This window comes from Micromonospora gifhornensis, assembly GCF_016863515.1.
GTDB classification, from domain to species: domain Bacteria; phylum Actinomycetota; class Actinomycetes; order Mycobacteriales; family Micromonosporaceae; genus Micromonospora; species Micromonospora gifhornensis.
In genome coordinates this window covers 55,824-112,780 of sequence record NZ_BOPA01000005.1, presented here as the reverse complement: position 1 = coordinate 112,780, position 56,957 = coordinate 55,824, and the positions used below count along the sequence as shown (strand labels likewise).

At 70.6% G+C, this 56,957-nt stretch carries 54 protein-coding genes and 2 tRNA genes (2 of these 56 cut by a window edge); 20 read left to right on the top strand and 36 right to left on the bottom strand.

The features are described from left to right. Positions 1-325, bottom strand: the 5' portion of a protein-coding gene (gene trpS / locus Vgi01_RS03020) for a tryptophan--tRNA ligase (RefSeq protein WP_102658848.1). 701 nt of this gene lie to the left of the window's left edge; the window shows 325 of its 1,026 coding nt (coding positions 1-325); the start codon lies at positions 323-325; the stop codon falls past the left edge of the window. Between the two features lie 33 nt (positions 326-358). Continuing rightward, positions 359-1,351 (bottom strand): hemolysin family protein, encoded by a 993-nt coding sequence (locus Vgi01_RS03015; protein WP_239088775.1) that lies wholly within the window; start codon positions 1,349-1,351, stop codon positions 359-361. Positions 1,352-1,397: 46 nt separating this feature from the next. On the opposite strand from Vgi01_RS03015, the gene galE reads away from it, so the two are divergent. Together galE and galK are read left to right on the top strand one after the other, a co-directional pair. Continuing rightward, a complete protein-coding gene (gene galE, locus Vgi01_RS03010; RefSeq protein ID WP_199743872.1) occupies positions 1,398-2,417 on the top strand; it encodes a UDP-glucose 4-epimerase GalE in 1,020 nt (339 codons plus the stop codon). Then, the gene (gene galK / locus Vgi01_RS03005) at positions 2,414-3,568 is read left to right on the top strand and encodes a galactokinase (protein ID WP_102658845.1); all 1,155 of its coding nucleotides are present in this window, start codon (positions 2,414-2,416) and stop codon (positions 3,566-3,568) included. The genes galE and galK overlap by 4 nt, the downstream gene beginning before the upstream one ends. Positions 3,569-4,240: 672 nt before the next feature. Here galK and cysN read toward each other — a convergent pair. The 9 genes from cysN to Vgi01_RS02960 all read right to left on the bottom strand — a co-directional run bounded on the left by cysN (position 4,241) and on the right by Vgi01_RS02960 (position 12,789). Further along, positions 4,241-5,563, bottom strand: coding sequence for a sulfate adenylyltransferase subunit CysN (gene cysN, locus Vgi01_RS03000; RefSeq protein WP_102658844.1), 1,323 nt, complete (start codon positions 5,561-5,563; stop codon positions 4,241-4,243). Further along, positions 5,563-6,474 carry a sulfate adenylyltransferase subunit CysD gene (gene cysD / locus Vgi01_RS02995; RefSeq protein WP_102658843.1) on the bottom strand — a complete coding sequence of 304 codons (912 nt, stop codon included), beginning with the start codon at positions 6,472-6,474 and terminating at the stop codon, positions 5,563-5,565. The genes cysN and cysD overlap by 1 nt, the downstream gene beginning before the upstream one ends. A 74-nt stretch (positions 6,475-6,548) precedes the next feature. Further along, positions 6,549-7,352, bottom strand: a complete 804-nt coding sequence (locus Vgi01_RS02990) for an inositol monophosphatase family protein (protein WP_126711919.1) — start codon at positions 7,350-7,352, stop codon at positions 6,549-6,551. A gap of 113 nt (positions 7,353-7,465) precedes the next feature. After that, positions 7,466-8,056, bottom strand: a complete 591-nt coding sequence (gene pth / locus Vgi01_RS02985; protein ID WP_204290068.1) for an aminoacyl-tRNA hydrolase — start codon at positions 8,054-8,056, stop codon at positions 7,466-7,468. A gap of 109 nt (positions 8,057-8,165) precedes the next feature. Next, positions 8,166-8,873, bottom strand: a complete 708-nt coding sequence (locus tag Vgi01_RS02980; RefSeq protein WP_204290067.1) for a 50S ribosomal protein L25/general stress protein Ctc — start codon at positions 8,871-8,873, stop codon at positions 8,166-8,168. A gap of 305 nt (positions 8,874-9,178) precedes the next feature. Further along, positions 9,179-10,159 (bottom strand): ribose-phosphate diphosphokinase, encoded by a 981-nt coding sequence (locus Vgi01_RS02975; protein ID WP_013731491.1) that lies wholly within the window; start codon positions 10,157-10,159, stop codon positions 9,179-9,181. A 63-nt stretch (positions 10,160-10,222) separates the two neighbouring features. Continuing rightward, on the bottom strand, positions 10,223-11,749 hold the full coding sequence (glmU, locus tag Vgi01_RS02970) for a bifunctional UDP-N-acetylglucosamine diphosphorylase/glucosamine-1-phosphate N-acetyltransferase GlmU (RefSeq protein WP_373306841.1): 1,527 nt from the start codon (positions 11,747-11,749) through the stop codon (positions 10,223-10,225). A gap of 73 nt (positions 11,750-11,822) precedes the next feature. Beyond that, positions 11,823-11,893, bottom strand: a tRNA-Gln gene (locus Vgi01_RS02965). A gap of 44 nt (positions 11,894-11,937) precedes the next feature. Next, on the bottom strand, positions 11,938-12,789 hold the full coding sequence (locus Vgi01_RS02960) for a helix-turn-helix domain-containing protein (protein WP_204290065.1): 852 nt from the start codon (positions 12,787-12,789) through the stop codon (positions 11,938-11,940). Between the two features lie 128 nt (positions 12,790-12,917). On the opposite strand from Vgi01_RS02960, the gene Vgi01_RS02955 reads away from it, so the two are divergent. Continuing rightward, on the top strand, positions 12,918-13,871 hold the full coding sequence (locus tag Vgi01_RS02955) for an acyl-CoA desaturase (RefSeq protein WP_204290064.1): 954 nt from the start codon (positions 12,918-12,920) through the stop codon (positions 13,869-13,871). A 114-nt stretch (positions 13,872-13,985) separates the two neighbouring features. Continuing rightward, positions 13,986-14,669: a TetR/AcrR family transcriptional regulator gene (locus Vgi01_RS02950; RefSeq protein WP_102658878.1), complete on the top strand. Its 684-nt coding sequence runs from the start codon at positions 13,986-13,988 to the stop codon at positions 14,667-14,669. Positions 14,670-14,729: 60 nt separating this feature from the next. Here Vgi01_RS02950 and Vgi01_RS02945 read toward each other — a convergent pair whose 3' ends face one another. The 6 genes from Vgi01_RS02945 to Vgi01_RS02920 form a co-directional block, all read right to left on the bottom strand. Beyond that, complete coding sequence (locus Vgi01_RS02945) at positions 14,730-15,209, bottom strand: DUF4383 domain-containing protein (RefSeq protein WP_102658877.1); 480 nt, start codon at positions 15,207-15,209, stop codon at positions 14,730-14,732. Positions 15,210-15,427: 218 nt separating this feature from the next. After that, positions 15,428-15,883 carry a DUF4383 domain-containing protein gene (locus Vgi01_RS02940; protein WP_204290063.1) on the bottom strand — a complete coding sequence of 152 codons (456 nt, stop codon included), beginning with the start codon at positions 15,881-15,883 and terminating at the stop codon, positions 15,428-15,430. Between the two features lie 140 nt (positions 15,884-16,023). Beyond that, positions 16,024-17,826, bottom strand: a complete 1,803-nt coding sequence (locus tag Vgi01_RS02935; RefSeq protein ID WP_204290062.1) for an ABC-F family ATP-binding cassette domain-containing protein — start codon at positions 17,824-17,826, stop codon at positions 16,024-16,026. A gap of 350 nt (positions 17,827-18,176) precedes the next feature. Beyond that, positions 18,177-19,127: a 4-(cytidine 5'-diphospho)-2-C-methyl-D-erythritol kinase gene (locus Vgi01_RS02930; RefSeq protein ID WP_204290061.1), complete on the bottom strand. Its 951-nt coding sequence runs from the start codon at positions 19,125-19,127 to the stop codon at positions 18,177-18,179. Positions 19,128-19,223: 96 nt separating this feature from the next. Then, positions 19,224-20,096: a 16S rRNA (adenine(1518)-N(6)/adenine(1519)-N(6))-dimethyltransferase RsmA gene (gene rsmA / locus Vgi01_RS02925; protein ID WP_102658834.1), complete on the bottom strand. Its 873-nt coding sequence runs from the start codon at positions 20,094-20,096 to the stop codon at positions 19,224-19,226. 79 nt (positions 20,097-20,175) lie between these two features. After that, a complete protein-coding gene (locus Vgi01_RS02920; RefSeq protein ID WP_204290060.1) occupies positions 20,176-21,078 on the bottom strand; it encodes a TatD family hydrolase in 903 nt (300 codons plus the stop codon). A 102-nt stretch (positions 21,079-21,180) separates the two neighbouring features. On the opposite strand from Vgi01_RS02920, the gene Vgi01_RS30440 reads away from it, so the two are divergent. The 3 genes from Vgi01_RS30440 (at position 21,181) to Vgi01_RS02910 (ending at position 22,689) form a co-directional block, all read left to right on the top strand. Continuing rightward, on the top strand, positions 21,181-21,441 hold the full coding sequence (locus Vgi01_RS30440; RefSeq protein WP_239088781.1) for a hypothetical protein: 261 nt from the start codon (positions 21,181-21,183) through the stop codon (positions 21,439-21,441). 150 nt (positions 21,442-21,591) lie between these two features. Next, the gene (locus Vgi01_RS30435) at positions 21,592-21,738 is read left to right on the top strand and encodes a hypothetical protein (RefSeq protein ID WP_239088774.1); all 147 of its coding nucleotides are present in this window, start codon (positions 21,592-21,594) and stop codon (positions 21,736-21,738) included. Positions 21,739-21,837: 99 nt separating this feature from the next. Beyond that, entirely contained in the window at positions 21,838-22,689 is an 852-nt protein-coding gene (locus tag Vgi01_RS02910; protein WP_102658832.1) for an alpha/beta fold hydrolase, read from the top strand. A 55-nt stretch (positions 22,690-22,744) separates the two neighbouring features. On the opposite strand, the gene metG is transcribed toward Vgi01_RS02910, so the two are convergent. Further along, positions 22,745-24,547: a methionine--tRNA ligase gene (gene metG, locus Vgi01_RS02905; RefSeq protein ID WP_102658831.1), complete on the bottom strand. Its 1,803-nt coding sequence runs from the start codon at positions 24,545-24,547 to the stop codon at positions 22,745-22,747. A 150-nt stretch (positions 24,548-24,697) separates the two neighbouring features. Between metG and Vgi01_RS02900 the strand changes: the two genes are divergently transcribed. Beyond that, on the top strand, positions 24,698-25,624 hold the full coding sequence (locus Vgi01_RS02900) for a hypothetical protein (RefSeq protein WP_233196876.1): 927 nt from the start codon (positions 24,698-24,700) through the stop codon (positions 25,622-25,624). 59 nt (positions 25,625-25,683) lie between these two features. Here the strand turns inward: Vgi01_RS02900 and rsmI are convergent, their stop codons facing one another. Beyond that, entirely contained in the window at positions 25,684-26,553 is an 870-nt protein-coding gene (gene rsmI / locus Vgi01_RS02895) for a 16S rRNA (cytidine(1402)-2'-O)-methyltransferase (RefSeq protein WP_373306839.1), read from the bottom strand. A 66-nt stretch (positions 26,554-26,619) separates the two neighbouring features. On the opposite strand from rsmI, the gene Vgi01_RS02890 reads away from it, so the two are divergent. Further along, entirely contained in the window at positions 26,620-28,317 is a 1,698-nt protein-coding gene (locus Vgi01_RS02890; protein ID WP_373306838.1) for a dolichyl-phosphate-mannose--protein mannosyltransferase, read from the top strand. 359 nt (positions 28,318-28,676) lie between these two features. Here the strand turns inward: Vgi01_RS02890 and Vgi01_RS02885 are convergent, their stop codons facing one another. Beyond that, on the bottom strand, positions 28,677-28,949 hold the full coding sequence (locus tag Vgi01_RS02885) for a hypothetical protein (protein WP_102658827.1): 273 nt from the start codon (positions 28,947-28,949) through the stop codon (positions 28,677-28,679). A gap of 271 nt (positions 28,950-29,220) precedes the next feature. Between Vgi01_RS02885 and Vgi01_RS02880 the strand changes: the two genes are divergently transcribed. The 7 genes from Vgi01_RS02880 to Vgi01_RS02850 all read left to right on the top strand — a co-directional run bounded on the left by Vgi01_RS02880 (position 29,221) and on the right by Vgi01_RS02850 (position 37,140). Further along, on the top strand, positions 29,221-29,877 hold the full coding sequence (locus tag Vgi01_RS02880) for a 4'-phosphopantetheinyl transferase family protein (protein WP_204290058.1): 657 nt from the start codon (positions 29,221-29,223) through the stop codon (positions 29,875-29,877). Between the two features lie 108 nt (positions 29,878-29,985). Further along, positions 29,986-31,110 (top strand): hypothetical protein, encoded by a 1,125-nt coding sequence (locus Vgi01_RS02875; RefSeq protein WP_204290057.1) that lies wholly within the window; start codon positions 29,986-29,988, stop codon positions 31,108-31,110. Positions 31,111-31,158: 48 nt separating this feature from the next. After that, positions 31,159-32,484 carry a vWA domain-containing protein gene (locus Vgi01_RS02870; RefSeq protein WP_204290056.1) on the top strand — a complete coding sequence of 442 codons (1,326 nt, stop codon included), beginning with the start codon at positions 31,159-31,161 and terminating at the stop codon, positions 32,482-32,484. Beyond that, positions 32,484-33,284, top strand: a complete 801-nt coding sequence (locus Vgi01_RS02865) for a peptidase (RefSeq protein WP_204290055.1) — start codon at positions 32,484-32,486, stop codon at positions 33,282-33,284. Before Vgi01_RS02870 ends, Vgi01_RS02865 begins: the two co-directional genes overlap by 1 nt. A gap of 255 nt (positions 33,285-33,539) precedes the next feature. Next, positions 33,540-35,216, top strand: coding sequence for an extracellular solute-binding protein (locus tag Vgi01_RS02860; RefSeq protein WP_102658663.1), 1,677 nt, complete (start codon positions 33,540-33,542; stop codon positions 35,214-35,216). Beyond that, positions 35,216-36,220 carry an ABC transporter permease gene (locus tag Vgi01_RS02855; RefSeq protein WP_102658662.1) on the top strand — a complete coding sequence of 335 codons (1,005 nt, stop codon included), beginning with the start codon at positions 35,216-35,218 and terminating at the stop codon, positions 36,218-36,220. The genes Vgi01_RS02860 and Vgi01_RS02855 overlap by 1 nt, the downstream gene beginning before the upstream one ends. After that, positions 36,217-37,140, top strand: coding sequence for a carbohydrate ABC transporter permease (locus Vgi01_RS02850; RefSeq protein ID WP_204290054.1), 924 nt, complete (start codon positions 36,217-36,219; stop codon positions 37,138-37,140). Before Vgi01_RS02855 ends, Vgi01_RS02850 begins: the two co-directional genes overlap by 4 nt. 4 nt (positions 37,141-37,144) lie before the next feature. Here the strand turns inward: Vgi01_RS02850 and Vgi01_RS02845 are convergent, their stop codons facing one another. From Vgi01_RS02845 to Vgi01_RS02830, 4 genes are all read right to left on the bottom strand, one after another. Next, positions 37,145-39,565, bottom strand: coding sequence for a DUF4132 domain-containing protein (locus tag Vgi01_RS02845; protein WP_204290053.1), 2,421 nt, complete (start codon positions 39,563-39,565; stop codon positions 37,145-37,147). Then, positions 39,565-39,942: a hypothetical protein gene (locus Vgi01_RS02840; RefSeq protein WP_233196856.1), complete on the bottom strand. Its 378-nt coding sequence runs from the start codon at positions 39,940-39,942 to the stop codon at positions 39,565-39,567. Before Vgi01_RS02840 ends, Vgi01_RS02845 begins: the two co-directional genes overlap by 1 nt. Positions 39,943-39,996: 54 nt before the next feature. Then, complete coding sequence (locus Vgi01_RS02835) at positions 39,997-41,442, bottom strand: family 43 glycosylhydrolase (RefSeq protein WP_204290052.1); 1,446 nt, start codon at positions 41,440-41,442, stop codon at positions 39,997-39,999. Positions 41,443-41,631: 189 nt separating this feature from the next. Further along, positions 41,632-42,354, bottom strand: coding sequence for an SDR family oxidoreductase (locus tag Vgi01_RS02830; RefSeq protein WP_204290051.1), 723 nt, complete (start codon positions 42,352-42,354; stop codon positions 41,632-41,634). A gap of 101 nt (positions 42,355-42,455) precedes the next feature. Here Vgi01_RS02830 and Vgi01_RS02825 point away from each other — a divergent pair, with 101 nt between their 5' ends. Continuing rightward, entirely contained in the window at positions 42,456-43,310 is an 855-nt protein-coding gene (locus tag Vgi01_RS02825) for a LysR family transcriptional regulator (protein WP_204290084.1), read from the top strand. On the opposite strand, the gene Vgi01_RS02820 is transcribed toward Vgi01_RS02825, so the two are convergent. Both Vgi01_RS02820 and Vgi01_RS02815 read right to left on the bottom strand, forming a co-directional pair. Then, a complete protein-coding gene (locus Vgi01_RS02820; RefSeq protein WP_204290083.1) occupies positions 43,311-44,534 on the bottom strand; it encodes an NAD(P)-binding domain-containing protein in 1,224 nt (407 codons plus the stop codon). Between the two features lie 31 nt (positions 44,535-44,565). Beyond that, positions 44,566-45,114 (bottom strand): OsmC family protein, encoded by a 549-nt coding sequence (locus Vgi01_RS02815; protein WP_102658655.1) that lies wholly within the window; start codon positions 45,112-45,114, stop codon positions 44,566-44,568. A gap of 99 nt (positions 45,115-45,213) precedes the next feature. On the opposite strand from Vgi01_RS02815, the gene metX reads away from it, so the two are divergent. The 3 genes from metX to Vgi01_RS02800 are packed head-to-tail and all read left to right on the top strand — an operon-like array spanning position 45,214 to position 48,256. After that, positions 45,214-46,410 carry a homoserine O-acetyltransferase MetX gene (gene metX / locus Vgi01_RS02810; RefSeq protein ID WP_204290050.1) on the top strand — a complete coding sequence of 399 codons (1,197 nt, stop codon included), beginning with the start codon at positions 45,214-45,216 and terminating at the stop codon, positions 46,408-46,410. A 32-nt stretch (positions 46,411-46,442) separates the two neighbouring features. Then, positions 46,443-47,768 carry an O-acetylhomoserine aminocarboxypropyltransferase/cysteine synthase family protein gene (locus Vgi01_RS02805; RefSeq protein WP_204290049.1) on the top strand — a complete coding sequence of 442 codons (1,326 nt, stop codon included), beginning with the start codon at positions 46,443-46,445 and terminating at the stop codon, positions 47,766-47,768. Between the two features lie 5 nt (positions 47,769-47,773). Then, positions 47,774-48,256, top strand: coding sequence for a CoA-binding protein (locus Vgi01_RS02800; RefSeq protein ID WP_102658653.1), 483 nt, complete (start codon positions 47,774-47,776; stop codon positions 48,254-48,256). A gap of 35 nt (positions 48,257-48,291) precedes the next feature. On the opposite strand, the gene Vgi01_RS02795 is transcribed toward Vgi01_RS02800, so the two are convergent. The 10 genes from Vgi01_RS02795 to Vgi01_RS02750 form a co-directional block, all read right to left on the bottom strand. After that, positions 48,292-49,035, bottom strand: coding sequence for a 3-oxoacyl-ACP reductase family protein (locus tag Vgi01_RS02795; protein ID WP_102658652.1), 744 nt, complete (start codon positions 49,033-49,035; stop codon positions 48,292-48,294). Positions 49,036-49,113: 78 nt separating this feature from the next. Next, entirely contained in the window at positions 49,114-50,259 is a 1,146-nt protein-coding gene (locus tag Vgi01_RS02790; RefSeq protein WP_204290048.1) for an RNA polymerase sigma factor, read from the bottom strand. Between the two features lie 4 nt (positions 50,260-50,263). Continuing rightward, positions 50,264-50,671 carry a YciI family protein gene (locus tag Vgi01_RS02785; protein WP_102658650.1) on the bottom strand — a complete coding sequence of 136 codons (408 nt, stop codon included), beginning with the start codon at positions 50,669-50,671 and terminating at the stop codon, positions 50,264-50,266. Between the two features lie 85 nt (positions 50,672-50,756). Next, positions 50,757-51,731, bottom strand: a complete 975-nt coding sequence (locus tag Vgi01_RS02780) for a DUF2804 domain-containing protein (protein WP_204290047.1) — start codon at positions 51,729-51,731, stop codon at positions 50,757-50,759. A gap of 56 nt (positions 51,732-51,787) precedes the next feature. Next, entirely contained in the window at positions 51,788-52,537 is a 750-nt protein-coding gene (locus Vgi01_RS02775; protein ID WP_204290046.1) for a MerR family transcriptional regulator, read from the bottom strand. 2 nt (positions 52,538-52,539) lie between these two features. Further along, entirely contained in the window at positions 52,540-53,790 is a 1,251-nt protein-coding gene (locus Vgi01_RS02770; protein ID WP_204290045.1) for an MFS transporter, read from the bottom strand. 212 nt (positions 53,791-54,002) lie between these two features. Further along, positions 54,003-54,076: transfer RNA gene (locus Vgi01_RS02765), tRNA-Ala, on the bottom strand. A gap of 233 nt (positions 54,077-54,309) precedes the next feature. Next, positions 54,310-55,167 (bottom strand): divisome protein SepX/GlpR, encoded by an 858-nt coding sequence (sepX, locus tag Vgi01_RS02760; RefSeq protein ID WP_204290044.1) that lies wholly within the window; start codon positions 55,165-55,167, stop codon positions 54,310-54,312. A 189-nt stretch (positions 55,168-55,356) separates the two neighbouring features. Then, on the bottom strand, positions 55,357-55,998 hold the full coding sequence (locus Vgi01_RS02755; RefSeq protein ID WP_013731446.1) for a GNAT family N-acetyltransferase: 642 nt from the start codon (positions 55,996-55,998) through the stop codon (positions 55,357-55,359). 20 nt (positions 55,999-56,018) lie between these two features. Next, positions 56,019-56,957: the 3' portion of a molybdopterin molybdotransferase MoeA gene (locus Vgi01_RS02750; protein ID WP_204290043.1), read on the bottom strand. The gene runs 375 nt beyond the window's last position; the window shows 939 of its 1,314 coding nt (coding positions 376-1,314); its start codon lies off the right edge, out of view; its stop codon occupies positions 56,019-56,021.

Sequence of the window (56,957 nt, the reverse complement as noted above, 5' to 3'; positions counted from 1 at the left end):
CCTCACCGAACCCGGTGAGGCAACCCAGCACCCAGGCCAGCTGCGCGTGCTCGGGCACCTGCGACTGCACGAACAGCGTGCACCGCTCCGGGTCCAGGCCGACGGCGAGCAGCTGCGCGGCGGCCACCCGGCTGCGCTGATGCAGCACCTTCGGGTCGTGCCCGGCGGTGATGGCATGCAGGTCGACCACGCAGTAGACGGCGTCGTGCGACTCCTGCAACGCCACCCAGTGCCGCACCGCACCCAGGTAGTTGCCGAGGTGGAACGAGTCGGCCGTCGGCTGGATGCCGGAGAAGACGCGCGGGCGGGCAGGTACGTCGGACATGCCGGCAATTCTGTCAGCATCACCCGGCGTACGTCATGACGGGCTGGCCGGTCCGGTCGGGCTGGCGGATCGGCCCACCGTCCGCCGTTGTTCGGGCAGGCGGCCGGCGGTGACCGCGAGCCGGGCCACCCGACGCCCGTCGAGCGTCAGCACCCGCAGCAGCCAACCCCCGCCGATCCCGGACGGATCGGGCACCGGAACCTCGTCACCCGGCATGGGCAGCCGCCCGAGCGCGGCCATCACGAACCCGCCCACCGTCTCGTACGGCCCGACGGGCAACACCACAGCGGTGCGTTCGGCGAAATCTGCGAGATTCAGCCGCCCCTCCACCACCGCCGGCAGCCCGGCCAGCTCCGGCTCCGGCACCTCGGCGTACTCGTCGTGGATCTCCCCGACCAGTTCCTCGATCAGATCCTCGCAGGTGACGATGCCCGCCGTACCGCCGTACTCGTCGATCACCACGGCCAGGTGGTGCCCCTCCCGCCGCATCTCGGTCAACGCGGCGAGCACCCGCTTGCTGGCCGGCAGCCGCTTGACCTCCCGGACCAGGGCACCGACAGTGGTGCCCGGATCGCGGTCCGGATGCCACAGCACGTCGCGCAGGTGCACGAAGCCGACCACGTCGTCATGGGTGCCGTCGACCACCGGATAACGGGTGTGCATGCCGGCCCGGACCAGCGGCTCGGCCTCGGCGAGGGTCAACGCCGCCGACAGGAACACCACCTCGGTGCGGGGCATCATCACCTCACGCACCAGACTCGCACCGGCCACCAGCACCTCGTCGATGATGCGCCGGCCCACCGGATCGAGCACCGTGTTCGCGGCGACCAGGTCGCGTAGCTCCGCCTCGCTGATCCGCTCCCGACCGGCGGCCGGGCCTGTGCCCAGCAGCGCCGTGACCAGCCGCAACCCACCGTCGACCGCCCGGACCACCACCCGGGCCACCGCCCGGGCGAGCCGCCCAGGCTCGCGGCGGGGCTGGGATGGCCACCGCCGCCGGGATCCGCGCCGACGCGCTGCCCGCATGACAGTGATGGTAGTCAGCACGGCCGCCGTAGGCTGTCCTCACCACATGGCCACACCGAACGGGCCAGGCAGGAGGACCGAGGTGAAACTGCTCGTCACCGGCGGCGCCGGCTTCATCGGCAGCGTGGTGACCCGGATGCTGCTCGACGCGGGTCACCAGGTCGTCGTCCTGGACGATCTACGGACCGGTCACCGGGAAGCCCTCGCCCCCGACGCCACATTCGTCGAGGCAGGCATCCACGACGCGGCGCGGGTGCTCACCCCAGAGGCCGGCTTCGACGGCGTGTTGCACTTCGCCGCGCTGATCGCCGCCGGTGAGTCGATGGTCGCCCCGGAGCGGTACTGGCACAACAACACAGTCGGATCGCTGGCCCTGCTCGACGCGGTCCGCGCCGCCGGCGTACCCCGGCTGGTCTTCTCCTCCACCGCCGCCGTCTACGGCAACCCGGTCGAGCTGCCCATCGTCGAGACCGCCATCAAGGCCCCCACCAACACGTACGGGGCGACCAAACTCGCCGTCGACATGGCGCTCACCTCCGAGGCGATCGGGCACGGCCTGGCCGCCGTCTCGCTGCGCTACTTCAACGTCGCCGGGGCGTACCTCGACGGTGACACCGCCCTCGGCGAACGCCACGACCCGGAGACCCACCTCATCCCGATCGCGCTGGAGGTGGCCGCCGACCGGCGGGACAAGCTGCAACTGTTCGGCGACGACTACCCCACGATCGACGGCACCTGCGTACGCGACTACATCCACGTCGCCGACCTGGCCCGGGCCCACCTGCTCGCCCTCGGCGCGGCCGTCCCCGGGCAGCACCGCATCTACAACCTCGGCAACGGCAACGGCTTCACCAACCGGCAGGTGGTCGAGGTGGTCCGCGAGGTCACCGGCCATCCCGTTCCGGTCGAGATGGCGCCCCGCCGCGAAGGTGACCCGGCCGAGTTGGTCGCCTCCGCCGCGCTGGCCCGCGCCGAACTCGGCTGGGAGCCGCAGAAGCCGACCCTGCACGACATGATCACCGACGCCTGGGCCTTCTACCGCACGCACCGACTGGCCCAACCGTGACCGTCGCCGACCGCGCCGCTGCCGGCTTCCACCAGGTGTACGCCCAGCCGCCCGCCGGCCGCTGGGCGGCTCCCGGACGGGTCAACCTGATCGGCGAGCACACCGACTACAACGACGGCTTCGTGCTGCCCTTCGCGCTCCCCCTGCGAACCGTCGCCGCCGCCGCGCCGCAGCCCGGCGAGACCTGGACGGTCTGGTCCGAGCTGACCGGCGAGACGGTCGACTTCGGTGCCGCCGAGGTGACCGGCGCCGGCCGGGTCACCGGCTGGGCCGGCTACGTGGCGGGCATCGTCTGGGCGCTGCGCGAGGCCGGTTACCAGGTGCCCGGCGCCCGACTGGCGATCGCCTCCGACGTGCCGCTCGGCGCCGGCCTGTCCTCCTCCGCCGCGCTGGAGGCCGCCGTGCTCGCCGCCCTGGTCGACCTCGGTGGCCTCGACCTGCCCGCCGAGGCCCAGCCCCGGCTGGCCCAGCGCGCCGAGAACCACTACGTCGGCGCACCCACCGGAATCATGGACCAGTCGGCGGCGATCCGCTGCCGCGCCGGGCACGCACTGTTCCTCGACTGCCGCACCGAACAGGTGGAACACATCCCGTTCGACCTGAACGCCGCAGGTCTCGCCATCCTCGTGATCGACAGCAACGCCCCGCACCGCCACGTCGACGGCGAGTACGCGGCCCGCCGCAACAGCTGCGAGAAGGCCGCCGCCCTGCTCGACGTACCCGCGCTGCGGGACGTCCCGACCGACGGCCTCGACGACACGCTGGCCCGACTCCCCGACGACGAGACCCGCCGCCGGGTCCGACACGTGGTCACCGAGAACCAGCGGGTGCGCGACACCGTCGAGCTGCTGCGCGCCCGACAGATCCAGCAGATCGGCCCGCTGCTCGTCGCCTCACACACCTCCATGCGCGACGACTTCGCCATCACCGTTCCCGAGGTCGACACCGCCGTCGAGGCAGCCCTCGCCGCCGGGGCACTCGGTGCCCGGATGACCGGTGGCGGCTTCGGTGGCTGCGTACTCGCCCTGGTCGAAGCCGACCACTCCGACACGGTCGCGAACGCCGTCACCGGCGCGTACGCCCGACGGGGGTTCACCGCCCCCACCCACACCACCGTCACCCCCGCCACCGGCGCCACCCGCCTCGACTGACCCGCTCCCGCCCTCGCTTGCTCAAGCCCCGCTGCACGCTGCCCACGCCCAACGCCCCGCGCGCTGCGCGCTCGGAAGCCACTCGATCCCAGATCGAGCACGATCTCAGTGTGAAATGCCGGCAGGAGCGCGGATGCGATCGGCGTGGTGCGCCCCGACTCGCCCGCGCCGCGCGCCTTGAATGGCGCGGAACCTTCGAGTGCCGGGCACACGCCGCCCGGAACGCTGAGGCAACCGCACTCTGGACGCTGGAACGCACGCCCACGCACCTTCGCCAACTCCGGGAAGACATCCGCTCCCCTGGGTACGGCGCGGCCCGGAAGCAGGCCCGTGGTCCCGGTCGCTGGCGTGCGGGCACGGAAGCCAGGGCGCGCTGAGCCCTGCGCCGACACCCCCGCGATCAGGCCGAGGCCTGCGCACAGCTTACGAGTTCGGTCACCGCACCTCCCGCGCATCGGGCGCGTGATGCAGGTAAGCAGTCGCGCGAGCCAGAAGCAGGCGCGCGGACCGGAAGCAGGCCAGTGTGTCCGGAAGCGGGTGCGTGGCCCGGAGGCGGGTGTGGCCCGCGCGGCACGGATGCGGCGCGGGCCGTCACGACGAGTCGGGTTGACGAGGGAGGTTGGGCAGGGTCAGGGGGCAGCGGGGCCGGCCGGAGGTGCCGGCCGGCGCGGCTCAGCCGGCTTCGACGATCATGCCGGCACCGACCGTGCGGTTGGTGCTCTCGTCGATGATGACGAAGCCGCCGGTGGTGCGGTTGCGACGGTACTCGTCGGCGAGCAGCGGGACGGTGGTCCGCAGGCGGACCCGACCGATCTCGTTGAGCCGCAGCTCGCTCGCCGACTCGTCCCGGTGCAGCGAGTTGATGTCCAGGCGGTAGTGCAGGCCACGGACGATCGCCCGGGCCGCACGGGTGGTGTGCTTGATCGCGTACTTGCCGCCGACCTGCAACGGACGGGTCTCGTCCATCCAGCAGACCATCGCCTCGATGTCCTGCGCGACTGCGGGCGCGTTGTTCGGACGACAGATCATGTCGCCCCGGGAGATGTCGATCTCGTCTTCCAGCCGTACCGTCACCGACATCGGCGGGAACGCCTCCGCGACCGGGCCGTCGGCGGTCTCCACCGACGAGATCCGGCTGGTGAAGCCGGACGGCAGCACCATCACCTCGTCGCCCGGCTTGAGCACGCCGGAGGCCACCTGACCGGCGTAACCCCGGTAGTCGGTGACCGTGGTCGACTGCGGGCGGATGACGTACTGCACCGGGAAGCGGACGTCGACCAGGTTCCGGTCGCTGGCGATGTGCACCCGCTCCAGGTGGTGCAGCAGCGCCGGGCCTTCGTACCAGGGCATGCTCTCCGAGCGGGTGACGATGTTGTCACCCTTGAGCGCGGAGATCGGCACCACGGTCAGGTCCGGCACGTCCAGCTTCGCCGCGAACGCGGTGAACTCGTCGGCGATCCGGTCGAAGACCTCCTGCGAGTAGTCGACCAGATCCATCTTGTTCACGCAGAGCACCAGGTGCGGCACCCGCAGCAGGGAGCAGAGGAAGGCGTGCCGGCGCGACTGCTCCACCAGGCCCTTACGGGCGTCCACCAGGATCAACGCCAGGTCGGCGGTGGAGGCGCCGGTGACCATGTTCCGGGTGTACTGGATGTGCCCGGGGGTGTCGGCGATGATGAACTTGCGCCGCGGCGTGGCGAAGTAGCGGTACGCCACGTCGATGGTGATGCCCTGCTCCCGCTCGGCCCGCAGACCGTCGGTGAGCAACGCCAGGTTTGTGTACTCGTCGCCCCGGGCCGCGCTGACCGCCTCCACCGCGGCCAACTGGTCGGTGAACAGCGACTTGGTGTCGTACAGCAGCCGACCGATCAGGGTCGACTTGCCGTCGTCCACACTGCCGGCCGTGGCGAACCGCAGCAGATCCATCGGGCGGGCCTCCGCCACGGCGCGGGTCGGGTCCGCCGCGTCGCCCGGCGCGAGCGTCTCGGTGGTCATCAGAAGTAGCCCTCTCGCTTGCGGTCCTCCATCGCGGCCTCACTGACCCGGTCGTCACCCCGGGTGGCCCCGCGCTCGGTGATCCGGGTCGCGGCGACCTCCTCGATGACCTTCTCGACGGTGTCCGCGTCCGAGCGGACCGCCGCCGTGCAGGAGGCGTCGCCGACCGTCCGGTACCGCACCCGGGCCTTGAACCGGTCCTCGCCGGCACGGGCCGGCAGGAACTCGTTTACCGCGTAGAGCATCCCGTCGCGCTCGACCACCTCACGCTCGTGCGCGTAGTAGATCGACGGAAGCTCGATCCGCTCCCGGGCGATGTAGTGCCACACGTCCAGCTCGGTCCAGTTGGACAGCGGGAACACCCGGATCGACTCGCCCGGGTGGTGCCGCCCGTTGTAAAGCGACCACAGCTCCGGTCGCTGGTTCTTCGGGTCCCACTGGCCGAACTCGTCGCGGAAGCTGAACACCCGCTCCTTGGCGCGGGCCTTCTCCTCGTCCCGGCGAGCCCCGCCGAAGAGCGCGTCGAAGCGGTGCTTCTCCACCGCGTCCAGCAGCACCGGCGTCTGGATCCGGTTACGCATCCCGTCCGCGGACTCCCGGACCAGCCCGCTGGCCAGGGCCTCCGGCACGCTGGCCACCACCAGTTGCAGGCCCAGCTCGGCGACCCGACGGTCGCGGTAGTCCAGCACCTCGGGGAAGTTGTGGCCGGTGTCCACGTGCATCACCGGGAACGGGATCTGCGCCGGGGCGAACGCCTTCTGCGCCAGCCGGAGCATGACGATCGAGTCCTTGCCGCCGGAGAAGAGCAGCACCGGTCGCTCCATCTCGGCGACCACCTCACGCATCACGAAGATGCTCTCCGCCTCCAAGGCGTCGAGGTGGGTGACCTGGTAGGCCGCGGTCGCGGTCATGACACCGACTCGATTCGCTCGCTCATCCGCTTTCCAGACCTTTCCGGTCGGGGATGTCAGAAAGTAGCGCCAGGCTACCCGCCATGCCGGCGCAGCGCTGCAAGTAACCGGCTGGCGAGATCCTTGCGGCACACCAACAAGTCAGGCAGACGGGGGTCCGCCTCGTTGTATTTCAGCGCAGAACCGTCGATCCGGGAAGCGTGCAGCCCGGTGGCCGTCGCCACAGCCACCGGCGCCGCCGAATCCCACTCGTACTGCCCGCCCGCGTGGATGTACGCGTCCACCTCACCGGTCACCACCGCGGCGATCTTCGCGCCGGCCGATCCCATCGGCACCAACTGCGCCCCGACCTCCTCGGCCAGGTCGGTCAGGAACGCCGGCGGCCGGCTCCGACTGGCCGCCAGGCGCAACCGGCCCGCACCACCGACCGACACCGACGGGTACGCGGGCGGCTGGTCCGTCGCCAACACCCGCTGCTGTGCCGGCAACCCGACAGCACCCGCGACCAGACCGTGGGACGCCGAGGCGTCCCGCGCCCACAGCGCCACGTGCACCGCCCAGTCCGTACGCCCCTGCTCGCTGAATTCCCGCGTACCGTCCAACGGGTCGATGATCCACACCCGGTCGGCGGTCAACCGGGACCCGACCCCCGCCTCGCCCTGCGCCGCGGACGCCTGACGGGAACCCTCGTCCTCCTCGGAGAGAACCGCGTCACCCGGACGCCACCTCGCCAACTCGGCCCGGATCAGATCATGCGAGACCTTGTCCCCGGCCGCCTTCAACGCGGCGGGATCGTCGAACCCCAACTCGGCCCGCAGGCCCACCAGCGCCTCACCCGCCCGGGCCGCCAACCAGCGGGCGAACTCCCCGTCGACCATCGGAGGACTGCTGCTCATGCCCCGCGCTCCCGTCGCAATCCGTCTACGCCGAGCAGCCGCCCCGCTCGGCCGCAAACCCGCACCCTATCGACCAGCCGCCCGGCCGGCCGTCCTCAGGTGCCGTGGTACAGATTCTGCGTCGGCTCCACACCCCGGATGATCACCGACTCCACCACATCGGCGGCCCGGTCCACCAGGAAGTCCAACTCCTTGCGCTCCGCCGCGCCGAAATCCGACAGCACGTAATCCGCCGGATCCTGCCGCCCCGGCGGACGACCGATGCCGAACCGCACCCGCACATAGTCCTTTGTGGCAAGCGACTTGGACATCGAGCGCAGCCCGTTGTGCCCGCCCTCACCACCGCCGAACTTCACCCGCACCTGGCCGTACTCGATGTCCAACTCGTCGTGCACCGCGACCACCTGAGTCGCCGGCACCTTGAAGAACTGCGCCAGGCTGGCCACCGGGCCACCCGAAAGGTTCATGTACGTCAACGGCTTGAGCAGCACCAGCTTCGGCCCGCCGAAACCCAGCCGCGCCTCGGCCACATCCGCCATCGCCCGCTTGTACCGGCCGAACTTCACACCCAACCGGTCAGCCAGCAGATCGGCCACCATGAACCCGACATTGTGCCGGTTGCCCGCGTACTCCCGACCCGGATTGCCCAGCCCGACCACCAGCCACGGCCCGGTCTCGTCCGTCACCGCCCGTCCCCTCCGTCATCGTCGCCGCCCCGTTGGCGGGGGGCCACCCGATACGCCGACAGGCGCCCCCGGAACCCCGGGGACGCCTGTCGCACAGCCTACGAACCGATCAGGCCTCGGTCTTGGCCTCGGCGGTCTCCTCGCCACCCGCAGCCGCCGGCTCACCGGCCTCGGCACCCTCGGACGACTCGGCACCCTCCTCGCCGACCCCGGCCTCGACCTCGGCCTCGGCCACCTCGACCTCGGGCAGCGTCGCCTCGAGCTGCTCGGCGGTCGGCGCGGCGGTCACCGTGGCGACCGTCTGCTCCGGGTCACCGGCCAGCTCCACACCCGCCGGCAGCTCGACGTCCGCGGCGGTGACCTGGACGCCCGGCTCGGCACCCTCGATCGAGGCCTCCAGGTGATCCGGCACCTTGGTCGCCTCGGCGGTCACCGACAGCGTGTCGTGGTCGTGCACGATCAGGGTGTCCTTCGCGGCCTCACCGGTCAGCTCGACCGGCACCTCGACGGTGACCTTCTCGCCCCGACGCACCAGCAAGAGGTCGACGTGCTCGAAGGTGTCCTTGATCGGGTCACGCTGAATCGCCTTCGGCAACGCCAGCGCCTGGGTGCCGTCACTCACCTCGATCGCGAAGAGCTGGTTCGCGCCGCCCTTGCGGATCGCCGCCGCGAACTCACGCGCCGGCAACGCGATGTGCTTGGGCTTCTCGCCATGCCCGTACAGCACGGCGGGCACCTTGCCGGCCCGGCGGGTACGACGGGCACCACCCTTGCCGAACTCGGTACGGGGCTCGGCGCTGATCTTTACCTCGGACACGGGAAAACTCCTGATGCTTCGCTGCGGCAGCTTGTCGTCTGGCGGTGCTGGGCGGGGGGCTCGCAGGGGCTCATGCGTCAGAAGACTGCCCGGAGCACCGCGTCGATCACGGTGCCTCCGTGCGGCGCTTCTCAGCGGCCCGCAGGGCACCCTCGCCGTGGCAACCGCACCAGTCTACCCGAGCGGAATCCCGAAGTTCCGGCAGTCCCCGTACCACCGCCACCGACCGACCCGCAGCCCTTTTCCGCAGGCATCGGTCCAGGATGAATCCGGACGAGTCGACCGACCCGTCCGGATCCCGTCGATCAGCTCAGACCACCGAACAGGGTGGTCACCGAACCGTCGTCGAACACCTCGCGGATGGCCCGCGCCAGCAGCGGCGCGATGGACAGCACGGTCAGCTTGTCGAGCTGCTTCTCCGGCGGCAACGGCAACGTGTTGGTCACCACCACCTCGCTGATCGGGCTGTTCTTCAACCGCTCCGTCGCCGGGTCGGAAAGCAACGCGTGGGTGGACGCCACGATCACATCCGCCGCACCGGACTCCTTCAGGATGTCCGCCGCCTTGCAGATCGTGCCGCCGGTGTCGATCATGTCGTCGACGATCAGGCAGACCCGACCCTCGACCTCACCGACCACCCGGTTCGCCACCACCTGATTCGGCTTCAACGGATCCCGGGTCTTGTGGATGAACGCCAGCGGGCAGCCGCCCAACCGGTCGGTCCACCGCTCGGCCACCCGTACCCGACCCGAATCCGGGGCGACCACCGTCATCGGCCGCCCCGCGTACCTGCGCTCCACGTACTCGGCCAGGATGTCCATCGCGAAGAGGTGATCCACCGGCCCGTCGAAGAACCCCTGGATCTGCGCGGTGTGCAGATCCACGGTGAGGATCCGGTTGGCCCCCGCCGTCTTCAACAGGTCGGCCACCAGCCGCGCCGAGATCGGCTCCCGGCCACGGTGCTTCTTGTCCTGCCGCGAGTACGGATAGAACGGCAGAACCACGGTGATGCGCTTGGCGGAACCCCGCTTCAACGCGTCCACCATGATCAGGGTCTCCATGACCCACGTGTTCACCCCATGCGTGACGGACTGCACCACGAAGGCGTCCGAACCACGCACCGAGTCCTTGAACCGTACGAAAATCTCGCCATTGGCGAATTCGTACGCGTCGGCCGGCGTCGGCGCGACGCCGAGCACCTCGCCGATCTCCTTGGCCAGCTCCGGAAAGCCACGTCCGGAAAAGAGCATCAGGCTCTTGCGGTTTTCGGCGACGATGCTGCCCATGGGCCCGTCTGCTCCCGTATTTGGTCGGTGGTACCCGGCCTGGAGGTGGTAGCTGGCCGGGGACTATTCGGTTGCAGTATCTCCCGCCTCGGTCGCCGCGCCCACCGACTCGGCAGTGCCGTGGATTGCCTCACCTTCACTTGCGGCCGGCACCTGGGACGATCCACCCTGCAACGCCCGCTCGGCCGCCTGCGCCGACACCGTTCCCGGCCGCTTACGCGCCACCCACCCCTCGATGTTGCGCTGCGGCGCCCGGGTCACCCCGAGGGCACCCGGCGGCACATCCGTGCTGATCGCGCTCCCCGCCGCCACGTACGCCCCCGCACCCACCTCGACCGGCGCGATCAGATTCGTGTCACAGCCCACGAACGCGCCCTCGCCGACCACGGTGCGGCTCTTGTTGACCCCGTCGTAGTTCACGAAGATCGTTGCCGCGCCGATGTTCGCCCGCGCCCCGATCGTCGCGTCACCCACGTACGACAGGTGCGGCACCTTGGCACCCGCACCCAACTCGGAGTTCTTCACCTCGACGAACGTGCCGACCTTCGACTTCTCCGCCAACCGGGCGTCCGGCCGCAGATAGGCGTACGGCCCGACGCTGGCCCCCGGGCCGACCTCCGCACCGATCGCGTGGCTACGCAGCACCGTCGCACCGGGGTGCACCACCGTGTCGATCAACGTCACGTCCGGGCCGACCACCGCGCCACTACCCACCACCGAACGGCCGCGCAGCTGGGTGTTCTGGTCCACCACCGCGTCCCGGTCCAGCGCCACCGTCACGTCGATCCAGGTCGTGGCCGGGTCGAGCAGGCTCACCCCGGCACGCATCCAGCGCTCGTTCACCCGGTCCCGCAGCAGCCGCCGCAGCCCCGCCAGCTCCACCCGGTCGTTGCAGCCGAGCGTCTCGGTGTGGTCGCCGGCCAGGTGCACCGCCACCGGCTCCCCGGCCGAGCCCAGCAGCCCAAAGACGTCGGTCAGGTACTCCTCGCCCTGGTCGTTGTCGGTGGACAGCTTGCCCAGCACGTCCCGCAGGCGGGCCGCGTCGAACGCGTAGATCCCGGCGTTGATCTCCCGGATCGCCAGCTGGTCCGCGGTGGCGTCGCGCTGCTCGACGATCTGCTCCAGCCGGCCCGCCGCGTCACGCACGATCCGACCCAGCCCGGTCGGATCCGGCACCTCGGCGGCCAGCACCGTTGCCGCCGCCCGCTCGCCCTCGTGCGCCGCCACCAGCGCGGCGACCGTCTCCGGACGCAGCAGCGGCACGTCACCGTTGAGGACGACCACCGTGCCGGTGGCCTCCGGCGCCGCCTCCAACGCGATCCGCACCGCGTGCCCGGTGCCGAGCTGCTCGGCCTGGTGCACCGCGACGGCCTCCGGCGCCACCTCGGCCAGGCGTGCCCGGACCTGATCCGCGCCGTGCCCCACCACCACCATCGTCCGCTGTGCCGCCAGCGGCTCGGCGGCGCTCAGCACATGCCCGAGCAGGGTGCGACCCAGCAGGGGATGCAACACCTTGGGCAGGGAGGACTTCATCCGTTTGCCCTCACCGGCGGCGAGCACGACGACGGTACGGAGGTGGGGCTCGGGCACGACGTGGCTCCCGTCGGACGCGGACAGTCTCGCGGCCATGCTAACCAGACAATCAGCCGCGGATCAGCAGAAGCTCCCGGGAGAGGATTCGAACCCCTACAATCAGGACCAAAACCTGACGTCCTGCCATTAGACGACCCGGGAAGGCCTGGAACGGACAAAGGTGGAGTCCGCCGGACCCCTACACCTTAGCGCCCCGCGTCGGTGACACCATCGCTCATCCCCTTCATGATCCCCTCTATTTTCCAGTAGAGCCGCCGCGACCGGGGCACCTCGATGCTCAGGCAGCCCCGATAAGTCTCACCCGTGTTCATCCGTACGGTTTTCGGCTGATGTCGCTTCAACGACGTGCGCTGGAAGTCTTCCGGTGCCACCCCGACCTGCTCCGCCCACCACCTGACCGCCTTCTCAACGTCGGCGTTCTCGTGAATCGACACCCGGTAACGCAGCGCAGCACGGCGTTCGCCGAGTGCCTCCACGAACCGCAGGAACAGACCGACGAGCGCTGGATCGCTGTTGACGAAGCGAACCCGGCAGTCGTGTTGCCGCCATGGTTTGGCCTTGCTGCCCTCGGCCCAGTAGAGCGCCGCCCCCACCAGCACCACCTCGCGATACCGCAGGCCCTTGACCCAGGCGGCAGTCGCCGCGATCGTCGCCGCCCGTGCCGAATCCCGCGCCTCACGATGCGCCCCCCACTGCGCGTCGGTCATGGTCTTGGAGTGGGCTCGGCGGCGTTGCTGTTCCTGCTCCGGGTCGCGGTGCAGCGGAAGGTGGCGCACCCAGAGGTACGCCGTCGACCTGCTGACGCCCAGCCGCTGCGCGATCTCCGGGACGGAGTGCCCCGTCGAGCGCAGCGCGACCGCCTCGGCCCGCAGGTCGTCCCTGGCGTTGGGGCGTCGGGTCCGCTCCGGCGGCGGCACACCGCGCAGCAGCTCGTACACCCGGTTGCGACCGAGGCCGGTGCGGGCCCGGATCTCGCGGACGGAGAGGTGTTCCTCGGTGCGCAGGCGGCGCACCTCGTCGCCGTGCGGGTCGGTCATGCGACGCAGGTTAGGACCGGTGTACGACAACTTCGTCATCGATTCGCTTCGCTGTCTGATGCGATCTACCGGACCCTTAAGTTACGGTGACGTAGCCGTAGATTCGCATTACCGCTGTGTGAGGTGCCATGTCCACCGCCCTACTCGATCCCGGCCCGAAACCACTCACTCAGGGTGCCCAGTCACGCGGAATCCTCGTCGCGCTGTGGGCTTTCGTGGTGATCCCGTTCGCCGCACTTGTCGCCGCCGTGCCGGTGGCCTGGGGTGGCTGGCTCAGTTGGGTCGACGTGGGCGTCGCCGCGTTCTGGTACGTGGTGTCCGGTCTGGGCATCACTGTGGGCTACCACCGTTACTTCACCCACGGCTCGTTCAAGGCGAAGCGGTGGCTGCGGGTGGGCCTGGCCGTTTCCGGCTCGCTCGCCGTGCAGGGCGACATCATCCAGTGGGTGGCGGATCACCGTCGCCACCACGCGTTCTCCGATCTGGAGGGTGACCCGCACTCCCCGTGGCGGTTCGGTCCCACCCTCTGGGGCCTGACCAAGGGGCTGTTCCACGCGCACGTCGGTTGGCTGTTCGGTCGTGAACTGTCCAACCGGGAGCGTTTCGCCCCGGATCTGCTCAACGATCGGGACATCCGGCGGGTGAGCGGGCTCTTCCCCGTACTCGTGATCGTCTCGGTGCTCGGCCCGGCGTTGATGGGTGGGCTGCTGACCTGGTCGTGGCAGGGTGCGTTGACCGCGTTGTTCTGGGGTGGCCTGGTTCGCATCTCGCTGCTGCACCACGTCACCTGGTCGATCAACTCGGTGTGTCACGTGTACGGCGAGCGGCCGTTCATGATGCGTCACGGCGATCGGGCGTCGAACTTCTGGCCGTTGGCGCTTGTGTCGTTCGGCGAGAGCTGGCACAACCTGCATCACGCCGACCCGACGAGTGCCCGGCACGGGGTTCTGCGGGGTCAGATCGACATTTCGGCCCGGGTGATCTGGCTGTTCGAGAAGGTCGGCGCGGCGTGGGACGTGCGCTGGCCGAAGCCGGAACGCCTCGCGGCGAAACGGGTCAAGCCGACGGACCAGGCGGCTTGACGAGGAAGTCGACAGTCCACCGGCAAGTTACCTGGCAGTATGTTCGGGATGACCGGGCAAGAGACAGGCAGCATTCCCCAACAGGGCGTCACCGAGCGCCAACGAGGTGACGCGATGGCCGAGGTTCCCAGCGAGGGAAGCGACAAGCGGCGTCGTACCGTGCGCACCGCGTCGGCCAAGCCGACCCCACGGGTACGCATGTCGGCTGCTCAACGTCGCGAACAGCTGATCTCGATCGGCCGGCAGATCTTCGCCGAGCGCGGCTTCGATGCCACCTCCATCGAGGAGGTGGCATCGCGCGCCAAGGTCTCCAAGCCGGTTGTCTACGAGCACTTCGGCGGCAAGGAAGGGCTCTACGCGGTGGTGGTGGACCGGGAGGTCCGCGCCCTGCTGGATCGGATCACCACCGCGTTGACCGCCGGCCATCCGCGCGAGTTGCTGGAGCAGGCGGCGTTGGCGCTGCTCGGCTACATCGAGGAGGAGACGAGCGGGTTCCGGGTGCTGGTGCGGGAGTCGCCGGTGCTCTCCGCGAGCGGCAATTTCAGCAGCGTGATGAACGACGTGGCGCACCAGGTGGAGCACATCCTGGGCGCGGAGTTCTCCAGCCGGGGGTACGACCCGAAGCTTGCCGAGTTGTACGCGCAGGCGCTGGTGGGCATGGTCGCGTTGACCGGCCGCTGGTGGTTGGAGGTACGCAAGCCACGCAAGGAGACGGTGGCCGCGCACCTGGTGAACCTGTCCTGGAACGGCCTGTCGCATCTGGAGGCGAAGCCGGGGTTGATCACCGCCGGCCGCTGATCACCGCAGGCTGGTCGATCGCCGCAAGCGGTTGATCGCCAGCCGTTGCTCGTCGGGGGGTCAGCGGCGGCGGTGGATCTCGGCGACGGGGTGGTAGCGGCGCTCCCGCTCGGCCTCGGCGTGCTCGGGTGGGCCCACCTTGTCGTAGAGGCCGGTGCCGAGCAGGATCAGCCCGAAGAGCATCGACACGACCACCGTCGACATCGAGAAGTTCAGGAAGTTGGCGCGGGTCTGCAGGAACGACATCATCAGGATGCTGGTGACCAGGAAGACGACTCCGGCGGTCAGGTTCATGTAGTGGCCCAGGTTGCCGCGCCGGGACGCGCCGACGATGAGCACGGCTCCGAAGATCACCGAGGCCAGCGAGAAGGCCAGGTTGGTCCGGAGTCCGAGGGCCCAGCTCCCGTCGCGGGCGAACAGCGGTTCACCCCAGGTCGACACGGTGCCCCAGACGCCGAACGCCAGGATGTAGAGCCCGATCAGGCCGGACAGCACCCGGTAGATCGGCCGCGCCGGATGGTTGATGGGAAAGTGTGGCATCGACCCCTCCACGCCACCGGGAACAATCCGGACAATTGTCCCCCACCATCCCCACCGGCGTCAGCCGTTCCCCAAGGATCACCCACACTCCGGCCGTGCAGCCAGAACGATGCGCAACCACGAAGGGTTTCGCCGGAGCCCGACCCGCGCAGGGATCAAGCCTGACCGCCCGGAGCGGGTCGGGCTCTGGCGAAACCCCACCGCAACCAGTTCACAACTCAGAGCACGAGCCGAGCCTTCTGCCAGGCCTCGTGCTCCTCGTCCGTGCCGACCTTGCTGTACATGCCGGACATCAGCAGCGCGAGGCTGAGGAGCATGAGCACGATGACGGTGGCCACGCTGAGGTTGAAGATGTTGGCGTCGGTACGCAGGAAGGCGAGCCCGCCCAGGCTCACCACCATGATCAGGTACGCGCTCCACTGGTTGATCAGCACGTCCAGGTTGCGGCCGATGACCGTACCGGCCAGCACGACGGCGCCGATCACGATGCTCAGCAGCGAGAAGCCGAGGTTGGTCCCCTGCCCGAGCACCTGAGTGTCGCCCTGACCGAAGAACGGGTCGCCGGTGCTGGCGAAGAAGCCGAGCAGACCGAAGAGCACCAGGTACAGACCGATCAGCCCGCCGAGCGCCCGGTAGATCGGCCGCGCGGGGTGGTTGACGGGGGTGTGGGCCATTTCTGTGTCTCCAACGCCGTTGGGTCAGGGTCTTCCGGGGATTGTCCCGTACCCCACGGTGTGACGCCGCACACGGGGTCCCCGGCAGGTCGGGACGTCGCCGCCCGGCGTCGGCGCATCGTCGAGGAGGGGCAATCAGTTCAGCCGGCGGGGATCTCGTCGGCCAGGGCGAGCCAGGTCTCCTCGATCTGCTCCCGTTCCGCCCGTACCTGGTTGAGCTGGGCGTCCAGCTCGGCGACCTTGTTGTAGTCGGTGGCGTTGGCGGCGAGCTGGTCGAGCAGCGTGGCTTCCTTCTGCTCCAGCTTGCTGACCTGCCGTTCCAACCGGGTCAGTTCCTTGCGGGCCTGTCGGGCCTCGGCGGCGCTCATCCCGCTGGTAGTGCTGGCCGCGGCGGTGGTCGGTGCGGCGGGTGCGGCGTTGAGGCCGGGCCGGTTGGCGGCTCGGCTGAGGTACTCCTCGACACCGCCGGGCAGGTGCACCAGCCGCCCGTCGCCGAACATCCCGTACGCCGTGTCGGCCACCCGCTCGATGAGGTAGCGGTCGTGGCTGGCCACCACGATGGTGCCGGGCCAGGAGTCGAGCAGGTCCTCCAGGGCGGCGAGGGTGTCGGTGTCGAGGTCGTTTGTGGGCTCGTCGAGTAGCAGCACGTTCGGTTCGCCGGCGAGCAGGCGCAGCATCTGCAACCGGCGACGCTCACCACCGGACAGGTCGCCGACGGGGGTCCATAGCCGCCGGTCGTCGAAGCCGAAGACCTCGGCGAGTTGGGCTGCGGAGATCTCCCGGTCGCCGAGGCGTACCCGCCGGGCGACCTCCTCGACGGCTTCGAGGACGCGCAGCTCGCTGGGGAGTTCGCGCAGTTCCTGGGAGAGGAACGCGGGCCGTACGGTGGAGCCGGTGATCAGCCGACCGCCGTCGGGGTGGGTGATGCCGGCGAGCATCCGCAGCAGCGTGGTCTTGCCGGCGCCGTTCGCGCCGAGGATGGCGACCCGGTCGCCGGGGCCGACCTGCCAGGTGGCGTCTTCGAGGATGGTCTTGGGGCCGGCGTGCAGTCGGACGTGCTCCAGGTCGTACACCTGCTTGCCGAGCCGGGCGGTGGCCAGGCGTTGCAGGGAGGTGGTGTCGCGCGGGGGTGGCACGTCGGCGATGAGCGCGTTTGCCGCGTCGATGCGGAACTTCGGCTTGGAGGTCCGGGCCGGTGCGCCTCGGCGCAGCCAGGCGATCTCCTTGCGGAGCAGGTTCTGCCGGCGGGCCTCGGTGGCGGCGGCGACCCGTTCGCGTTCGACGCGGGCCAGGGTCCAGGCCGCGTAGCCGCCCTCGTAGGCGCGGACGGTCTGGTCGGCCACTTCCCAGGTGGTGGTGCAGACCGCGTCGAGGAACCAGCGGTCGTGGGTGACCACGACGAGGGCGCCCTTGCGGCCGAGCAGGTGCCGGGCCAGCCAGTCGACGCCGCCCACGTCGAGGTGGTTGGTGGGCTCGTCGAGGATGAGCAGGTCGGCTTCGCGGACCAGCAGGGCGGCCAGCGCGACGCGGCGGCGTTCGCCACCGGACATCGGTCCGACCGGGGTGTCGAGGCCGAGGTAGGGCATGCCGAGCCCGTCGAGGATGGCGCGTACGCCCGCGTCGCCGGCCCATTCGTGCTCGGCGCCCATGCTCTCGGCGAGCCATTCGGTGCCGAGCACGACGTCGCGGACGGTGGCGTCGGGGCTGAGGGTGAGGTTCTGGGGCAGCCAGGCGACCCGCAGGTCACGGCGGTGGGTGACGCGGCCGTCGTCGGGTTCCTCGGCGCGGGTGAGCAGCCGCAGCAGCGTCGACTTACCGGCGCCGTTGAGCCCGACCACGCCGATCCGGTCGGCGTCGTCGAGGCCGAGCGAGACGTCGGTGAGCAGCGGCCCGGCGGCGCCGTAGCCCTTGGACACCCGGTCCAGGTTGACGATGTTGGCCACGAACCCACCTCTCATGATCAAGGCGTCCCGGTGCCGGCGGGCACCTGGGGACGCCTGGCTTTCAGGGTACGCGGAGCAGCGCTCCGCCTGCCGGCAGCGCCCCGTCGCCCGCGCAGCCAGGGAACACAGCCTGCGCAGCCAGGGAACACAGCCAAGGTCACGCTCGATCTGGGATCAAGTGGCTCAGTGCCCGCGATAAGGCCACTCGATCCCGGATCGAGCACGATCTTGCCAAAGGCGGCGCGGTGGTCGGGGCGGTCTCGGCGACCAGCGGGCGCAGTGGTCAGGGCCGCCTGGCGGCCAGCGGGCGTGATGGTCGGACCGGTCTGGGCGACCAGCGGGCGTGGTGGTCAGGTGATGCGGGCGCCGTGGACCGGGCCGTGAGCGGTGCGGACCTGCCGGCACACCTCGGCCGCGGCCAACTCGGCGGCGACCCGCTCGGCGTCGGCCGCATCGGCGGTGAGGAAGACGCAGGTGGGGCCGGAGCCGGAGACGATGCCGGCCAGGGCGCCGGCCGCCTCCCCGGCCTTCAGGGTGGTCGCCAGGGAGGGGCGCAGGGACAGAGCGGCGTCCTGCAGGTCGTTGCCGAGGGTCCGGGCCAGCACCCGGGGGTCGCGCTGGCGCAACGCGCCAAGCAGGGCGTCGGTGCTGCCGAGCGCCGGTCCCGCGGCCCCGGTCTCGCGCAGCCGGTCGAGTTCGCGGTACGCCTGGGGGGTGGACAGGCCGCCGTCGGCGATGGCCACCACCCAGTGCCAGGAGGTGGGGCGGGCCAGGACGGGGCTGATCGCCTCGCCCCGGCCGGTGCCGAGGGCGGTGCCGCCGTGGATCAGGAACGGCACGTCCGAGCCGAGGTCGGCGGCGATGCCGGCCAGTTCGTCGCGGGACAGGCCGGTGCCCCAGAGCGCGTCGCAGGCCACCAGCGTGGCGGCGGCGTCTGCGCTGCCTCCGGCGAGGCCGCCGGCGAGGGGGATCTGTTTGCGCAGGTGCAGGCGGGCGTGCGGCATCACACCGGCGTATCCGGCGAGCGCGTGGGCGGCCCGGATGACCAGGTTCGAGTCGTCGAGGGCGAGTTCCCCGGTGCCTTCGCCCTCCATGGTGAGGGTGAGGGTGTCGCCGCGCCGCGCGGTCAGCTCGTCGTAGATCGAGATCGCGTGGTAGACGGTGTTCAGCTCGTGGTAGCCGTCCCGCCGCAACGGTCCGACCCCCAGATGCAGGTTGACCTTGGCGGGCACCCGGACCCGGACCGGTCCGGTGGCCCCGCGCCGTTCGTCGTCGTCCCCCGGTCGCCAGGCCTCGGTCACCGGATGCCACCCCGTCCGCACGACGGGATGTCGAACGACTTCTCCACGATCAGCTCCTCGACGGTGTCAGGCGGCCGGTCCCGCGTCCGCGTCAGCCTACTGCGCTGCGGACGTACCGCCTCGGGCCGACGCGGCCACCGCGGCGAACTGCTCGACGGTGAGTGACTCCCCCCGTGCGCCGGGGTCGACCCCGGCTGCGGTGAGCGCCGCGGCGGCCCGGTCGGCGCCGCCGGCCCAGCCGGCCAGAGCGGCCCGCAGTGTCTTGCGGCGCTGCGCGAACGCCGCGTCCACCACGGCGAAGACCTGTTCCCGGGGTACGTCGGTGCGGGGTGGTTCGCGGCGGGTGAAGGCGACCAGACCGGAGTCGACGTTGGGCACCGGCCAGAACACGTTGGGTGGCACCTTGCCGGCGGCGCGGGCGTGGGCGTACCAGGCGAGTTTGACCGACGGGATGCCGTACACCTTGGAGCCGGGGCCGGCGACGAGCCGGTCGGCGACCTCCTTCTGCACCATGACCAGTCCGTGGCGGAGGCTGGGCAGTACGGCCAGCAGGTGCAGCACCACCGGTACGGCGACGTTGTAGGGCAGGTTCGCCACCAGCGCGGTGGGTGCCGGGTCGGCCAGTTCGGCGCCGGTGATCCGCAGCGCGTCGGCGTGGTGCACGGTGAGCCGCGCGGCGTGCGGGCCGGCGTGCCGGGCGGCGGTGTCGGGCAACGCCGCGGCCAGCGTCGGATCGATCTCCACGGCGTGTACGTGGGCGGCGACGGGCAGCAGGGCGAGGGTCAGCGAGCCGAGCCCCGGTCCCACCTCCAGCGCGACGTCGTCGCCGGTGAGCCCGGCGGTGGTGACGATCCGGCGCACGGTGTTCGGGTCGTGCACGAAGTTCTGCCCGAGCCGCTTGGTGGGGGCGACACCGAGCCGGGCGGCGAGGTCCCGGATCTCCGCCGGTCCGAGCAGGTCTGCGGCCATAGCCCGACAGCCTACGGGTAAGGAAGGGCCCCCTCTTAACGCCTCGTGTATAGCAAGGGCCCCTTCTTAACGTCAGCGATCAGCGCCAGGGGCCGAAGGCCCGCTCGCCGGTGGCGGAGATCGCGGCGCAGAGGTCGTCGAGGTCGGCGCCGGTGGCGTCGGCCAGGGCCCGCACGGTCAGCGGGATGAGGTACGACGCGTTCGGTCGCCCCCGGTACGGCATCGGGGTGAGGTACGGCGCGTCGGTCTCGACGAGGATCTGGTCCAGCGGGGTCAGCGCGGCGGCCTCACGCAGCGATCCGGCGCTGGCGAAGGTGACCGTCCCGGCGAAGCTGAGCAGGTATCCGCGGCGGACGCACTCGGCGGCGAACTGCGCGTCGCCGGAGAAGCAGTGCATCACCACAGTGTCGGGTGCGCCCTCGTCGTCGAGGATGCGCAGCACGTCGGCGTGGGCGTCGCGGTCGTGGATGACAAGGGTCTTGGCGTACCGCTTGGCGATGGCGATGTGGGCCCGGAAGCTCTCCTCCTGGGCGGCGCGGCCGTCGTCGCCGGTGCGGAAGAAGTCCATTCCGGTTTCGCCGACGCCGCGTACCCGGTCCCGGGCGGCCAGCGACTCGATCTCCCGCAGCGCGGCGTCGAGGTCGGCCAGCCGGGGCGCCTCGTTGGGGTGCAGCGCCACGGTGGCCAGTACGGCGGGATGCCGGTCGGCCACGTCGGCGCCCCAGCGGGAGGATTCCACGTCGACGCCGACCTGGACCAGCCGGTCGACGCCCACGGCGGTGGCCACGTCGATCGCCGCGGTGACCGGGTCGGCGGCGTCACCGGCACCCGGCACCCCGACCTCGCTGACGGTGATGTCCAGGTGGGTGTGGCTGTCGAGCACCGGCCGGGGCAACGGTTCGGGTGCGGGCGGGAACTCACCGGCGCGGCGCGCGGCGCGCTGGCTGCGGGACTCGGTCGGCTGGCTCATCAGCGACAGCATCACACACGCGGTCGGTCCACCCGTCCGCCACCCGGTGTTCACCTCGACTACGCCGGGCGGTCCTACCGTCGCGGGGGTGACCGCAGGAAGCGAGGTGAGGCCGTGAGCATCACCCCTCGCGCCGAGGGCGCGGCGCCGGAGCAGACCGGGCTGCGGGTGGCGTACGGCGGTGCCGGGTTTCCAGTGGGTGCCCCGACCCAACTCGGCGTTGCCGTGGCGGCGGTTCGTGCACGTCACCGAGGTCGGTGCGGTGCACTGCCCGACCGAGCCGGCGGAGGAGCCGGAGGCGCCGCTGCTGGTGCCGCTGCGGCCACCACGATGTTGCGTACCGATGGCGGGGTGGCCGGGACGCGGCGGAGGTGACGTACGCGCTGCGGTGGCGGATCGGCCGGGCGGGTTCCGGGTGTTGGCGCTGACCCGGGCCGCCCACTACCCGGTCGACGGGGTGTCCCGCCTGCTGCGGCAGGCGACCTGGCGCGGCGTGCCCTGCCTGGTGCTCGGCGAGGAGGCGGAGTGGCTGCGGTTGCGGCTGCGGCATCCGAATCCGGACGCGGTGGCCGTGACCGGTGGCAGTGTCACGAACGGGGTGTCTACGAGACCTGGGTGCCCGGCAACGAGGTCACCGACGACCGGGTGGTCGATCATCCGTACGTCCTCTGACGAACCGGACACCGCCGGGTCCGGGCCGGGGTCACGCATATCGGCCGGTGGCTCGGGAATGCGGCGGGTGACCATGTCGTCCGACCGCAGGAGAGTGAGATGCCCTTCATCACCGTCGGTACGGAGAACTCCGCACCCATCGACCTGTACTACGAGGATCACGGTTCCGGTCAGCCGATCGTGCTGATCCACGGGTTCCCGTTCAACGGGGCGACCTGGGAGAAGATCTCCGGGCCGCTGCTCGCGGCCGGGTACCGGGTGATCACGTACGACCGCCGTGGTTTCGGCAATTCGGCGCAGCCGGCCCTCGGGTACGACTACGACACCTTCTCCGCCGATCTCGACGTGCTGATGACCGAACTGGATCTGCGTAACACGATCCTGGTCGGCCATTCGATGGGCACCGGCGAGGTGACCCGTTACCTGGGCGCGTACGGCTCGGACCGGGTGGACCGGGCGGTGCTGCTGGCACCCCTGGCGCCGTACCTGAAGCAGGCGCCGGACAACCCGGAGGGTGTCGACCCGAACCTGTTCGAAGGCTTCAAGCAGGCGATCATCGACGACCGGTTCGCCTACCTCACCCAGTTCTGCAACAACTTCTTCAACTACGACGAGAACCGGGGCAAGCTGGTCAGCGAGGAGGCCTACCGGGCGCACTGGGAGATCGGCGCGCGGGCCTCGGCGATCGGCACGCACGACAGCGTGGACGCCTGGGGCACCGATTTCCGGGGCGACGTGTCCCGCATCGACGTACCGGTGCTGATCGTGCAGGGCGACAAGGACATGGTGTTGCCGTACCCGAAGACCGGCCAGCGGTTGCAGCCGATGCTGTCGGACAGCCGGCTGGTCACCCTCAAGGGCGCGCCGCACGGCACTCCGTGGACGAACGCCGACGACGTGCTCAAGGCGATCATGGAGTTCATCGGGGCGCCGGCGATGGCCCGGGCCTGACCGCACCACGGACGCGGGCGCGACCCCGGTGCGGGGGTCGCGCCCGTCGCGCCGTTCAGCCCTCGAGTCGGGCCAGTTCCTCGTCCACGATCGACGGGTCGAGCTTGCGGAAGATCGGCTTGGGCGCCGCGAGCGGTCGCCCCACCTCCAGGGGTACGGACTCCCACCGCGCGCCCTGCGTGTAGTCGCCGGTCAGCACCGGGTACGCCGGCCCGCCGTCGAGGTCCTCGACCTGCTCGATGACCGGCATCGGGGCGTGCACCCCGGTGCCGCCGAGCAGCTCGTGGACCTTCTGCGCGGAGTGCGGCAGGAACGGGGTGAGCAGCGTGTTGGCGTCGCTGACCACCTGAAGGGCGACGTGCAGGATGGTGCCCATCCGGGGCTTGTCCGCCTCGTCCTTGAGCTTCCACGGCGCCTGGTCGGAGAGGTACTTGTTGGCCTCGGCGACCACCTTCATCGCCTCGCCGATGGCCTGCTTCTGCCGGTGCCGGGCGATCAGGTCACCGACCGTGGTGAAGCCGGCGCGGGCCACCGCGAGCAGCGCCTCGTCGGCCTCGGTGAGCCCGTTCGGGTCGACCGCCGGAATCTGGCCGAAGTTCTTCGCCGCCATCGAGATCGACCGGTTGACCAGGTTGCCCCACCCGGCGACCAGTTCGTCGTTGTTGCGGCGGAGGAACTCGGCCCAGGTGAAGTCGGTGTCGTTGCTCTCCGGCCCGGCGACGGCGATGAAGTAGCGCAGCGCGTCGGCGTCGTAGCGTTCGAGGAAGTCCCGCACGTAGATGACGACCCGGCGGGAGGAGGAGAACTTGCGTCCCTCCATGGTCAGGAACTCGCTGGATACCACCTCGGTGGGCAGGTTGAGTCGCCCGAGCTGGCCGGGCTCGCCGTCCCTGCTGCCCTCGCCGGAGTAGCCGGCGAGCAGCGCCGGCCAGATGACCGAGTGGAAGACGATGTTGTCCTTGCCCATGAAGTAGTACGCCTGGGCGTCCTTCCCGGCCCCGTCGGTGGACCACCACCTGCGCCAGGCTTCCGGGTCGCCGGAGCGGCGGGCCCACTCGATGGAGGCGGAGAGGTAGCCGATCACCGCGTCGAACCAGACGTAGATCCGCTTGTCGGTGCGCTCCCGCCAGTCGTCGAGCGGGATCGGTACGCCCCATTCCAGGTCACGGGTAATGGCCCGGGGCTGCAGGTCGGCCAGCAGGTTCTTGGAGAACCGCAGCACGTTGGGACGCCAGCCCTCCCGGGTGTCCAGCCACTGGCGGAGCACGTCGGCCAGGGCCGGCAGGTCGAGGAAGAAGTGCTCGGTCTCGACGAACTTGGGCGTCTCCCCGTTGATCTTCGACTTGGGGTCGATCAGGTCGATCGGGTCGAGCTGGTTGCCGCAGTTGTCGCACTGGTCGCCGCGGGCGCTGCTGTAGCCGCAGATCGGGCAGGTGCCCTCGATGTACCGGTCGGGCAGGGTCCGGCCGGTCGACGGGGAGATCGCTCCCATCGTGGTCTTCGGCACGATGTAGCCGTTGCGGTACATCCCCTCGAACAACTCCTGCACCACCGCGTAGTGGTTGCGGGTGGTGGTGCGGGTGAACAGGTCGTAGGAGAGACCGAGGCCGTGCAGGTCCTCCACGATCACCCGGTTGTACCGGTCGGCCAGTTCCCGCGGGGTCAACCCCTCGGCGTCGGCCTGCACCTGGATGGGCGTGCCGTGCTCGTCGGTGCCGGAGACCATGAGCACGTCGTGACCGGCCATCCGCATGTACCGGGAGAAGACGTCGGAGGGAACGCCGAAACCGGAGACGTGGCCGATATGGCGGGGGCCGTTGGCGTACGGCCAGGCCACTGCCGCGAGAACGTGACTCATGACGAGCAAGCCTAGTGACCCGTCGAGGGTGGCCGCGAACCAATGGGGGTGCCGAGTCGATGAAGCGGACCACTTCGACCCGGCCAGTCGTCCGATTTGTCGCCGACACGCTGCCTGAGCTGCCCTCTGTGACAGTTGTGCCAGTGTCAAATGAACCGCGTGACTGGCAGCAGAGCCGCCCGCGACCACGACGACGGCCTTCCCACGGACGCCCGGCCCGATCCGGGCACAGGTGCGCGTACTCCGTGGTCGGAGGTGCCGGCGGCCGCGCGTACGTCTGCGGTGGCACCGCAACCACGGACGGTGCCGCCCGACGGCGCGACGCCCACCGACCCCGCGCCGCCCGGGGTGGAGGTGGAACCCACCACCGGAGCGCCGGTCGACGCGCTGCCGCGTCGGGTGCCGTTGCGGTCCGCCGGGCGTCGGGGCCGCCGGACCGACGACGGTACGGAGGAGGCGTTCTGGGCGCCGATCGAGCAGGTGCACTGGGACGGCACACCGGTACGGCAGGACGCGTCGCGCACCTCCCGCACCTGGTGGCGACCCACCTGGCCGCTGCGGCGTGGCCGGAAACGGTCCAACCGTCCACCGGACCCGCTGGCCGGGTTGGCCGCACTTGTCGGGTTGAGCCTGGCCACGGCCTTCTTCGCCTGGGTCAGCGCCGGCCCGCTCTGGCTCGCGGTCGGGCATGCCACCTCGGGCAGCGTGGTGGTGACCGACTGCACCGGCGGCGGCTTGTCCCAGCGCTGCCGGGGCAACTTCGCCGCTGCCGAGGATCGGTTCCGCAGCTACGGCATCCGGGTCAGCGGGGTGCCCGAGCGGCGGGCCACCGCGGGCGCGGTGCTGCCCGCCCGGGTCACCGGCCCGACCGCCGACATCGCGTACGCCGACGGGGGCGTCGGTGCCCACCTGCGCTGGCTGCTCGGCCTGCTGGGGGTGCTGGGCTGTGCCGCCGGCATCGCCCGGTGGACCGGTGCGACCCGGTTCTCCGACCCGGTGGACCGACGCTGGGCGGTGGCCGCCGCGTTCACCGGCCCACTGGTGATCACCATTGGCTTCCTCGTCGCCGCCTGGTGAATCTCGCCCGTTAACAGGGGGCCCTTCCTATACCTGAGGCGTTAACAAGGGGCCCTTCCTTACACCTGGTGCACGATTGTGTAGACGTCGCGTCGGCGCAGGCCGAAGGTGCTCGCCACCTCGGTGATCGCATCGCGGCGGGTCAGGCCGGCAGCTTCCCGTTCGGCCACCGCGGCGCGCAGCGTGTCGTCGTCGGGGCGGGTCGCGGGTGTCGCCGGGGCACCGGCCACCACGAGGGTGATCTCGCCACGCGGGTCACCCTCGGCCGCCCACCGGGCCAGCTCTCCCAGCGGCCGGCGCACCACCTCCTCGTACGTCTTGGTCAGCTCCCGGCACAGCGCGGCGGGCCGGTCGGCGCCGAACGTGTCGGCCAGGTCGGCGAGGGCGGCGGTGACCCGGTGCGGTGCCTCGAAGATGACAAGGGTCCGTTCCTCGTCGGCCAGGGCACGCAGCCGGGACCGACGACCGCTCGGACTGCGGGGCAGGAACCCTTCGAAGCAGAACCGGTCGGAGGGCAGCCCGGACAGCGCCAGCGCGGTCGTCACCGCGCTCGGCCCGGGCGCGGCGGTGACCGGGATCCCGGCCTCCAGGGCGGCCCGGACCAGCCGGTAACCGGGATCGGAGACGCTCGGCATCCCACCGTCGGTGACCAGGGCGACGACCCTTCCGGCGGTCAGCTCGTCGACCAGTTCGGGGGTACGACGCTCCTCGTTGCCCTCGAAGTAGGAAATGATCCGCCCGGCGACCGTCACGTCCAGGTCGCGGGCCAGTCGGCCCAGTCGGCGGGTGTCCTCGGCGGCGACCACGTCGGCGGTGGCGAGCACGTCGCGCAGGCGGGCGGAGGCGTCGGCGGGGTTGCCGAGGGGAGCCCCGAGCAGAATCAGGCGCCCCAGGTCGGACATTTCACCCACGTTTGCGCGCTCCTTCATCGACGGTCGTACCGGATTCGGGGACGATGTACGCCACCGACCCCGTTGGCAGCCTACGATCGCCGGGTGACGAGTGCGTCGACAGCACACAGTGCGAGCGCCGACCAGCCGCAGCCGGATGCCGGATCCGCCACGACCGGTTCGACCGATCGGACCGACAGCGGCGTACCGGCGATGGTCCGTCGCCGGCTGGCCACCGTCGAGACCCGGTTGGACAGCCGGTCATGGCTGGCCACGGCGGTGGTGGTGGCGATCGCGGCGATCCTCAGGTTCGCCAACCTCAGCCACCCGCCAGGCAAGATCTTCGACGAGATCTACTACGCGCGGGACGCCTGGGCCCTTGTCGACAGGGGCGTGGAGTGGAACTACAAGGACGGCGGCCCGTCGTACGTGGTCCACCCGCCGCTCGGCAAGTGGTTGATCGGCCTGGGCGAGTGGGCCTTCGGCTACTCCGACGCCGAGCACGGCATCTCGGTGCCCGGCCAGCTGTTCACCACCGCGCCCGAGTTCGGCTGGCGCTTCTCGGCGGCGCTCATCGGCACCCTGTCGGTGCTGCTGCTGATCCGCATCGGCCGCCGCCTGTTCGGCTCCACGGTGCTCGGCTGCGCCGCCGGTCTGCTGCTCGCGGTCGACGGGTACCACCTGGTGTTGTCGCGTACCGCGTTGCTCGACATCTTCCTGCTCTTCTTCGTGCTCGCCGCGTTCGGCGCGCTGGTGCTCGACCGGGACGCCACCCGCCGACGGTGGGCCCGGGCGCTGGAGGCCGGGCTCGACCCGACCCTGCGGGGCCGCGCCGGCCGACCGCCGGGTGGCTGGCGGAACTGGCCGTGGTGGCGGCTGGCGACCGGGGTGCTGCTCGGCTGCGCGTTCGCGGTGAAGTGGAGTGCGCTGTTCTTCGTGCCGGTGTTCGCCCTGCTGATGCTGCTGTGGGACGTCGGTGCCCGCCGCTCGGCCGGGGTGCCACGGCCCTGGCGGGCCACCATGCTCGACGGTTTTCCCTGGATGGTGCTCGCCGGTGTGCTGATGGCGGTCACCTACGTGGTCAGCTGGTCGGGTTGGCTGCTCAGCAATGAGGGCTACTACCGGCTCGCCGAGCGCTATCCGCAGGCCGGGCTCAGCGACACCCCGATCATCGGCCCGCTGTGGAACCTGGTGCAGTACCACCAGGCCGCGCTGGGCTTCCACAGCCAGCTCGACGACCCGCACAAGTACCAGTCGTGGCCGTGGCAGTGGCTGCTGTTGGGCCGGCCGGTGGCGTTCCACTGGGTGCAGCCTCAGGGTGGCTGCGGGGCAGCAGCAGGATGCGCCGAGGAGATTCTGCTGCTCGGTACGCCACTGCTGTGGTGGTCGTTCCTACCGGCGCTGGTGGCGCTGGTCTGGCTGGGTCTGGCCAGGCGGGACTGGCGGGCCGGCGCGATCCTGCTGACCGTGGCCGCCGGGCTGCTGCCCTGGTTCTGGTTCGCCCTCGATGGCCGGACGATGTTCTTCTTCTACGCCGCACCGGCCGTGCCGTTCCTCGTCCTGGCGGTGGTCTACGTGCTGGGCGCGATCGCGTCACCGGCCGGAATGAGCGGGACTCTGCCCGTCGACGGCGCCGACGCCGAGGCGAGCCGAGATCGCCGGATGATCGGCACGGTGATCGCCGGGGCCTACGTGGCGCTCGTGGTGATCTGCTTCGCGTACTTCTATCCGATCTTCGTGGGCCTGAACATCCCGTACGCCGAGTGGTCGGCGCGGATGTGGCTGGGCAATCGCTGGATCTGACCGCGTGAGCGGAGTCCCGGGCCGGTGTCCGGGACTCCCGGCGTGGACCCGGTCCGCCGCCATCGGCATGAGGAGGCCCTACGCAAAAGGCCTGCACGTCTGGCGTGCAGGCCGGTGCAGTCGTCCGGAGCCCTCGCGGCTTGCGGAGGCAGGTCGTGCCTGAGCAGGAAATAGGACGCGCCCCGATCGCCTGCCACGGGGGAAGCGGGCGATTGGGGCGCGCACCAGCAGCTTAACCACCCATGACCAGCGGCACAACGGGGCGGCACGGGTCAGTTTTCCGACGAGACGGCGATGGCGCCCCAAACTTCCCGCGGTGACCGGTGCGTCACTGATCACACCGGGGCGGCGATCAACTTTCAGAACCGTCTGGGGCGGCGGGGCAACCAACCGAGGAAGCGATCCTGCAGGGAGGTCGACCCGGACAGGTGCAGGTCCTCGGCGGCGGCGGCCAGACAGGCACCCAGGTAGACGCTGAGCATCGCGCGATCGGTCACGTACTCGGAGAGCAGTTGGTCCCGCTTCGACTCACACGGCCATTGCGCGCCACAGGTGCCGCACGTCCAGTCGGGTGTCAGCGGGGCGTGCTCGTCCGGCACCACCGCGACCGCGCCGGTGTCCGCCTGAGTCACCCCGACATCCGAGCGATCCGCAACACCCGTCATCGCGCTCCCTTCCGCCTCGTCTCGGACGGCAGGCGAACCCGCCGTCGATCATCGACCGCAACCGTGATCCCCGCGCAGAACCAACAGCGCCTGGGAACGCTGCGGCGTTACATCGTTGCGGTACGTTCACGAGCCATGGCCGCCACCCACCATCACCGCTGCCCGCACCCGATCGACGAATCAGCGCCCGCCGATGCTACCGGGCGGACGGGTCGATCCCTGCGATCGGGAGTCGGCGGTGCGTGATCTGTTGCCTCCGGCCGTCGCGGTGGCGGTCGCCGAGCCCGCTGACTGGACCGGCGAGCTGTACGCCGTGGAGGCCGCCTGCCTCGGCGAACGGGCGGTGGACAGCCGCCGCCGCGACTTCACCGCCGGCCGGGTCTGTGCCCGTCGGGCCATGGCCATGCTGGGCCTGCCCGCCGTCGCCGTCCCCGCCGGCGCCGACCGGTCGCCGGTCTGGCCGCCGGGCACCGTCGGCACCATCACCCACACCAGGGGCTACTGCGCCGCCGCAGTGGGACGCACCAGCGAGATCCGGGCGGTCGGCATGGACGCCGAGCAGCACCGAGTGCTCGGTGCGGAGGTGAGCCGGCTGATCTGCCTGCCCGAGGAGGAGGAGCAACACGACAGGCTGCCCTCCGGCGTCGCCTGGTCGACGGTGGTGTTCAGCGCCAAGGAGACCGTCTACAAGATCTGGCATCCGATCGTCGGCGACTGGCTCGGTTTTCACGACGCGCTTGTGGAGCTGGATCCGGCCACCGCGACGTTCACCGCCCGGATCGCACCGGCCCGGATCGACGCCGCCGGGTCCCCCCACCCGCCCTCGGTGATCACCGGACGCTTCGCGGTGGACGCGAATCTGGTCCGTACCGCTGCGGTCCTGCCGCCACGCTAGGACTCCGCCCGGCAGCCGCCGATCGGACGATGACGCTGGCCGATCGGTGTTGCCGGTACGCGGTAGCGTCAAGCGGTTCACGTCGGTATCAGGTGCCCGAGGAGTACGGTGAGCTACCCCCAGCCCCCAGGTGGACCGCAGGACCCCTACCAACCCCAGCCCAGCGACCCGTGGGCACCACCGCCTGCGGCCGGGTCGACGGGCGGCGCGCCGCAGGACGGCACCTGGTCGCCTCCCCCACCGGCCGACCCGGGCGGCTCGTGGCCGACCCCGCAGCCGCCGAGCAGCGCCCCGCCGACCCCGCCGAGCGCCCCGCCAGCCCCGCCGGTGTCCGGCACGCCGCATCCCACCTCGGGTGCCCCGCAGCCCACCTCGGGTACGCCGTACCCGCCGGCCGGCCCGCTCCCGCCCAGCGGCCCCTTCCCGCCTGGTCCCGGCTACCCGGCCGGACCGTACGCGCCGGGCGGCGGCTATCCGCCGGCCGACCCGAACCCGGCCGGCGGCGGCTACCCGCCGCCCGGTGGCTACCCGCCGCCCGGTGGTTATCCGCCCGGTGGTGCCTACCCGCCCGGTGGTTATCCGCCGGGCTCCACTGCGGCGAAGCCCACAAGCGGCGGCAGCGGCAGCAGGACCACACTGATCGTGGTGATCACCGTGGTGGTCCTCGCGCTGCTCTGCTGCGCCGGCGGCGTCGTCGCACTGATCGCCGGGATGAACCGGACCGCCGATGAGATCGCCGAGGCGGTCCCGACTCCCCCGGTCACCGTCCCGAGGACTCCGGACGCCCCGCCCCCGGACGGTGGGATCCCACCGGCCTTCTCGGAGGAGGAGGGCGAGACGTTCAACATGCGCCCCGGCGACACGCTTGTCGCGAGCGACAACAGCGGCACGATCGAGATCACCGTGACGCGGTTCCGTACCGTGACCGAAAGCTGCCGTTCCTTCGCACCCGCCCCACAGCAGGGACGGTTCCTGATCGCCGAGGTGAGGGCCAAGGTCACCAAGGGCACCGCGTCGATCAACCCGTTCTACTTCCAGTGGCGGGCCGCCGACGGCAGCACCGTCAACGGGCTGGTGGGCGCAATCTACGGCTGCGGCGATCCGCTCAACGCCGGCAACGGTCTGCCCGCCGGCACCACGCGTACCGGCCGGGTCGTCTTCGACGTCGCCGACACCAATGGCGTCATGGAGTACCTCCACCAGTTCGAGATCGCCGGCTCCTGGAAGCCGTAGTCGGGAGACCACCGAGGGAAACCGGGCACACCGGGGCGTTTGTCCTCAATGGACGTCGCTACACTCCGGCCAGTGATCAACAAAAAATGGTCGTCAGTGGTCCTAATGGGACTACTGACGGCAACCACGCTGGCCGGCGCATTGCCGGCATCCGCCGACGACACGGCAGAACCCGTCACCGAGCCGCCTCGCGTCCAACTCGTGCTGGACGTGAGCGGCTCGATGCGGGCCACCGACATCGACGGGCGCAGCCGTATCTCAGTGGCCCAGCAAGCGTTCGGCGAGGTGGTGGACGCGCTGCCGGACGAGACCCAGCTGGGCATCCGGGTGCTCGGGGCCACCTACCGGGGTGAGGACAAGAAGCAGGGCTGCCTGGACACCCAACAGATCGTGCCGGTCGGGCCGGTGAACCGGGAACGCGCCAAGGCCGCCGTGGCCACGCTGCGTCCGACCGGCTTCACCCCGGTCGGGCTCGCCCTGCGGGAGGCCGCCAAGGACCTGGGCAGGGGCACCACCGCCCGACGCATCGTGCTGATCACCGACGGCGAGGACACCTGCGCCCCGCCGGACCCGTGCCAGGTGGCGCGGGAACTGGCGGCCCAGGGCACCACGTTGGTGGTGGACACGCTCGGGCTGGCGCCCGACGAGAAGGTCCGCCGGCAACTGCTCTGCATCGCCGCCGCCACCGGCGGGACCTACACGGCCGCGACCAGCGCGGAGGATCTCACCGGCCGACTCAAGCAACTGGTGGACCGAGCCCGCGACACGTACGCGACCACGCCGGCGAAGGTGGCCGGGGCCGACGTCTGCCAGGGTGCGCCGCTGCTGGCACCGGGCGTCTACACCGACCGGGAAACCTTCTCCGAGCACCGGTGGTACCGGGTGCCGGTCCGGCCGGACCAGGAGCTACGCGCCTCGGTCAGCGTGGCGATGGACCGCCCGGTCAACCCCGACTACGGCGTACTGCTGCGGGCCACCGCGTCCGACGGCCGGGAACTGGTCCGCGGCGTGGACGCGGGCAGTGGGCGTACCGACGTGGTGTCGGCCGGACTGCGCTGGTCGGCCGGGGCGGACGACGACGAGCAGGCGCGCACCGAGGACGCCACCCCGACTCCGACGGCCTCGGCGGCGGCCGTCACCACGGTCTGCCTGGTGGTCAGCAACATGTTCTCGCCCAGGGCCGGGACCGAGAAGGAACCCGGCATGCCTGTCGAGTTGACCGTCGACGTAGTGGCCGCCTCTCCCACCCCGGACGGGCCCGACCTGGGCCGGGGTTGGGTGCTGCTGCTCCTGTTGACCCTGGCCGGTCTGCTCACCGGGCTCGTCACCGGTCTGCTCACCCGCTGGTGGGTGGCCACCTGGAGGGAGAAGTGATGCGTACCCGATCGGCGATCCTGGCCGCCCTGGTGGCCGGCGGTGTCGCACTGGCACCGGCCACGGTGCTGGCCGCGCCCACCCCGACCCCCTCGCCCGGCGCCACCACCCTGACCAAGGTCGGCACCTCGTTCCTGAGCGCCACGCCGGTCGCGGCCGGTCAGCCGGTCCGGGTCGGCGCCTCCACCGGCGAATACCTCTACTGGTCGTTCACGGCGGGCGCGGGCGAGATCCACGAGATCAACGCCACCGTGTCGCTGGCCGAGGACCGGCGCGGCAGCTCGACCTGGGCGGTGGAGGTCTTCGACGGGCTGCGTCGCCGGCAGGCGTGCACGGCCGGTGCGCAGACTCCGACGGCCGACGCCTCGGTGTCCACCGTGGCCATCGGCTGCACGCTGCGCCGGGTACGGCCGTGGGCGGAGCCGTGGTCCGTCGACCCGCTGCCCGGCACCTACTACGTCCGGCTGACCGTTGTCGACGTCCCCGAACGCGACCTCGGCCTGCCGATCGACGTGGACCTGTTGATCTCCGCCAGCGGGGACGCGGGCAGCGCGCCCGAGGACGGCAGGCTGGAAGCGCCGCTGGTGCCACCGGCCAACGCCGGCAAGGTGCTGGAGGCGGTGCCGACGGCACCCACGCAGGACGAGGAGAGCGACGGCTGGAATCTCGACCTCACCGGCTGGCTGCCCGAGGCGGGCTCCCGGTGGATCTGGACCACGGCCGGCGGAGTGCTGGCCGCCGTCGCCGGGGTGGTCGGCTTCGCGCTGACCCGCCGCCCCGCCGCCCGGCGAGCCACCTGACCTCCAGGTGAGCCGCACAACCAGGTGAAGCCGCACAACCAGGTGAGCCGCACCTTCAGGTGAGCCGCCGCCGGCAGGTCGCGTCGGGTGCCGAGACGTGACCTGCCGGCGCCGCACGCTGCGCAGCTGACCGGGAGCCGCGCGACGGGTCGCCTCTTGTTCAGGCGCATGCACGTCTATTAGTTTGTTTACCATCCAGACGAACTCTCACCCGAGCGAGCCTGCTCGCCCTCAGCCCTTCTCGAAGGGAGACCGATGACCCGGCACAACCCCGGCGTGCCGACCTCGCGCCGTAGCTTTCTCAGCCTGTTCGGCCTCGGCGCGGTCGCCGTCGCCGGTGGTCCCCTGCTCAGCGGTTGTTCCGAGGCACCCGCCGGCAGCGGTGCCGCGCAGAACCTCGACGCCTTCGGTCACCTGCTGCCCACGCAGAAGGACCTGACGGGAAGCATCGCCCCCGACATCGCCGGGACCCGTCCGGTCCCCGACGGCTACACCAGGTACCCGGCCAACCTCGTCGACCTGATCACCGAGAAGCCCGGCACCAGCGGCAAGGAGATCACCGCGATGACCCCCGCGTGGGGTCCGGCACCGCCCGGGATCGGCCAGAGCGCCTACCTCCAGGCGGTCAATGACGAGCTGGGCGTCCCGGTGAACTTCACCATCCAGGACGGCAACACGTACGCCGACAAACTCAACGCCATGCTCGGTGCCCGGGACGTACCGGACCTGCTCTGCGTGCCGAGCTGGGAGGTGGACAAGATCCCGCGGTTCGCCGAGGCGATCGGGGTGCTGTTCGAGGATCTGACCGACCACCTCAAGGGCAACGCCGTCGAGGCGTACCCGATGCTTGCCACCTTCCCGACCGGGGCGTGGCGGCACGCCATCTGGAACGAGCGGCTGGCCGCCGTGCCGAACCCGACCGACGGGCCGTTCGCCTGGGTCATGTTCACCCGCAAGGACCTGCTGGACGCCCGTGGCCTGGCCATCCCCACCTCGCTTGACGACCTGCTCGCCATCGCCAAGCAGGTCACCGACCCGGCGCGGAAGGTGTGGGCGTTCAACGACGTCTTCCCGATGATCCAGATGTACCACAAGGTGCCGGGCGCCAAGCAGGGCTGGCGGCTGCGTTCCGACGGCACGCCCGAGTTCAAGTACGAGACCCCGGAGTTCCGCCAGGCCCTGGAGGTCATGGCGAAGATCTACCAGGACGGCCTGGTGCATCCGGACATCGTGGCCAGCCGGGGCGCCGACGCCAAACAGTTGTTCGCCAAGGGCGGCAACATCGTCTTCATGCAGGACGGCTTCGGCTTCTGGCAGGGCGGCCAGGCCGAGCACCAGAAGGCCAACAAGGCGCTGAACATCCAGCCGGTGCCGAACTTCTCCGCCACCGGTGGTGACCCGCTGGTGTGGGGTAGCGACCAACCGATCTCCTACACCTTCGTCAAGAAGGGCCTCGGTGAGGAGCGCGTCAAGGAGCTGCTGCGGGTGATCAACTGGTGCTCGGCGCCGCTGGGCAGCCAGGAGGCGCAGCTGCGCGACTTCGGCGTGGAGGGCAGGCACCACACCCGTACGCCGAACGGGCCGGTCAAGACCGACCTGGCCTTCAAGGAGATCGCCAACCAGTACTTCTTCATCAGTGGCCGCAACCCGACCATCGGCCCGTTCGCGGACACCCCGAGCTACGTGCCGGACGCGCTGGCCTACTCCAACGCGACGGTCGGGTACCTGGAGAAGGACCCGTGGGCCGGCGTGAAGCTGGAGATGCCGGCCGCGTTCAAGGCCAACCAGGTGCCGACGGAGGACAAGTTCACCGACGTGCTGCGCGGCCGTCGGCCGCTGTCCGACGTGGACTCGATCCTGCAGGAGTGGAAGGCCGCGGGCGGGGAGGCGGCGCGGCAGCTGCTCGCCGACTCACTGCCCAAGGCTGACTGATGACCGTCCGTGAGGTCACCGCCGAGGCCGGGTCCGACCAGACCCGGCCCGGCGGGGTCGCCCCTCGGCGCAGACGCCTACCGTTGCGCACCCGCCTGCGCCGGGACTGGCAGCTGCTCGCCATGGTCGCGCCGGGCTTCGTCATCCTGCTGATCTTCAGCTATCTGCCGATCCTCGGTAACGTCATCGCCTTCCAGGACTACAACCCGTACGTCGGCAGCAATCCGCTGGACGCCTTCGTGCAGAGCAACTGGATCGGCTTCGGGCAGTTCCAGCTGTTGTTCGCCGACCCGGCGTTCTGGCACGCGTTCCGCAACACCCTGGCGATCACCGCGTTCCAGCTGGTCTTCTTCTTCCCGCTGCCGATCCTGCTGGCGATCGTGCTGCACAGCCTGCTCTCCAGCCGGCTGCGCGGCTTCATCCAGACCGTCGTCTACCTGCCGCACTTCTTCAGCTGGGTGCTGGTGGTCAGCTTCTTCGTCGCCATGTTCGGCGGTGCCGGCCTGCTCGCCCAGACCATGCGCGAGGCCGGGATGGAACCGTGGAACGTGATGACCAACCCGGACACGTTCATCATCCTGGTCACCGCCGAGGCGGTCTGGAAGGACGTCGGCTGGGGCACGATCGTCTTCCTCGCCGCCCTGTCCACAATCGACCAGAACCTGTACGAGGCGGCAGCCGCGGATGGTGCGGGCCGGTGGCGGCGGCTGTGGCACATCACCCTGCCCGGCCTACGTCCGGTGATCGTGCTGCTGCTCATCCTGCGCCTCGGTGACGCGCTCTCGGTCGGCTTCGAGCAGTTCCTGCTGCAACGCGACGCCGTCGGCCGGCAGGCTTCCGAGGTGCTGGACACCTTCGTCTACCACTTCTCCATCGCCACCGGGAACTACGGCTACGGTGCCGCGGCCGGTCTGTTCAAGGCCGCTGTGGGGCTCTGCCTGATCCTGGCCGCCAACAAGGTCGCACACATGCTCGGCGAACGAGGGATCTACTCACGGTCATGACCGCCACCTTCCTCCGGAAGCCACCCGGAACCCGCCCTCGACGCCCGCCGTGGGAGGAGCCGCCCAGCCCGCTCGGTCAGGGCGCCAAGGCCGTGCTGCTCAGCCTGCTGGTGCTCAGCGTGCTGTTCCCGCTCTGGGTGATCCTGGTGACCAGCCTGTCGTCCCGGGAGACGATCGCCGCGGCCGGTGGCCTCGTGGTCGTGCCCAGGGGGATCGACACCTCCGCCTACGAGACGATCTTCGCGGGCGGCGCGGTCACCCGGGCGCTGTGGATCAGCACCCTGGTCACCGTCATCGGCACCACCCTGGCGTTGACGGTGACCGTGCTCGCCGCGTACGGGCTGTCCCGGCCCCGCTCGCTCGGCTACCGCTGGCTGCTCGCGTACTTCCTGTTGCCGTTCTTGATCTATCCGCCGCTGGTGCCGAAGTATCTGGTGGTGACCGGGCTGGGCCTCAAGGACACCATCTGGGCGCTGATCCTGCCGCCCGCGATCAGCGTCTTCAACCTGGTCGTCGTCCGGGGCTTCTTCCAGGGCATCCCGTCCGAACTCGTGGACAGCGCCCGCATCGACGGAGCCAGTGACTTCCGCACCCTGACCCAGATCGTGCTGCCACTGGCCCGGGCGGTCATCGCGGTGGTCGGGCTGTTCTACGCGGTCAGCTACTGGAACGTCTGGTTCGACGCGCTGCTGTTCATCGACCGCAACGACATGTACCCGATCCAGCGGGTGTTGCAGAGCTACCTGCTCGCCGGGCAGGCGCCGAACACCTCCGGTGCGGCAGTCGGTGCCACGATGCCACCTACCGAGGCCATCAAGATGGCCGTCGTCGTGCTCACCGTGGCACCGATCGTCGCGGTCTACCCGTTCATCCAGCGGCACTTCGTCAAGGGCGTCCTGATCGGCGCCATCAAGGGCTGACCGGTCAGGCGAGCCTGATCTGCCGGGTGATCGTCGGATCGGTGATCTCGGCGTCCTTGACCAGCAGCATCGCCTTGCTGAGGATGACGGCGAGCAGGCCGTCACCCTCGAACGGCAGGAACTGCTGCTCGCCGAGCCGACCCGCGCCGCGGTCGGGCACGATGCACAGGTAGGTGTCGTTCGGGCTCATCAGGATGTTGCCCGACCCCAGGTGGATCCGGTACGTGCGCAGGTCACCGTCGACCACCAGGAACCGGCCGTCGATGCGGGCCCGCTGCCCCACCGCGAGCCGGGGCAACAGCCGCGCCAGCAGGTCGCGGCGGGTCTCGGCCGTCGCTGACAACTCGCCGAAACTGTACGACGACCAGTAGTCCCGGAATCGGCCCTGCGGGCCGCCGTCGGACCAGGTCGGATCGTTGCCGACGCTGGCCACCCCGACGAACAGGTCGACGTCGCGCATGATCTCGCTGAACACCAGCGGCGGGATCTGGTCGAGCGGCAGCGGGTCACCGGGCCGGGCATTCGTCCACCGCCCCGCCGAGTAGCCGCCACCGTCGGCGTGCGACCAGTTCTGCGCGGCGGTGATCGGGTAGAAGCGCACCTGGTCGGTGACGAGCCGCAGGTAAGAGCCGCTCTCGGTGGTGTCGGCGCCGTACTCGTCGCCGATCCCCTCCACCCAGTACTCGGCGCGCAGACCCCAGCCGGGCAGTTCCCGGAAGGTCGGCGGGTACGAGTCGTCGACCATCAGCCGGAGGCGGTCGGTCCAGCCCCGGATCGCGGCCAGCGCGTGGAACTGGTGCTGACGCAGGATGTGCCCGGCGAACCGGTTGGAGTAGGTGCCGGTGGTCTCCTCGGCCGGGGTGAGCAGGTAGACCTCCCGGTGGGCCTGCTTGAACGGCTGGACGACCCGGTGCCGCTCCAGCCACTCCCGCCAGCCGACCACCTCCGGCACCGGCCGACCGATCGGGTGCCAGATCCGCACCTGCGCCTCGTCGGCAACGCTGACCGGGGTGTCGTCCACTGTGCGCAGAGCGCCGTCGGCCCACCCGCACGGCACCCCGTCGACAAACCAGAGCAACCGGCGGGCCAGCGCGCCGACCAGCGGATGATCCAGGTAACGCTGCCGCCACACGCCGAAGGTCCAGGTGCGTTGGGCCAGGAACAGCCCGTCGAGCCGGGCCGTCTGCGCGGCCAGCATCCCGCTGACCTCCTTGGCCAGGCCCTTCAGCTCGGCCAGTTGCGCCGGGTGGTCCCGGCGTACCGTGGCCGGTGGGCTCTTCACCTGACGGCCGGACTCGTTGATCCAGGCCAGGGTGACGTTGGTGCCGGCGATCAGCAGTTCGGCCCGGCAGCCGCCGAGGGTCACCTCGTGCCGGCCCACCCCGGTCAGGCCGTAGTCCGGGACGGCCAACTCCTCGATTTCGTCCCGCCCGATGCCCATTGCCGCCGCGCGGGCGTCGAGCGCCTTGTCGAGCTCGTTGCGGGTGCCCTTGTAGGTGACCCGGGTGGACAGTCGGGCAAGCTGCGCCAGGGCCGCCTCCCCGTCGAGGCGGCCGAGCACTCCGACCGCCGCATTGGCCACCTTCGGGCAGGCCGGGCCGATGCCGGGCAGTCGACGCAGCATGGCCTCGACCAGGCCACCGATCAGGCGTACCTGCTCGGGGCCTGGGCCGGTGCGTTCGACCAGCCAGAGCAGGCCCCGCAGCAGGTCCGCGTTTATCGGAGCCGGCGGGCGTTGCGGCGTCCGCGCGGCGGCGGCCAGCCACCGGTCGAGGACCTGCCTGGCCTCGGCCGGGTCGACCGGGGCGAGCAGTCGGGACGCTTCGGTCGACCACCCGGCCAAAGGCCGGGGGGTGGTCGCGGTGCTGGCATGGGCGACCAGCCGCTGCCAGACCGGGTCGAGGGTGGGCAGCTCGGCCAGGATCTGCTCGGCCCACGGGTCAGCCCGGTCGAGCTGCGGCCCGACCAGCTCGGCGATCAACTGCCGCAGCCGTTGGCTCTCGTCGGACCGGTCGACAAGCACCGCCATCAACTCGGCGGAGAGCGGACCGGCGGCGAGCAGGCTCCGGGCCACCGTCTCCAGCGCGGTCGGTGACAACGAGTACGGCTCCTGCACGGCGTACGCGGCAAGGTCCTGAAGTTGGTCGGGTGCCAGGTCGGTGGGGAGTCGGCGGGACAACTGCCCCATCAGCTCCCGCACCAGCCAGGTCCGGACCGGGTCCTGTCTCACCAGGGTGGCCATGGCCTGCACCAGCCGGGTCACGTCCGGGCGGGACAGCGACCGCAGCGCGGCGCGTACCTCCGGGTTGTCCCGGCAGAACCGGGCATGGGTGTAGAGGTGATCGGCCAGCGCGGTCAGGTCGTTCGCGGCGACCAGGTCACGGACGCGGGTGGCGAGCCCGACGGTGTCGGTGGTGACGGTCATCAGCCACCGACCAGCGCGACGAGCTTGAGGAAGGTGACCTCGGTGTCGCGGCGCAGGTCGACCTCCTCGTCCAACTCCTCCACCTGGCGGTCGCCGACCAGCACCACGAAACCGTTGCGGCCGAACGCCTCCTCGGCCAGGGCGACCTGCCGCGCGGCATCGACCCTGCGGTGCGACCGCTGCACCAGGTCGCCGTTGAGCGCCCGCTCGGTCGAGGTGGGCTGCACCAGCAGCCGGCGGGGTGCCGAGGTGGCCGCGTTGTACTCGGCCACCTCCTGGTGGATCCGCCGCCGGATCAGCTCGCGCAGGGTCAGCCGCTCCTCGAAGATCTGCAAGGCCCATGCCGGGGTACGAGCACCAGCCGTGCTCTCATCCACAAAGGTCACCGTCGCCATACCAGGGGAGCCTAGGTAGGACCCCCGACACTTCCGTCAGTCCAGCGCGAAGGTGGCCGAGGCCCGCCCGGCCGCGTCCGGTACGGCCTCCAGGTAGAGCAGACCGTCGCGGTGCCGGACGTACTGGCCGGGGAAGTTCACCGACTCCAGGGACACCTTCCCCGCATCGGCCAGCCCGGCCCGACGGGTGAACGTGGCGTCCTGCCGGAACAGGTTGGAGCCGTCGTTGCGCTCCACCCAGAGCTGGTGATTGCGGTGCCGCAGGTAGTAGCCGGGATAGTTTGTCGACTCCAACGAGATCGCCCCGGAGTTGGACAGCCCGGCGAGGATCCGGAACTGCGAGTCGGCCAGGTTCGTCACGTTCGGCTCCAACCGGACCCGGAACTCCCAGTGCCGCAGGTAGCGGTCCGGCAGGTCGTGGGCGCGCAGCCGGACCGGGGTGGCACCGTCGGGCACCGGCACCCCGAAGTTCGGCGTACCGTCGGCGTTCCAGTAGACCCGCTGGATCCGGGTACGCCGGTTCGGGTCGCTCAGCGGGTCGTAGCCGTTGCCGAGATACCGCTCGTAGTTGCGGGAGTGGTAGACGATCACGTCGCTGCCGTCCTCGGCGACGGTGAACGAGTTGTGGCCGGGACCCCACTGGCCGGTCCGGGCGTCGCTGGCCAGCACCGGGGTGGCGCGTTTGCTCCAGGACGCCGGGTTGAGCAGGTCGCTGTTGGCCGAGGCGGTGAGCAGTCCGACGGCGTAGCTGGCGTCGGTGGCGCTCGCCGAGTAGGTCATGAACACCCGGCCGTTGCGGATCAGCACCGCCGGTCCCTCGTTCACCCGGTAACCCCGGGTCTCCCAGGCGTACGTGGGGGTGGCGATCAGCGTCGGGGTGCCGGCGTACGTCCACGGGTTGACCGCGCGGGCCAGGTAGATGTTCGAGTTGCTGCCGGCGTACTCGGCCCAGGCCAGGTAACGCTGTCCGTTGTGGACGAACGTGGTCGCGTCGAGGGAGAAGCTGCTGCGCGCCGGCTGGAGCTGCCCCCGCTCGGTCCACGGCCCGTCCAGCGGATTCGCCGCGCTGCTCTCCAGCACGTACGGCCGGATGGCCCAGATGTCGTCGGTCCGCCCGGCGGCGAAGTAGACGTACCACCGGCCGTCGATGAAGTGGATCTCGGGTGCCCAGATGTGCGCGCCCATCTCGCCACTGCCGTGCTTACGCCAGATCACCCGCTCGGGTGCGGTGGCCAGCCCCTGCAATGTGGTGGCGCGGCGCAGCACGATCCGGTCGTACTCGGGCACCGTCGCGGTGAAGTAGTAGTAACCGTCGGTGTGCCGGTGGATGTGCGGGTCGGCGCGCTGCTCGGCCAGCGGATTCGTGAAGACCACGGCGGCGGCCCGCGCCGGCACGCCCGGCCCCACCAACGCGCCGACAGCCGCCATGACCAGGACGGCAAACGCTCCCGTCACCCTCCTGCCGAGCAGCTTCAGTCGCATGTCAACTCGCCTCTCGTCACCGCGACCCGACATCGCGCTAACGCATTGATAGCGCTAACATCAACTCTCGTCAACACAACCCTCACCCTCCCCCTTTGCTCGTTGATCAAGAGGCTCTGGTCGTGAAATCGGACTTCCGGCGACCAAAACCTCTTGATCAACGCAGCAGAGCCGGGGGTGGGGTGGGGGTTACCAGGGGATGGGGCCGGTGTCGTTGAAGAACCTGCCGGTGGGGCCGTCGTCAGGGAGGGTGGCCAGGCGGATCGGGGTTGCTGCGGCCTCCTGGGGCGGTCGGCCATGGAAACCGGTGAAGTCGGTTGCCACCAGGCCGGGGCAGGCAGCGTTGATGAGGATGTTCGTACCGGCGAACTGCCGCGCGTAGTGCACGGTGACGGCATTGAGGAACGACTTCGTCGGCGAGTAGGCCGCCATGATCGGGCCGACGTCGATCGTCGGGTCCGACTGCCAGGTCAAGGAGCCGACACTGCTGGAGATGTTGACGATTCGCGGGGCGGCCGAGCGGCGCAGGATCGGCAGCATCGCGTTGGTCACCCGGATCACGCCGTAGACGTTCGTGTCCACGACCGCGCGGACGACATCGAGGTCCAGCATCGTCGGATCCTGCACCCAACCCGGCCCCGTCTCACCGGAGATTCCGGCGTTGTTGACCAGAACATCGAGGCGTTCGATAAGTGCCGCCGCCTCGGCAACGCTCCGGTCGCTCGTCACGTCCAGCGGTACGGCGAACGCGTCGACCCCGGCGGCGAGCAACTTCGCCACCGCCGCCTCGCCCCGGGCGCGGTCCCGGGCCCCCACCGCCACCCGGTAGCCGCGCGTGCCCAACCCTGCCGCGATCTCGTATCCGAGTCCCTTGTTCGCGCCGGTGACCAGCGCGGTCTTCGTGTCGCTCATGACGCCGATGGTGGCTCGACGATCGGTGGCTCCGTTACACCGAAGCGGTGCCCTGTGATACCCGGCCGGTATCAGCGCAGTATCGTCGATCGGTGGACACGTTGGAGACCCGCGAACTCAGGTACTTCGTCGCGGTCGCCGAGGAACTGCACTTCAGCCGGGCGGCCGAGCGCCTCGGCATCGCTCAGCCACCGCTGTCCCGGGCGATCGCGCAACTCGAACGGCGTCTCGGTGTCACCCTGCTCGACCGTGACCGCCGCAGCGTCACCCTCACCGACGCGGGCCAGGTGTTGCTCGACGAGGCCCGCGCCATCCTCGACGCGACCACGGCAGCGGCCCGCCGCACGCGTCGGGCCGCCTCCACCCCGAACCGCCTCGCCCTGGTGACGAAGGCCGGCGCGAATCACGAACTGTTGCGAAAGCTTCTCGACGCCCACGCCGCCGAACCTGGCGCGGTCGAGGTCGAGGTGCTGCTGTGTCGCATGGGCGAACAGGCGCGGATGCTGCGCGACGGCCGCGCCGACGTCGCCCTCATGCAGCGGCCCTTCGACGACCTCACCGGGCTCGACACCGAGGATCTGCTGACCGAACAGCAGGTCGCCATCCTGCCCGCCGAGCATCCCCTCGCCGCGCGTACGTCGCTGACCGTGGCTGATGTGAGTGACATACCGGAGCTGCCGGTCGCCCGTTGGCCCCGACAGGACGGCACGTACGAGCCCGGCCCGGGTCCCGAGATCCACGACCAGTCCCAGCTGGCGCAACTGATCGCGCTCGGGCACACCGTGGCCGTGCTCTGCGCCTCGTCCCGATCATGGCTGTGGAACGCACACGCTGCCGTCAGCCTGACCGACGCGCCGCACGTCACCACCGTTCTCGCCTGGCTCCCGCACAACCGCTCCCGCGCCGTGGCCGGGCTCGTCCGCACCGCGACCCGACACTTCGTGTCGGCCAGCTGATCAGCCTGCCGACGCAGGAAGGTGCTTCGCGAGGTGGTCGACCACCGCGCGGGCGTCGTCCTCGACGCCGCTGATGAAGGTGGATCGGCGTCGTCGCAGCAGCGGCAGACCCAGGGCGTACAGGCCGGGGCTGTCGAGCACTCCCCCTTCGTGGCGCAGCCGACCCTTCTCGTCGACCACCGGCACGTCGAGCCACCGGTAGTCGGGGCGGAAGCCGGTCGCCCAGACGATCGTGCCCACATCACCGCCGCGCAGGTCGAGGCGTAGCCGGGTCGAGGCAGCGACCGTGGTGGGCGCGAACTCCTCCGGCGGTCCGACTTCGGCGTCCCGGCCGGTGGTACGGGCCCACTCGTCGAAGCCGGCCAGCAGGCGTCGCATCTTCAGGTCGGCGAGCGAGCACACGTTACGCAGCCCGCCCGAGAAGAGCGCAGATCCGTCGCGTACGGCGGCCAGCCGGCCGACCAGTTCGACGCCGAGTCCGGTGAGCGCGTTGAGGTCGAGGGTGCTGCGCTCCGGGGTGCCGACGAGTTGCGGCGACGGCAGTCGACGGGCCCGCGTGAGGTCGTCGACCTCGTCGTACCGCTGGTCCCACACGCCCGAGGCGTCCATCCACCACAGCACGTCGCGTCCCCGGTACACGCGCGGCATTCGCACGTGCTCGCCCGCCGCCAGGATCACCTGGCGGCCGGCGCGTTGCAGCTCCGCCGCGAGTTGCACACCGGTGGCCGAAGCGCCCACCACCAGTACGCCGCCCTCGGCGACGTGATCCGGGCCGCGGTAGTCGAAGGGTGTCAGCTGCGCGACGGAGGTCGGCACCCCGGCACTGATCGCCGGCACCGTCGGTACGTTGCAGGCGCCGCTGGCCAGGACCACCGCCCGACAGCGCAGGTCGCCGCGACTTGTCGAGACGAGATACCCGTCGCCGTCGCGCCGCAACGACTCGACGTTCGTGCCGGTACGCACCGGCGCGGCCGAGGCGACGGCGAAGTGCTCGATGAACTCGACCACCTCGCCCATCGTCAGGTAACCGTCCGGGTCCGGTCCCTGGTAGCTGTGGCCGGGTAGCCGGTTCAGCCAGTTGGGGGTGAGCAGTCGCAGGGAGTCCCACCGCTCGTGCCGCCACGAGTTGGCGATCTCGCCGCGTTCGAGCACGACATGGTCGATCGCCTGCTCGGTGAGGAAGTAGCTCGCCGCCAGGCCGGCGTGCCCGGCCCCGACGACGATCGTGGTGACGTGCTCGATCGCTCGGCCCGCCTCAGGCGACTTCGACCGTGACGTCGGTCGGGTTGGTGAGCGCGTCGAAGACCGCCGATCGCTTCTGCGACTGGGCCACCAACGCCTGGATATCCTCCTTGGAGGCGTCCGCGTCGATGTTGAAGGTGACCTTGATGTCGTTGAAGCCGTTCCGGACGTCGCTGTCGGCACCGAGAATGCCCCGGATGTCGTGGCTGCCCTCGACCGTCGAGGAGACCGAACGCAGCTGGATGCCCCGGTTCTGGGCGACGGACGCCACGCCGGCCGTCAGGCAGCTCGCCAGGCCGACCAGGAGGTACTCGATCGGGGTGATGCCGTTGTCCTCGGCGGCGAAGACCTCGGGGTGGTCGGCGGAGAACTCCGCCCTGGTCTTGTGCGACTGCTCCTGGCCGAGCCCGAAGTATTTCTGAATCGTGGTGGTGCTGTGGACGCCCTTCTCCCACTTCGAGGTTGCGCGCCAGACGAACTGGGCGGCCTCGGGTGCCCCCTTCAGCACCTCCCGCGCGTCGAGCAGTGCCTGCACGTTCACCCCGTTGTCGACACCCGACATGTGATGAATCTCCCCTCGCGCCCGATTTCCTAGAAGACCTATCGAGAAAAACGACAATACACTGGCCTGCCCGGAGTTTGGCTAGCTATCATCGCTCGCATGGCCGCAGCGACCCTGTCGGCCGGCTCGGTCGGCAGCGTCGAGACGCAGCACCTGGACCTGTCGGCCCCGTTGACCCTCGATTGTGGACGCGAGCTGCACCCCGTCCGGGTGGCCTACGAGACGTACGGCACGCTCTCGCCGCAGCGCGACAACGTCATCCTCGTCTGCCACGCGCTCAGCGGTGACGCACACGCGGCGGGCTTCGCCAAGACCCCACCAGCGGCCAGCACCCGGGACGGGTTCGGAGCCGAGGGTCGCGACGGCCCGACCGGCAAGGGCCTCGGCTGGTGGGACGGCATGATCGGCCCCGGCAAGGCCTTCGACACCGACCGCTACTTCGTCATCGCCACGAACCTGATCGGCGGCTGCCGCGGCACGACCGGCCCGTCCTCGACAGACCCGGCCACCGGCCGCCCGTACGGCTCGGATTTCCCGGTCCTCACTGTGGGCGACATGGTCCGCTGCCAGCGTGCCTTCCTCGACGTGCTCGGCATCGAACGGCTCGCGGCGGTGGCCGGCGGCTCACTCGGCGGCATGCAGGCGCTGGAGTGGGCCGTTCGCTACCCCGACCAGGTCGACGCCATCGTGGTGATCGCCTCCACCCACGCGCTGCACCCACAGGGAGTCGCCTGGAACGCGATCGCCCGAGACGCGATCATGCGCGACCCCGCCTGGCGGGGCGGCCACTACTACGGCACCGGCCAGACACCCGACGCCGGCATGGGAGTGGCCCGGATGCTCGGGCACATCACCTACCTGTCGGCGCCCGCGCTCGGCGACAGATTCGGCCGGCGGTTGCAGTTCGCCGACGACATCCGCTACACCCTGCGGGAACCGGAGTTCGAGGTCGAGAACTACCTGCAACACCAGGCGGCGTCGTTCGTCCGACGCTTCGACGCCAACACCTATCTCTACCTGTCCCGCGCATTGACCTACTTCGACCTCGGGCGGGAACACGGCGGCGGGTCCCTCCAGCAGGCGCTGGCCGGCGTCTCGGCCCGTACGCTGCTGATCGCCTTCAGCTCCGACTGGCTCTATCCACCGGCCGCCTCCGCCGAGATCGAGCAGGCGCTGCGCTCCCTCGGCAAGCCGGTCGAGTTCCACCTGATCGAGGCACCCTACGGCCACGACAGCTTCCTGCTGGAGGAAGCACAGCAAACCCCCATCGTCCGTCGCTTCCTGGCCGAGCAGTGAGCCAGCGAGTGTCGGAGAGCAACGAGGAATCCGTGACCCAACAGCCGAAGCGCATCGAGGACGCCCACGAGTTCGGGTTCGAGACCCGGCAACTGCACGCCGGGCAACGCCCGGACCCGAACACGGGCGCGCGGGCAGTGCCGATCTTCCAGACCACCAGCTACGTCTTCGAGGATCCGGAGTCAGCCGCCGCCTACTTCAACCTCCAGGAGTACGGCAACACGTACTCGCGGATCATGAATCCGACCGTCGCGGTGTTCGAGGAACGGATCGCCAACCTCGAAGGCGGCGCAGGTGCGGTGGCCTTCGCAAGCGGGATCGCCGCCCAGGCGGCGGCACTGTTCACCCTGCTGGAGCCGGGCGACCACGTCGTCGCCTCCGCGGCCCTGTACGGCGGCACGGTCAACCAGCTCAAGCACCTGCTGCGCAAGATGAACGTCGAGCTGAGCTGGGTCGACCCCGACGATCCGCAGGCGTGGCGCAAGGCGGTCCGGGCGAACACGAAGGCGTTCTTCGGCGAGACGATCGGCAATCCCGGCGGGAACGTGCTGGACATCGAGACGGTGGCCGGCATCGCCCACGAACACGAGCTACCGCTTGTCGTCGACAACACCTTCGCCACGCCGTACCTCTGCCGGCCCATCGAGTGGGGCGCCGACATCGTGGTCCACTCGGCGACCAAGTTCATCGGCGGTCACGGCACCAGCATCGGTGGTGTGGTCGTGGAGGCCGGCACCTTCAACTGGTCGAACGGCCGGTTCCCGGTCATCGCCGACCCGTCACCGGCCTATCACGGTCTCCAGTTCCACGAGACGTTCGGCACGTACGGCTATCTGATGAAGCTGCGCGCCGAGACGCTGCGGGATCTCGGCGGCGCACTCTCGCCGTTCAACGCGTTCCTGTTCCTCCAGGGCCTGGAGACGTTGTCGCTGCGAATGGAGCGGCACGTAACCAACGCCCGCCGGGTGGCGGCCTTCCTCGAATCGCACCCGCTGGCCTCCAACGTCACCTACCCCGGCCTGCCCGACAGCAGGTACCAGCCGCTTGTGGAGAAGTACCTGCCCCTGGGCCCGGGGGCAGTGTTCTCGTTCGACTGCGCCGGCGGACGCGACGGTGGACAGAACCTGATCCGCGGTGTGACGCTCTGGTCCCACCTCGCCAACGTCGGCGACGCCAAGAGCCTGATCATCCACCCGGCCAGCACCACCCACCGGCAGCTGAGCGACGCCGAACTGCAGGCGGCCGGAGTCGGGCCGGGAACCGTACGACTGTCGGTCGGCACCGAATCCGTCGAGGATCTGATCTGGGACCTGGATCAGGCGTTCGCGCACGTCGCCGCTGCGACCGTGAGGGAGTGACAGGCATGTTCGCAGTCGAGCGGTACCAGGACGTGTCGACCATCCAGCGCGCCCTGCACACGGCGAAGACGATCGCGGTCGTCGGGCTGTCCGGCAATGCGCTGCGGGCCAGCAACTTCGTCGGCTACTACCTGAAGCGGCACGGCTATCGGATGATCCCGGTGAACCCTCGGGAGACCGAGATCCTCGGTGAGCGCAGCTACCCGAGCCTGACCGACGTACCGGTGCCGGTGGACATCGTCAACGTCTTCCGGGCACCCAGCGCCCTGCCGCAGATCGCCCGCGAGGCGGTCGCGATCAAGGCCGGCACGCTGTGGACCCAGTTCGGTGTGATCAACGAGGAGGGTGCCCGCATCGCCGAGGAAGGCGGTCTGACGGTCATCCTGGACCGCTGTCTCAAGGTCGAACACGCCCGCTACGTCGGCCGCATGCACTGGCTCGGCTTCAACACCCAGCGCATCACCGCCGTGCGGGGCGGGCTCCAGTAGCCCACCCCGTCAGGCCGGCGGCCGCTCAGGCCGGCTCAGGCCGTGGCACCGCCGTCGACGGCGATCGACGCGCCACTGATGTGCTGTCCACCGTCGCCGACGAGGTGGCTGACCGTGGCCGCCACGTCGGCCGGGGACCCGTAGCGACCGAGGGCGATCTGGGTGCGCTGGGCGTCGGCAGCGGCGCTGTCCGCCGGGTTCATGTCGGTGTCGGTGGAGCCGGGCAGGATCAGGTTGACGGTGATCCCGCGCGGGCCGAGTTCCCGGGCCAGTGCCCGGGTCAGCCCGTTGACCGCGCTCTTGGTCATCGCGTACGCGCTCACCCCGGGCGCCGCCACCCGGCTGGCGAAGCTGCTGCCGATGTTGACGATCCGCCCACCGGCGCCCATGTGGCGGACCGCCGCCTGGGTGACCAGGTACACCCCGCGCACGTTCACCGCGACCGCCCGGTCGAGGTCTTCGAAGCTGACCGACTCGATCGGCCCGCCGGCGAACACCCCGGCGTTGTTGACCAGGATGTCCAGCCGCCCGAACTCGGCGACGGTCCGCTCGACCGCACCCACGACCGCCGCCGGGTCGGCGCTGTCCGCGCTTATCGACAAACCCCTCCGACCGTACGCCTCGATGTCGGCGACCACGGCCTTCGCGCTCGCCTCGGCGGCGCGGTAGGTGAACGCGACGTTGATGCCGTCCTCGGCCAGCCGGCGCGCGACCGCAGCGCCGATGCCCCGGCTTCCGCCCGTGACCAGTGCAACCCTGTGCGCAGATCGAACCGTCATGGCCGCAATCCTGACAGTCGACTCAGGACGCGAGTCGACCGGGTCGCTGGTTTACTGACCCCGCGATCAGTCGGCGCTTCAGCGGGACAGGCTGGTGTTGAGGCGAGCGGCCTGGCGGGTCAGGTGATCCCGTTCGGGGAGGTTGGGTGCCTTGCGAGCGGCCTCGGCGTACAGGCGCGCCGCCGTCACCAGGTTGCCGTCGCGTTCGTGCAGGTACGCCGCGACGGCTGTGTGCCGGGGCAGCGCCTCGTCCAATGCTGCGAGCGCCACCAGACCGGCGCGTGGACCGTCGGCCTCCCCGACGGCGACCGCCCGGTTGAGTCGTACGACCGGGCTGTCGGTCAGTTGCGCGAGTTCGTCGTACCACTCGACGATCTGCACCCAGTCGGTCTCCTCGGCCGCGCGGGCGTCGGCGTGCAGTGCCGCGATGGCGGCCTGGGCCTGGAACTCGCCCAGCCGGTCCCGTGCCAGCGCCGCCTGCAGGAGCGCGATGCCCTCGGCGATCACGGTGGTGTCCCAGCGGCCCCGGTCCTGCTCGGCGAGCGGCACCAGGCTGCCGTCGGGCGCGGTCCGGCTCGCGCGGCGGGCGTGGTGCAGCAGCATGAGGGCGAGCAGCCCCGCCACCTCGGGATGGTCGATCACCGCCGCGAGTTGCCGGGTCAGTCGGATCGCCTCGGCGGCCAGGTCGACGTCACCCGAGTAGCCCTCGTTGAAGACCAGGTACAGCACGCGCAGCACGGTGGCGACCTCGCCCGGCTGGTCGAACCGCACCGCCGAGACGGTGCGCTTGGCCCGGCTGATGCGCTGCGCCATTGTCGCCTCGGGCACCAGGTACGCCTGGGCGATCTGGCGGGTGGTCAGCCCGCCGACCGCGCGCAGCGTGAGCGCGACGGCCGACGACGGCGTCAGCGACGGATGGGCGCAGAGGAAATACAGCGCCAGCGTGTCGTCCACCGAAACGGCGGGCCCGGGTGCCGGTTCCTCGTCGAGGAGGTCCTCCCGTCGGCGGCGCGCGGCGTCCGCCCGGGCCACGTCGAGAAACCGACGCCAGGCCACGGTGATCAGCCAGCGTTGCGGATCCCGTGGCGGGTCGGTGGGCCACGTCCGGATCGCCTCGACAAGCGCGTCCTGGACGGCGTCCTCGGCCGCCGCGAAGTCTGCTCCGCGGCGGACGAGGGCCCCGAGCACGCCCGGAATGAGGCTCCGGAGCAGTGCTTCGTCCATCAGGTCACTGCGTGATGGTGGGCGGCGCGGCCAGGAACGGGCGCACCTCCAGCCATTCGTGGATCGGCTTGCCGCCCGCCCCCGGCGCGGCCGACAACTCCCCGGCCAACTCGATGGCCCGTTCGTAACTGTCGACGTCGATGATCATCCAGCCGGCGATGAGATCCTTGGTCTCGGCGAACGGACCGTCGGTGACCGGCGGACGGCCCTCCCCGTCGTACCGGACGAAGGTCCCCTCCGGGGCGAGCGCCTGGCCGTCGACGAACTCGCCCGTCGCCTCCAGCCGGGCCGCGAAGTCGCTCATGTACTGCATGTGGGCCGAGATCTCCTCCGGCGTCCACTGGTCCATGGGCACGTCGTTTACCGCAGCCGGCGCACCACGGTAGTGCTTGAGCAGCAGATACTTTGCCATGCTGGTTCTCCTCGATGCCTGTACGACCCATTCTGGCCGCTTCCACCCAGGGGACGGAGCCAACCACCGGATCTCGACATACCCGCTACCAGCGATTGCGTGCTTCCTCGGCCCAACCGACCAGACCGTCCAGGTCGACCCGCTCACCATCATCGGTCGTCGCCCAGCCGGTGAAGTGCCCGAAGCACTGGTGTGTCTCGTTGGCGAGCACACCGAGGTTGGTCCGGGCCACCTTCTCGTGGAAGGGGTGGAACCGCACGTCCACCCGCTGGCCGCTGATCCGCCACGGCCGCAGCCAGTCGGCGCGGTCGTACTCCCAGCGCAACTCGTCGCCGATCTTGTGCAGCCGGCCGTCGACGAAGAGGCCGTTCTCGGTCGAGCCGGTGCCGTCGGTCCACCGGCCGCCGAGTTGGATGGCCCGACCCGGGCCGCTGCCGGCGGCCCAGTTCCAGCGGATCGCGTACGGCCACCGCCCACGCCCGTGATCCAGGACGGCGAACGAGTCGGCCTCGTCGACCACGTACGGCACCCCGCCGACCCGCAGTGTGCCGTGCACCGGGCGACCGACGTCCTTGACCGTGTACTGGAACCGGCGGCTGCTCCAGGGCACCACCACGCCGAGCGACTCGTGCCCCAGCGGCACCACCAGATCGACCTCGATGTCTGCGGCGGTGGCCCGGATCGTGGTGCCCGTCGCCGACTGGTCGATGTCGATCGAGATCCCAGCGCCGCGGGCCCGCACCTCACCCGCCCCGCTGACCGGCGGGAAGACGGTGCCGCGCGCGAACGGGACCACCACACCACGGTCGATCTCGACATTCGTCGTACGGTCGAGCACGTAGAGGCTGTGCACCCCGGCGTAGTCCAGCGACGAGGCGACCAGGCCGACGATGTGGCTCGGGGTGACGATCCCCCAGTACTCCCAGCGCTTGTTGCGGCCCCAGCCACGCAGGTTCGCCCGGTGTACGGGACGGCGGCTCCACCCCACCGCGTCAGGCCGGAGCCGCCCGTTGGCCAGACACAGGTCGACCGGTTCGGTGATCTCCTTCTCGTGCGTCACGACGCGAGCGTAGCCACTGCTCATCGCCTTGCCCCTGCACCGGCCCTCCGACGGGCTCAGCGGTCTCGCCGGGGTTGCTGTCCCCGAGGTTCGACGGGCAACTGATCCTGGATGAGGCGCATGACGCGCCGTTGGGCCTGGTTCATGTTCTCGGTCGCGACCACACCGACGACATCGGCGCTCACCCGACTGCCGCCGATGTCCGGGAACGTCCCGTAGTTGACGGCGATGAACGTCTTGAGCTCGGTGGCCGCACGATCGGCGAGCGTGACGATCTCGTCCTCCGACGCCTCGGCGGGCAGTTCGAGGATCGCCGTGTTGATGCTTTTCAACTCTTCGGGCACGCCTTCGAGGACCGCGACGAGAGCGACCATGTCCTCCCGAGGCATCAGGTGGGACAAGATGATCGCTACGTCACGTGACGCGGGGTCGCGCCCCAGTGTCTCCATGGCAACAAGCGCTTCGGTTGACAGGTCCGGCGAGACGCCGAGGCGGATCAGCTCGTCGATCTCGGTGCGGATGCGTTCGAGCCTGCCGATCGTGGTGTCCAGTTCCGCCCGCAGCCCGTGCAGCGACTCCTGGCCGTACTCCTCCGATGCGAGCATGCGCGCCACGTCGTCCAGAGCGAACCCGAGACCGCTGAGCCGGCTGATGCGCAGCGCGAGAATGAGATGCCGCGCGCCGTACTGCTTGTAACCGTTCGTCAGGCGCTCCGGTTCGGGAAGCAGCCCGATGTCATGCCAGTGGCGGATCGACCGCAGGGTGACCCCTGCCAGGTCCGCGAGTTGCCGGGTGCTCCACGCCACGATCAGCCCTCTGCTTCCGCTACCGGATTCAGCCTGTCCAACGACCGGAAGGCGGGGACGCAGAGCGCGACGATGACGGTCAGCACGATGACGACCGCGAGCCCGATGCCGGCCGTCTCCAGCCCGCGACCCGAGGCGATCGCGGCGATGGGAGCCGCGGTGAGCGCGGGAGCGGCGAGCATGAGCGCATTCTGTACGCCGAGCACCCGTCCGCGCAGTTGGTCTGGGGTCGCCTCGATGGTCGCCACCCCCAACACCGCCGACATGGGACCGTTCGTCAATCCGATGAACACGGCCGCGGCGAGCACCAGCCACGGCGCTGCCAGCAGACCGATCACGGTGAACCCGATGCCGATGCCGACCATCCCGATCACGAACCAGGTACGACGCGACACCTTGCCCACTGTCGCCGCGTAGATGGCGGCGCTGACCAGGCTGCCGACGGCGATGCCCATCGCGGCGAAACCACTGAACTCGGGCAGGCTCTCGCTCGTGAAATAGGCGGGCATGATCGTGGTCTGCAACGCCACGATCACCGCGATGAGCACCGCCGACAGCACGCTCACCCCCAGCACCAGCCGATGCCCCAGCAGGAACCGCCACCCGGCCACAAGATCAGAGACCACCGTACGCACACCTGCCCGCGCGGCATCCCCGTCCGGCCGGTTGACTTCTCCCACCCTCGACGACATCGCGAACGACAGCAACGCCGCGGCAACACTCATCCCCGCCGTGATGAACAAGGTGGCCGAACTCACCCCGACCAGCCACACCAGCAACCCGCCCAGCCCGGGGCCGATCAGCACCAGCGCACCCGCCAACGCCTCGCGTACGCCGACCAGCCGCTCCAACGCGCCCGGCTTACCCCCGTCGAGTTCGACGAGCCGGGGCAGCAATGTCTCCCGCGCCGTCATCCCCGGCATGTCACCGAACGAGCCAAGCACGCCCAGCACGATGAACCACGTCAGGTTCAACCCCCACAGGGCGTCCACGACCGGCACCGCCGCAACCGACACCGCCGACAGCACATCGCTGACAATCGACACGGTCCGCCGGTTGACCAGGTCCACGATCACCCCGGCCAGCACGCCGACGACCGCAGCGACAGCGGCGGTCACCGAGGCAAGAATCCCGGCCGCGAGAATGTCGCCGGTCTGCGCAAGCACCAGCAGCGGAAACAGGACCGACGCGACCCCGTTCCCCAGCAGAGACAGGCTGTACGACCCCAGATAAGCCCACGTGCTTCGACCCATGCCCCGAGGACACACCATGCCGCCACGGCACAGTCAAGCCCTGACCACCGTTACCGCCGCCACACACCCACCAGCAGCGCTGGGCACCTCTTTCGAGGCCTTGCCGGAAGGATCAGAGGCGGCACCAGAAGCACGCCGGCCGCGCTACTGCCTCACTGCTGTACAAGATCGAAAGGCCGTCTCCGACTAGCGGAAACGGCCTTCGAACTGGGTGGAGCTGAGGGGATTTGAACCCCTGACCCCCTCGATGCGAACGAGGTGCGCTACCGGTCTGCGCCACAGCCCCTCCGCCGGCGAACCGGCGTCGGTCCCACCCGGCTGTCACCGGGCGGGCCGGCGCCAAGGCTAACAGGTCGACCACCTCCACCGCGAACCGCCCCGCCCAGCCGCCCCCGCCTCCGCTTCAGGGTGGTCGCGCAAGTTCGGCGATGTTGCGGTGTCCGCACCAGCCGGATACCGCAACATCGGCGAAATGGAGTCGGGCCCGGGGAACGCCCGTCGGGACGGGGGGCGGGCCGGTCAGGCGGAGTGGGAGCCTCGGCCGGCTTCGTAGGGGCGTCCGCGGAGGCCGCCGGTGCGGCGGTAGGAGACCGAGCCGCCGTTGGCGGCGGGTGGCAGGTCGGCGGGGCGGTCCAGGCCCATGGCGGCCCGCCGGACGGCTTCCCGCTGGGCAGCCAGGCGGCGTTGGGCCTCGCGTCGGGCGGCGGCGCGGCGGGCCTGCTCGCGGCGTACCTCGGCTTGGCGGGCGGCGAGCCAGGCGGCCTCGCGGGCGCGGGCCCGGCGGCGGCGCTGGTCGGCGAGCGCACGGGCCCGCAGGTGTACGACGTACACCAGCAGGAGGGTGGCGGTGACCGCGAAGCTGATCCAGAAGCCGGGGCCGACCACTGCCACGCCGACCAGTTCGACGGCGTTGAGCAGGAACAGCGCGGCGAGCACCCGGCGGCGGCGGTAGATGACAGGGGTGTGCGGGCGACGCCGGTCGGGGCGGCGGCGGGACCGCCCTGCGGCGGACGGCACGGACCGCAGTCGGCTCGGCCGACCGGAGCGACGACCCGGCTCGCCGGAGCGAGGGGGCGACGAGTCCGTCAACTCGGCGGCGCGGCGGCGCGGCGCGGGTGGTCCGGAGACCGGGGCGGCGAGTTCCCCCGAGGCGGAATCCTCGCTGAGCGTGACGACCAGGGCGCGGGGCGCGTTGACAGGGCGGCGTCCCGGGACAGTGCGACGACGCCGGCGGCGTTGGAGCACCCGCGCCGTCGACTGCGCCCGCTCCGCCACCAGCCGCTCGGCGGCGTCGTACCGGCGAACCAACGCCGGAGCGAGGGCGAGCAGACCGGCGGCGGCGAGGACGGCGAGGAGCACCGAGGTCGGCACCCTCACCCCTCCCGTCACCAGATTCGAAGCAACCGCCGACCGACCGCAGAATCTTTCACCGAACGGCGTCGGCGACGTGAAACGTGCGGAGCGGGCAGCGCCTGCCGCAGCTTGCAGTTACTTGAGGTTACGGGTCAGCGTCGCCGGAACCACCGCGCCGCGCCGATCCTGCACGTGGGACGCCTCACGGCGTGATCATGGCGTACGGGCACGTAGCCGGTGCCAGCGGGCCAGCAGCCCACCCTCGGCGGCGACTTCCTCACTGGTCATCGCGTATCCGATGTGGTCGCGCCAGGCGCCGTCGATGTGCATGTAGCGCGGGTGGTACGCCTCCTCGCGGAAGCCCAGCTTCTCCACCACCCGGCGCGACGGCCGGTTCTCCGGCCGGATGTTGACCTCCACCCGGTGCAGCCCACCCGGGCCGAAGGCGTGGTCGACGACGAGGGCCAACGCGGTCGGGATCACGCCCCGGCCGGCGACCCGGCGGTCCACCCAGTAGCCGACGTAGCCGGAGCAGAACGCGCGGCGCACGATGTTGCCCACGTTGATGTGCCCGACCAGACGCTCCTCGCCGTCGGCGTAGAGGCAGACCGCGAACGGCATGCCCTCACCGGTACGCGCCGATCGCCGCTGGTCCCGGTACACCCATCGGAAGGTGGCCGGCGAGTTCAGCTGGTCCCAGTCACCGCCCAGCGACGACTCCCAGGGGGCCAGCCACTCACGGTTGGCGCAGCGCACCTCCGACCAGGCCATCGCGTCGGAGCGCCGGTACGGCCGCAGGGTCACCGGACCGTCGGTGAGTACCGCCGGCCAGCCGGGTGCCTGTCGGAACCGCACCTGTCCTCCACGTTGCAGCGTCAGCGGCGGCGGTCGAGCAGCAGCACGTCCACCGTGGAGCCAGCGGCGGCGGCGGTCACCCGCTCGCCGAGTACGAGAAGTCCGTTCGCCTCTGCCAGGCCGGAGAGGGTGAACGGGCCGCCATTGAGCGGTTGGACAGTGTAACCCCCGCCTCGCCGCTCGGCGACGTGCGCGGGCCGGAACTCGCGCAGCCCGGCGGGTGAGGAGACGGTCTCCAGCAGGTGTGCCCGCACGCTGGGACGGAAGACCGGTTCGGCGCCTGCGAGCAGGTTGATCGCCGGACGGGCCAGCACCTCGAAGCCGATCATCGCGGCACCCGGGTCGCCGGGCAGGCAGACCACCGGCACTTCCTCGGCGCCGACGGTGCCGAACCCGAGCGCGGTGCCGGGGTAGAGCGCCACGTCGGTGAAGGTGACCGGGCCGGCCCGGTTGCCCTCCCGGCGGGACAGGATGCGACGGACCATGTCACCCGGCCCGGTGCCGGTGCCGCCGGTGGTGATGATCAGGTCGGCCCGCAGCGTCTGGTCCTCCAGCAGGCCGCGCAGCCCTTCCGGGTCGTCGTCGCAGATGCCCACCCGGTACGCCAGCGCGCCCGCCTCCGCCGCGGCGGCGGTCAACGCGTGCGAGTTGGCGTCCACCACCTGACCGGGCTGGCTGCCCCGGCCCACGTCGACAAGTTCGTCGCCGGTGGCCACGATCACCACCCGAGGGCTGGGGCGGACCACCACGTGCCCGATGCCGGTGGCGGCGAGCACCGCCACCAACGCCGGCGAGACGTACGTGCCGGAGCGGGCGAGCACCGCACCGGCGGCCACCTCCTCGCCGGTGCGGCGTACCCCGTACCCCCGTTTGGGGACGCGGAAGATCTCCACCGCCGCCATGCCCTGGTCGGTCCATTCCACCGGCACCACCACGTCGGCGGCGATCGGCAGCGGCGC

What these genes read in the sequence shown, in the direction of transcription:
- Vgi01_RS02910 (WP_102658832.1), top strand. Translation starts at nt 21,838, where the DNA reads ATGCCCTTCATCACCGTCGGTACGGAGAACTCCGCACCCATCGACCTG.
- Vgi01_RS02860 (WP_102658663.1), top strand. Translation starts at nt 33,540, where the DNA reads ATGACCCGGCACAACCCCGGCGTGCCGACCTCGCGCCGTAGCTTTCTC.
- Vgi01_RS02900 (WP_233196876.1), top strand. Translation starts at nt 24,698, where the DNA reads ATGAACCGCGTGACTGGCAGCAGAGCCGCCCGCGACCACGACGACGGC.
- Vgi01_RS02990 (WP_126711919.1), bottom strand. Translation starts at nt 7,352, where the DNA reads ATGGTCGACGGGGAGTTCGCCCGCTGGTTGGCGGCCCGGGCGGGTGAG.
- metG (WP_102658831.1), bottom strand. Translation starts at nt 24,547, where the DNA reads ATGAGTCACGTTCTCGCGGCAGTGGCCTGGCCGTACGCCAACGGCCCC.
- metX (WP_204290050.1), top strand. Translation starts at nt 45,214, where the DNA reads ATGGCCGCAGCGACCCTGTCGGCCGGCTCGGTCGGCAGCGTCGAGACG.
- Vgi01_RS02950 (WP_102658878.1), top strand. Translation starts at nt 13,986, where the DNA reads ATGGCCGAGGTTCCCAGCGAGGGAAGCGACAAGCGGCGTCGTACCGTG.
- rsmI (WP_373306839.1), bottom strand. Translation starts at nt 26,553, where the DNA reads ATGAAGGAGCGCGCAAACGTGGGTGAAATGTCCGACCTGGGGCGCCTG.
- Vgi01_RS02770 (WP_204290045.1), bottom strand. Translation starts at nt 53,790, where the DNA reads ATGGGTCGAAGCACGTGGGCTTATCTGGGGTCGTACAGCCTGTCTCTG.
- Vgi01_RS02795 (WP_102658652.1), bottom strand. Translation starts at nt 49,035, where the DNA reads ATGACGGTTCGATCTGCGCACAGGGTTGCACTGGTCACGGGCGGAAGC.
- Vgi01_RS02865 (WP_204290055.1), top strand. Translation starts at nt 32,484, where the DNA reads ATGCGTACCCGATCGGCGATCCTGGCCGCCCTGGTGGCCGGCGGTGTC.
- Vgi01_RS02830 (WP_204290051.1), bottom strand. Translation starts at nt 42,354, where the DNA reads ATGAGCGACACGAAGACCGCGCTGGTCACCGGCGCGAACAAGGGACTC.
- cysD (WP_102658843.1), bottom strand. Translation starts at nt 6,474, where the DNA reads ATGACCGCGACCGCGGCCTACCAGGTCACCCACCTCGACGCCTTGGAG.
- galE (WP_199743872.1), top strand. Translation starts at nt 1,398, where the DNA reads ATGGCCACACCGAACGGGCCAGGCAGGAGGACCGAGGTGAAACTGCTC.
- Vgi01_RS02845 (WP_204290053.1), bottom strand. Translation starts at nt 39,565, where the DNA reads ATGACCGTCACCACCGACACCGTCGGGCTCGCCACCCGCGTCCGTGAC.
- Vgi01_RS02815 (WP_102658655.1), bottom strand. Translation starts at nt 45,114, where the DNA reads ATGTCGGGTGTCGACAACGGGGTGAACGTGCAGGCACTGCTCGACGCG.
- Vgi01_RS02870 (WP_204290056.1), top strand. Translation starts at nt 31,159, where the DNA reads ATGGACGTCGCTACACTCCGGCCAGTGATCAACAAAAAATGGTCGTCA.
- Vgi01_RS02940 (WP_204290063.1), bottom strand. Translation starts at nt 15,883, where the DNA reads ATGGCCCACACCCCCGTCAACCACCCCGCGCGGCCGATCTACCGGGCG.
- Vgi01_RS02945 (WP_102658877.1), bottom strand. Translation starts at nt 15,209, where the DNA reads ATGCCACACTTTCCCATCAACCATCCGGCGCGGCCGATCTACCGGGTG.
- Vgi01_RS02790 (WP_204290048.1), bottom strand. Translation starts at nt 50,259, where the DNA reads ATGGACGAAGCACTGCTCCGGAGCCTCATTCCGGGCGTGCTCGGGGCC.
- Vgi01_RS03015 (WP_239088775.1), bottom strand. Translation starts at nt 1,351, where the DNA reads ATGCGGGCAGCGCGTCGGCGCGGATCCCGGCGGCGGTGGCCATCCCAG.
- Vgi01_RS02850 (WP_204290054.1), top strand. Translation starts at nt 36,217, where the DNA reads ATGACCGCCACCTTCCTCCGGAAGCCACCCGGAACCCGCCCTCGACGC.
- Vgi01_RS02955 (WP_204290064.1), top strand. Translation starts at nt 12,918, where the DNA reads ATGTCCACCGCCCTACTCGATCCCGGCCCGAAACCACTCACTCAGGGT.
- Vgi01_RS02785 (WP_102658650.1), bottom strand. Translation starts at nt 50,671, where the DNA reads ATGGCAAAGTATCTGCTGCTCAAGCACTACCGTGGTGCGCCGGCTGCG.
- rsmA (WP_102658834.1), bottom strand. Translation starts at nt 20,096, where the DNA reads ATGGCCGCAGACCTGCTCGGACCGGCGGAGATCCGGGACCTCGCCGCC.
- cysN (WP_102658844.1), bottom strand. Translation starts at nt 5,563, where the DNA reads ATGACCACCGAGACGCTCGCGCCGGGCGACGCGGCGGACCCGACCCGC.
- Vgi01_RS02835 (WP_204290052.1), bottom strand. Translation starts at nt 41,442, where the DNA reads ATGCGACTGAAGCTGCTCGGCAGGAGGGTGACGGGAGCGTTTGCCGTC.
- Vgi01_RS02800 (WP_102658653.1), top strand. Translation starts at nt 47,774, where the DNA reads ATGTTCGCAGTCGAGCGGTACCAGGACGTGTCGACCATCCAGCGCGCC.
- Vgi01_RS02855 (WP_102658662.1), top strand. Translation starts at nt 35,216, where the DNA reads ATGACCGTCCGTGAGGTCACCGCCGAGGCCGGGTCCGACCAGACCCGG.
- Vgi01_RS02920 (WP_204290060.1), bottom strand. Translation starts at nt 21,078, where the DNA reads ATGCTGTCGCTGATGAGCCAGCCGACCGAGTCCCGCAGCCAGCGCGCC.
- Vgi01_RS02960 (WP_204290065.1), bottom strand. Translation starts at nt 12,789, where the DNA reads ATGACCGACCCGCACGGCGACGAGGTGCGCCGCCTGCGCACCGAGGAA.
- Vgi01_RS02975 (WP_013731491.1), bottom strand. Translation starts at nt 10,159, where the DNA reads ATGGGCAGCATCGTCGCCGAAAACCGCAAGAGCCTGATGCTCTTTTCC.